The 57,671-nt window shown below is 56.0% G+C and carries 43 protein-coding genes and 2 pseudogenes (1 of these 45 running past the window's edge); 22 read left to right on the forward strand and 23 right to left on the reverse strand.

Annotation, left to right across the window (positions count from 1 at the left end; all coding sequences use genetic code 11):
- Positions 1-85: 85 nt before the first annotated feature.
- The 4 genes from E1H13_RS13835 to E1H13_RS13850 form a co-directional block, all read right to left on the reverse strand.
- Complete coding sequence (locus E1H13_RS13835) at positions 86-592, reverse strand: LysM peptidoglycan-binding domain-containing protein (RefSeq protein ID WP_169614006.1); 507 nt, start codon at positions 590-592, stop codon at positions 86-88.
- 1,196 nt (positions 593-1,788) lie between these two features.
- On the reverse strand, positions 1,789-2,175 hold the full coding sequence (locus E1H13_RS13840) for a hypothetical protein (protein ID WP_169614007.1): 387 nt from the start codon (positions 2,173-2,175) through the stop codon (positions 1,789-1,791).
- Between the two features lie 879 nt (positions 2,176-3,054).
- Positions 3,055-4,020 (reverse strand): aldo/keto reductase, encoded by a 966-nt coding sequence (locus E1H13_RS13845; protein WP_169614008.1) that lies wholly within the window; start codon positions 4,018-4,020, stop codon positions 3,055-3,057.
- Positions 4,021-4,022: 2 nt separating this feature from the next.
- Complete coding sequence (locus tag E1H13_RS13850; protein WP_169614009.1) at positions 4,023-4,718, reverse strand: Uma2 family endonuclease; 696 nt, start codon at positions 4,716-4,718, stop codon at positions 4,023-4,025.
- A gap of 323 nt (positions 4,719-5,041) precedes the next feature.
- Here E1H13_RS13850 and E1H13_RS13855 point away from each other — a divergent pair, with 323 nt between their 5' ends.
- The 5 genes from E1H13_RS13855 (at position 5,042) to chlP (ending at position 13,423) form a co-directional block, all read left to right on the forward strand.
- Positions 5,042-6,613, forward strand: coding sequence for a DEAD/DEAH box helicase (locus tag E1H13_RS13855; protein WP_169614010.1), 1,572 nt, complete (start codon positions 5,042-5,044; stop codon positions 6,611-6,613).
- A gap of 463 nt (positions 6,614-7,076) precedes the next feature.
- Positions 7,077-8,585, forward strand: a complete 1,509-nt coding sequence (ggpS, locus tag E1H13_RS13860; protein ID WP_169614011.1) for a glucosylglycerol-phosphate synthase — start codon at positions 7,077-7,079, stop codon at positions 8,583-8,585.
- Between the two features lie 206 nt (positions 8,586-8,791).
- Complete coding sequence (locus E1H13_RS13865) at positions 8,792-10,465, forward strand: glycerol-3-phosphate dehydrogenase/oxidase (protein WP_169614012.1); 1,674 nt, start codon at positions 8,792-8,794, stop codon at positions 10,463-10,465.
- Positions 10,466-10,862: 397 nt separating this feature from the next.
- Positions 10,863-11,867 carry an NAD(P)H-dependent glycerol-3-phosphate dehydrogenase gene (locus E1H13_RS13870; protein ID WP_169614013.1) on the forward strand — a complete coding sequence of 335 codons (1,005 nt, stop codon included), beginning with the start codon at positions 10,863-10,865 and terminating at the stop codon, positions 11,865-11,867.
- Positions 11,868-12,187: 320 nt separating this feature from the next.
- Positions 12,188-13,423, forward strand: coding sequence for a geranylgeranyl reductase (gene chlP, locus E1H13_RS13875; protein ID WP_169614014.1), 1,236 nt, complete (start codon positions 12,188-12,190; stop codon positions 13,421-13,423).
- Between the two features lie 161 nt (positions 13,424-13,584).
- On the opposite strand, the gene E1H13_RS13880 is transcribed toward chlP, so the two are convergent.
- Complete coding sequence (locus E1H13_RS13880) at positions 13,585-14,040, reverse strand: pentapeptide repeat-containing protein (RefSeq protein WP_206070498.1); 456 nt, start codon at positions 14,038-14,040, stop codon at positions 13,585-13,587.
- 527 nt (positions 14,041-14,567) lie between these two features.
- On the opposite strand from E1H13_RS13880, the gene E1H13_RS13885 reads away from it, so the two are divergent.
- The 3 genes from E1H13_RS13885 (at position 14,568) to E1H13_RS13895 (ending at position 17,656) form a co-directional block, all read left to right on the forward strand.
- On the forward strand, positions 14,568-15,749 hold the full coding sequence (locus E1H13_RS13885) for an aldo/keto reductase (RefSeq protein WP_169614016.1): 1,182 nt from the start codon (positions 14,568-14,570) through the stop codon (positions 15,747-15,749).
- 189 nt (positions 15,750-15,938) lie between these two features.
- The gene (locus E1H13_RS13890) at positions 15,939-16,604 is read left to right on the forward strand and encodes a MotA/TolQ/ExbB proton channel family protein (protein ID WP_169614017.1); all 666 of its coding nucleotides are present in this window, start codon (positions 15,939-15,941) and stop codon (positions 16,602-16,604) included.
- Between the two features lie 182 nt (positions 16,605-16,786).
- Positions 16,787-17,656: a DUF4382 domain-containing protein gene (locus E1H13_RS13895; protein WP_169614018.1), complete on the forward strand. Its 870-nt coding sequence runs from the start codon at positions 16,787-16,789 to the stop codon at positions 17,654-17,656.
- Between the two features lie 218 nt (positions 17,657-17,874).
- On the opposite strand, the gene E1H13_RS13900 is transcribed toward E1H13_RS13895, so the two are convergent.
- The gene (locus tag E1H13_RS13900; RefSeq protein ID WP_169614019.1) at positions 17,875-18,510 is read right to left on the reverse strand and encodes a Uma2 family endonuclease; all 636 of its coding nucleotides are present in this window, start codon (positions 18,508-18,510) and stop codon (positions 17,875-17,877) included.
- Between the two features lie 58 nt (positions 18,511-18,568).
- Complete coding sequence (locus E1H13_RS13905; protein ID WP_169614020.1) at positions 18,569-19,375, reverse strand: peroxiredoxin-like family protein; 807 nt, start codon at positions 19,373-19,375, stop codon at positions 18,569-18,571.
- Positions 19,376-19,610: 235 nt separating this feature from the next.
- Between E1H13_RS13905 and E1H13_RS13910 the strand changes: the two genes are divergently transcribed.
- Positions 19,611-20,168 carry a cupin domain-containing protein gene (locus tag E1H13_RS13910; RefSeq protein WP_169614021.1) on the forward strand — a complete coding sequence of 186 codons (558 nt, stop codon included), beginning with the start codon at positions 19,611-19,613 and terminating at the stop codon, positions 20,166-20,168.
- A 12-nt stretch (positions 20,169-20,180) separates the two neighbouring features.
- Here the strand turns inward: E1H13_RS13910 and E1H13_RS13915 are convergent, their stop codons facing one another.
- Positions 20,181-20,747, reverse strand: coding sequence for a glyoxalase-like domain protein (locus tag E1H13_RS13915; protein WP_169614022.1), 567 nt, complete (start codon positions 20,745-20,747; stop codon positions 20,181-20,183).
- A 408-nt stretch (positions 20,748-21,155) separates the two neighbouring features.
- Here E1H13_RS13915 and E1H13_RS13920 point away from each other — a divergent pair, with 408 nt between their 5' ends.
- The 7 genes and pseudogenes from E1H13_RS13920 to E1H13_RS13945 form a co-directional block, all read left to right on the forward strand.
- The gene (locus E1H13_RS13920) at positions 21,156-21,881 is read left to right on the forward strand and encodes a sigma-70 family RNA polymerase sigma factor (protein ID WP_169614050.1); all 726 of its coding nucleotides are present in this window, start codon (positions 21,156-21,158) and stop codon (positions 21,879-21,881) included.
- A gap of 9 nt (positions 21,882-21,890) precedes the next feature.
- Positions 21,891-22,907 carry a tetratricopeptide repeat protein gene (locus E1H13_RS13925; protein WP_169614023.1) on the forward strand — a complete coding sequence of 339 codons (1,017 nt, stop codon included), beginning with the start codon at positions 21,891-21,893 and terminating at the stop codon, positions 22,905-22,907.
- Between the two features lie 238 nt (positions 22,908-23,145).
- On the forward strand, positions 23,146-23,793 hold the full coding sequence (locus tag E1H13_RS13930) for a DUF3782 domain-containing protein (RefSeq protein ID WP_169614024.1): 648 nt from the start codon (positions 23,146-23,148) through the stop codon (positions 23,791-23,793).
- Between the two features lie 305 nt (positions 23,794-24,098).
- Positions 24,099-24,620 (forward strand): annotated as a pseudogene (locus tag E1H13_RS27295) (hypothetical protein); the annotation flags it as partial.
- A gap of 63 nt (positions 24,621-24,683) precedes the next feature.
- On the forward strand, positions 24,684-25,814 hold the full coding sequence (locus tag E1H13_RS13935) for a tetratricopeptide repeat protein (RefSeq protein ID WP_240966632.1): 1,131 nt from the start codon (positions 24,684-24,686) through the stop codon (positions 25,812-25,814).
- Positions 25,811-27,073, forward strand: coding sequence for an ATP-binding protein (locus tag E1H13_RS13940; protein WP_169614025.1), 1,263 nt, complete (start codon positions 25,811-25,813; stop codon positions 27,071-27,073). The genes E1H13_RS13935 and E1H13_RS13940 overlap by 4 nt, the downstream gene beginning before the upstream one ends.
- Positions 27,074-27,267: 194 nt before the next feature.
- Positions 27,268-27,390: pseudogene (locus tag E1H13_RS13945) on the forward strand (Uma2 family endonuclease); the annotation flags it as partial.
- Positions 27,391-27,419: 29 nt separating this feature from the next.
- Here the strand turns inward: E1H13_RS13945 and mgtE are convergent.
- Complete coding sequence (gene mgtE / locus E1H13_RS13950; protein ID WP_169614026.1) at positions 27,420-28,796, reverse strand: magnesium transporter; 1,377 nt, start codon at positions 28,794-28,796, stop codon at positions 27,420-27,422.
- A gap of 175 nt (positions 28,797-28,971) precedes the next feature.
- Here mgtE and E1H13_RS13955 point away from each other — a divergent pair, with 175 nt between their 5' ends.
- Positions 28,972-30,141: an IscS subfamily cysteine desulfurase gene (locus E1H13_RS13955; protein WP_169614027.1), complete on the forward strand. Its 1,170-nt coding sequence runs from the start codon at positions 28,972-28,974 to the stop codon at positions 30,139-30,141.
- 31 nt (positions 30,142-30,172) lie between these two features.
- Here E1H13_RS13955 and E1H13_RS13960 read toward each other — a convergent pair whose 3' ends face one another.
- The 12 genes from E1H13_RS13960 to E1H13_RS14015 all read right to left on the reverse strand — a co-directional run bounded on the left by E1H13_RS13960 (position 30,173) and on the right by E1H13_RS14015 (position 49,098).
- A complete protein-coding gene (locus tag E1H13_RS13960) occupies positions 30,173-33,106 on the reverse strand; it encodes a fimbria/pilus outer membrane usher protein (RefSeq protein WP_169614028.1) in 2,934 nt (977 codons plus the stop codon).
- Positions 33,107-33,351: 245 nt separating this feature from the next.
- Positions 33,352-34,122, reverse strand: a complete 771-nt coding sequence (locus tag E1H13_RS13965) for a fimbria/pilus periplasmic chaperone (protein WP_169614029.1) — start codon at positions 34,120-34,122, stop codon at positions 33,352-33,354.
- Positions 34,123-34,452: 330 nt separating this feature from the next.
- A complete protein-coding gene (locus E1H13_RS13970; protein WP_169614030.1) occupies positions 34,453-34,911 on the reverse strand; it encodes a hypothetical protein in 459 nt (152 codons plus the stop codon).
- A 102-nt stretch (positions 34,912-35,013) separates the two neighbouring features.
- Complete coding sequence (locus E1H13_RS13975) at positions 35,014-35,547, reverse strand: hypothetical protein (RefSeq protein WP_169614031.1); 534 nt, start codon at positions 35,545-35,547, stop codon at positions 35,014-35,016.
- 824 nt (positions 35,548-36,371) lie between these two features.
- Positions 36,372-38,177, reverse strand: a complete 1,806-nt coding sequence (locus E1H13_RS13980) for a GAF domain-containing protein (protein ID WP_169614032.1) — start codon at positions 38,175-38,177, stop codon at positions 36,372-36,374.
- Between the two features lie 262 nt (positions 38,178-38,439).
- Positions 38,440-39,090 carry a response regulator transcription factor gene (locus E1H13_RS13985; RefSeq protein ID WP_169614033.1) on the reverse strand — a complete coding sequence of 217 codons (651 nt, stop codon included), beginning with the start codon at positions 39,088-39,090 and terminating at the stop codon, positions 38,440-38,442.
- A gap of 44 nt (positions 39,091-39,134) precedes the next feature.
- A complete protein-coding gene (locus tag E1H13_RS13990; RefSeq protein ID WP_169614034.1) occupies positions 39,135-42,257 on the reverse strand; it encodes a PAS domain S-box protein in 3,123 nt (1,040 codons plus the stop codon).
- Positions 42,258-42,497: 240 nt separating this feature from the next.
- The gene (locus E1H13_RS13995) at positions 42,498-44,477 is read right to left on the reverse strand and encodes a diguanylate cyclase (RefSeq protein ID WP_169614035.1); all 1,980 of its coding nucleotides are present in this window, start codon (positions 44,475-44,477) and stop codon (positions 42,498-42,500) included.
- Positions 44,478-44,721: 244 nt separating this feature from the next.
- A complete protein-coding gene (locus tag E1H13_RS14000; protein ID WP_256378524.1) occupies positions 44,722-45,678 on the reverse strand; it encodes a methylenetetrahydrofolate reductase in 957 nt (318 codons plus the stop codon).
- Between the two features lie 297 nt (positions 45,679-45,975).
- Positions 45,976-46,986: a tryptophan--tRNA ligase gene (gene trpS / locus E1H13_RS14005; RefSeq protein ID WP_169614036.1), complete on the reverse strand. Its 1,011-nt coding sequence runs from the start codon at positions 46,984-46,986 to the stop codon at positions 45,976-45,978.
- A 212-nt stretch (positions 46,987-47,198) separates the two neighbouring features.
- Positions 47,199-48,137: a glycosyltransferase family 2 protein gene (locus tag E1H13_RS14010; protein ID WP_169614037.1), complete on the reverse strand. Its 939-nt coding sequence runs from the start codon at positions 48,135-48,137 to the stop codon at positions 47,199-47,201.
- Positions 48,121-49,098, reverse strand: coding sequence for a glycosyltransferase family A protein (locus E1H13_RS14015; protein ID WP_169614038.1), 978 nt, complete (start codon positions 49,096-49,098; stop codon positions 48,121-48,123). The genes E1H13_RS14010 and E1H13_RS14015 overlap by 17 nt, the downstream gene beginning before the upstream one ends.
- Positions 49,099-49,308: 210 nt before the next feature.
- Between E1H13_RS14015 and deoC the strand changes: the two genes are divergently transcribed.
- On the forward strand, positions 49,309-49,998 hold the full coding sequence (gene deoC / locus E1H13_RS14020) for a deoxyribose-phosphate aldolase (RefSeq protein WP_169614039.1): 690 nt from the start codon (positions 49,309-49,311) through the stop codon (positions 49,996-49,998).
- Between the two features lie 131 nt (positions 49,999-50,129).
- Here deoC and E1H13_RS14025 read toward each other — a convergent pair whose 3' ends face one another.
- A complete protein-coding gene (locus E1H13_RS14025; RefSeq protein ID WP_169614040.1) occupies positions 50,130-50,540 on the reverse strand; it encodes a gamma-glutamylcyclotransferase in 411 nt (136 codons plus the stop codon).
- Positions 50,541-50,646: 106 nt separating this feature from the next.
- Positions 50,647-51,258, reverse strand: a complete 612-nt coding sequence (locus E1H13_RS14030) for a hypothetical protein (protein WP_169614041.1) — start codon at positions 51,256-51,258, stop codon at positions 50,647-50,649.
- A gap of 409 nt (positions 51,259-51,667) precedes the next feature.
- Here E1H13_RS14030 and bchD point away from each other — a divergent pair, with 409 nt between their 5' ends.
- The 4 genes from bchD to E1H13_RS14050 form a co-directional block, all read left to right on the forward strand.
- On the forward strand, positions 51,668-53,704 hold the full coding sequence (gene bchD, locus E1H13_RS14035) for a magnesium chelatase ATPase subunit D (protein ID WP_169614042.1): 2,037 nt from the start codon (positions 51,668-51,670) through the stop codon (positions 53,702-53,704).
- 129 nt (positions 53,705-53,833) lie between these two features.
- Positions 53,834-55,684 carry an adenylate/guanylate cyclase domain-containing protein gene (locus E1H13_RS14040; protein WP_206070494.1) on the forward strand — a complete coding sequence of 617 codons (1,851 nt, stop codon included), beginning with the start codon at positions 53,834-53,836 and terminating at the stop codon, positions 55,682-55,684.
- Positions 55,685-55,709: 25 nt separating this feature from the next.
- Complete coding sequence (locus E1H13_RS14045) at positions 55,710-56,702, forward strand: pentapeptide repeat-containing protein (protein WP_169614044.1); 993 nt, start codon at positions 55,710-55,712, stop codon at positions 56,700-56,702.
- A 15-nt stretch (positions 56,703-56,717) separates the two neighbouring features.
- Positions 56,718-57,671 carry the 5' portion of a DUF389 domain-containing protein gene (locus tag E1H13_RS14050; RefSeq protein ID WP_347404162.1) on the forward strand. 189 nt of this gene lie beyond the right edge of the window, so 954 of the gene's 1,143 nt are visible here — the first part of the coding sequence; it begins with the start codon at positions 56,718-56,720; its stop codon lies off the right edge, out of view.

Genomic DNA, 57,671 nt, shown 5'->3' on the forward strand with positions numbered 1-57,671 from the left:
GTTTTGAATCCCAAAACAGGCGACACAGAAGTAGCATGAAAAGTAGCCGCGACTACCCCAGCATAATCAACACCCTACCCTTAGGCTAAACGCTGCCAACGGGCACCCGCAGCATTTGCCCTGGCGCAATATGATCTGGCTGATCAAGTTTTTCTGGATTTGCTTTCACAATCCGATGGTACTGACCTGGATCACTGTAATGTTGCTCAGCGATAGCAGACAGCGTTTCCCCCTCTTCCACTGTATGAGCCCAGAAACCGCCATAGCTATCAATTAGCATTTTGCCAAAAATGACCGGAATAACCGCATCAGGCCCTCCATCAGGTCCAGTACCTGTGGAAATTTCAAGCGTTCCCTGAGCTGTAGCTGGCATGGATGATAAAGGCACTGAAACGCAAAAGTTGGCCTGTGCTCCAGTTTGGCTAACTCGATAAAAATCATGAAAGATTTCTGTACCTTGACCGTCAATCAGTCGAATCGTGATTTCGCCATGTTGCCCTGTACCAACCCCACAAACATAAACAGGGTCTCCAACGATGTCATTGGCTTGGGGCTGACGAATATCAACGGGAGAGGATTGAGTGTTAACCATAATGCTATGACAAAATTCTGCAAATATTCGGATACCACCTTAGAGACTGTTTGAAAAGGGCGTCCGCTAGTCAGCTAGGTCACTGTGACTCAGTAAAGCACAACTGGTGTCTGACCTGATTTGACGGCCTATCGGGTTTGAAAAGTTACCCGATGGGTACTTTTCAAACATCCTCTTAAGCTGGCACTAAACGGTAGAAAGAACCCACTTATACCTACCAAGTTCAACTTGGCACCAGGGTTTGCTTGCTGCATCTCCTGCTTTCCTGTACCAGCTTTATCAACAGACTTTAGTAAACGTCTTCAATGGATACTTCAACTGGATCCTGTTCTAGCCTGAAAATTCTAACCTGATCAAATCGATCTAATTCTAAGCCTGTCTTCTCATACTCCACGGAACACACTGAAATCACTTGAGGAAAGACCCCATCAAGAGGCTCTTTCTCTAATTGTAAAGCCAGCGTGGCATCTGGGGAATCTGGCTGAGTAGTGATTGCAGGAACTAAGTCTACTCTGTAACCGGGATGGGGAACTTCAACTTCTCCGCTTACCCGCAGGGTAGGCTCCCCCGGCGGCATTTGGTCAAAAAAGGCCTGAAAATCTTCCGTGTCTTCAGCCGCTCTAGGACGACAACTTGAAGCAGTATCCCCTGCTGCTGGTGAGTCAAATCCAAAACCAAATGCTGGCCCTGAAGGCTTACCAGTATATTGAGGGTTTGAGGCAGTTTCCAGATAGGCTCTAAGGCCTCTGTCATCGTTTCGGCCACCCGTAGCAACTTATGGATAGTCCACCTGAACTATTGATTCCTAAGGACTTGTTGCCCAAGGGCTGCGGCGTTCTGGAGGCTAGGCTTGCTTGGCCTGAGTGGCCGAAACGATGATTAACGCTGGCTCTAAGTACACATATTTTCGAATTGCCCCACTTTACCGATTTTGCCCCCTCTAGCCTGCCGACTCCGGGGGGGATCAGATCAAATTTTAAAGTCCCCCAGATTTTGGGAATTTAAGGGGCCAAAGCGAGGGCAATGAGATCAGCCATGACTTATGTGTACTTAGTAGCCCAAAAAGGGAGAGGGACTTTGAATTTTGCTTCCCTTCTCCCTTTTTGAGAGAAGGAGCTGGAAGACGTAGAACTTTGCTCTTCCTGCAAAATAGGCTATGAATTTGCAAGAGTGGGATGCACTCATTTTGAAGTTGGTTAACAACCCTCTCCCAGCGAAATTCTAGGTGTGCTTTCCTCGAGTTCTACTGTGCCAAAAATAGGTACATTTTCATTCTTGTAGCTTACAACTAATTCACCATCAAAGCAGGAACCCTTATCTAGTCGACCTTTTAACTCAACACATGTCTCCCTAGAACCCTCACTTATGCAATATTTTGTTAACTCCAACTCATGGCGTTGTGTACCTGGTATCCATGGCGCTTCAATCTCAACATAGTTTTCGCTAACGTCAACCACGATGCCGATTTCTGTAGAAATCCCAGGAATATCAGCTTTACAACCCCATTCCAATCTATTAGTGCCAACATCTAAATCACAACCCATGCTTACTCTTGACAAAGTTGACTCTTTCATTTTAGCCATGATTTGTTTCGCTCCATATCAAAATATCTTCAACCTGCATTGCTGAGCAGGTAAACAGCAACTCTTAGCATTACCTTGAAAGGCGCATTACCTTGAAAGGCAATACTTCATTTGCGTGCGACTATAATGTGCACCTGATTCAAAGACTGTGGCTTAAGGCAGGAAAAACTTATCCCTGGCATTTTTAAACCGTTTGGGCTAGAGTTGCTTCTCTATCAGAACCCTGCCTTGAGTATGCATTGTTCAGGAATCGCTTAAGCTAATGACGCAGTATAGACAAGCTACCAACTGCTTCATTTTTGCCTGCTTCCCCTGTCAACCATATTCTTCCGAGAATTTTTGTCTGAGTACATCACTGCTCCTTGCGAGCGCACTCACATCTCTCTACTGTTCACGTTAACAACCACATATCTGAACCGCAAGGGGGGCAGACGGTTAAAGCGTGGAAATAAGGGAAAATTTGCTAAGGAAGGAGGAGATCGATTATTTGATTTCTCCCAGATTAACGACTTGTTGAAAATCTGGGAGGAATAGAACTACTGAGATCTCGTTGTTATTCTCAATAAGGTTTGTATTTTCCAAAGTGCTTAAGATCTTGTACTTCTTTAGTATTTGAGAACTTATACTTCTTTGAAGTTGAAGCTAGCTCAGCTGCAGCTCCTCTTTTGTCAATGGAGTGACTGTTAATGGAATGACCCGATCGCAGCTCAGCTTAGAATCACGCCTTCCCAGTCTTGAAAGGGATTGCCACAGTTATTAAGCCTACACCAGTACATGACGTCGAGCTCCCAGGACTCTTAGGGCTCATGGACTGTCAACTTTGGGGCCTCCCAGGGTAGAGCCCTGGGGTCTGTACCGGCACTCTGGTTGGTCATTTGGTCACACATTAAAGGTCCACATGACTGGATTGTCATCCAGATGGTCAGTGACCGTGCGGCTAATGGCATCGATTTCAGCCAAATCCGCCGCCGATAGGGTCACCTCAACCGCCCTGGCATTTTCCTGGGCCTGTTCCCCATTGCGGGCTCCGACGATGGCGGTGGTTTGGGGCTGGGCCATCAACCAGGCCAGGGCCAGGTTGCCCAGGGTGGTGTGGTGGCGATCGGCGATCGGTTTCAGTTGGGCCAGGGCGGCTTGGGCCTTGGCGTAGAGGGGGGGCTGAAACAACTTATTCTTACTGCGGATATCGTCCTTGGGAAACTGGTGATGGGGGCCAAACTTGCCGGTCAGCAGGCCCTGGCCCAGGGCCGAGTAGGCCAGGATGGTGATGTTGTGCTCGACACAGTAGGGCTGCAATTCGGCCTCTACCCCCCGCCAGAACAGGGAATAGGGGGGCTGCAAACTGTCGATGCGTCCGTACTGCATCGCCTCTTGTAGTTGGGTTTTAGAAAAATTCGACACGCCGATCGCGCGAATTTTGCCCTGTTGTTTCAACTGATTCAGGGCCTCCATGGTTTCGCCGATGGGCACAATCTCGCTCTTAAACGAGCCCGAGGGCCAGTGGATTTGGTACAGATCAATCACCTCGGTCTGTAGCCGCCCCAGAGAACCCTCACAGGCCTCGATCACCTGATCCGCCTTCAGGTGATTGGCAAAGACTTTGGTGGCCAAAATCACCCGATCGCGCACCCCCGCCAGGGCCTTACCCACTAACTCTTCCGAGTAGCCATCCCCATACACCTCCGCCGTGTCAAAGGTGGTGATACCCGCCTTAAAGGCCGCCTGCATGGCCTCAATCACCGCCTGGTCTTCTATCCCCACCCAGCCTTTCTTCCCCGCCTGCCAGGTGCCAAAAATTAGCGGCGTAATCTCAATATCCGTATTGCCCAGCGTTCGCGTTTCCATGCCTATGTGTCCTGAATAGAATTCAATCTGCCCAGAAAATCCTTATGTTCTAAAGACTGTAAGCCCTGCTGCACCACAGACAGCACCTGGGCCAAGTCGCCCCGTACCATGGCTTCACGATCCAGCCACAGGCCGGGGAAAACTCGACTTTGGCAAACCCCATCAGCCCCCAAAGGTAGATCGACGTAGCGATCGCCCTCTAGATAAAACCAATCAATTTTGCGATCGAACACCTGCCAGACAATATACTCTTTGACGCCGTGGCGGCAGTATACGGCCTTTTTATCTTGCAAATCTGCAGTAGCAGTGCTGGCAGACACCTCTACCACGAGTTCTGGGGGGCCTTCTATGTAGTCGTCACTGCTGAGGTGCGATCGCCCTCCCAGAGATGGTTCCAGCCTCAAAATTCCATCGGGCTGAGGCGCATTCTTATGGTCAAGTCTAACGGTGGGGTTGTCACCTACCCGCACGCCGGGGGTAGCCGCAAAATACAGCCCTAGCCAGGTCATCAAAAAGCTGTGGGGTTCCGCATGGCTCCCGAAACGCAGGGCTGCAGCCACGTATACAACTCCTTCTATCAACTCGGCCTTCTTCAACTTGGGCATCGCGGCGTAGCGGCGCTCGAACTCATCGCGGTTCAGGCGATCGCCGCTTTCCAAAGGCGGCACGGTTAGAGGTGTGTGAGGATAGGTGGTCATCACGGGCATCCGTCAGAACATACTTGCATGATAACCCCCACAACCCTTGATCCCAGGTCAATATAGTAGTACCAATATATTGGCTAAATTCAACGTTTCTCCTTCGGAGACGCTGCGCGAGTAAAATCCAAAATCCAAAATCCTCCTCCTTCCCCATTCCCCCGCCAAGGCGGACACACAGGTCCGCCCCTACGCCCTCACCCTACCCTGCGGGAAGCCGCTTAAGTGCGCTGCACACGCTTCGCGTTCCATGTCGCTTGCGAAACGCGTCTACCACCCATCCACCCCATCCCCCCATCCCCCCACCACCCCACCACTCCCCAATGCCACCCAAACTCCGTCCTTACCAGGTTGATCTGATCAACGATCTCTACCGCCAACTCAACCAGGGCCATAAGCGGATCGCGATCGTGGCCGGAACTGGGGCTGGCAAGACGGTGATCAGCGGCCAGATCTGCGCCCATGCCGAGGCCGCAGGCAAGCGGTTGATGTTTTTGGTGCACCTGGACGTGCTGGTGGGCCAGACCTACGACAAGATGAAGTCCTTTGGGCTGCACTGTGGCTTTATCAAAGCCGGGTGGGAGGAGAACCGCGAGGCCCCCATCCAGATCGCCAGTATCCAGACCATGGGCAAGCGCCGTTGGTGGAAGCAGTGGCCCGCCGATGTGGTGTTTTTTGACGAGGGGCACATTACCCTGTTTAGCCAGGTGGGTAAGTCGGTGCTCAAGACCTTCCCCAACGCGGTCCACCTGGTGATGACCGCCACCCCAGAACGCCTGGGCAAAGAGCAACTGGGGGACTACATGGATACCCTGGTGGCGTCTCCGGTGCCCAGCCAGCTCCAGCAGATGAACTACCTGGCCCCGATGAAGTACTACAGCATGCCGCCAGACGGGGTCGCCAACTTGAAGGAAGTCAAAACCGTGCGAGGGGACTATGACGAAGTCGGGCTGAAAAACGCCTGCGATCGCCCCGAGCTGATCGAAAAAATTGTCAAAGAATGGCAGCGGCTCTGCCCCGGCAAGCGCACCATTGCCTTCTGTGTAGATATTGAGCACGCTCGCCATGTGGCGGATGCTTTTCGGGCCGCGGGTATCCCTGCCGACACGGTGGAAGGGGGCACCCCGATTAAAGAGCGCCAGCGCATGTACAGCGATTTGCGAGACGAAAACATCCTGATACTAACCTCCTGCAATGTGATTAGCATCGGCTTTGATGAACCCAGTGTGGAAGTGGGGCTGATGCTGCGACCCACCCAATCCAGTGCCCTACACCTGCAACAGATTGGTCGGGTGATGCGCATTTCTCCCCAGACCGGCAAGCCCTACGGCATCATTTTGGACCAGGCGGGCAACCTGGAGCGGTTGGGGTTTCCTGAAGACATTAAGGACTATCACCTACCGGTGAAAAAAGATGGGGGCGGGGCGGGCAAGCCAGCCCCCACCAAGCCTTGCCCCCAGTGCGGGCGAATTGTGCTGTCGTTTATTGCCCGCTGCCCCGACTGCGGCCACCAGTGGATCACTGAACGCCCCCTGAATCTAGAGGACATGGTGGAAATTTACTCTGCTGAGCAGGCCCACCAAATCAACGATATTCCCACCCTGGTGGAACTGTTCCACAGCCATCGGCGCCGGGCTTATCTGCGCCGCAATGCCCCCACCTGGGCTGAACGGTCTTTTTGGGAGCATTGTGGCCGCTGGCCTCAGGATGCCTGGTGCCTGGGCTCGATTTTGGGACCCCGCCCCACCCCCCCGCAAATGCTGGAGTATTTTGAGTATCTGCAAAAAAGTGCAAAGCGGCTGGGCAAACGCCCAGATTGGATTAAACAGGAATTTGAAAAGGAATGCGGCGCCGGCAGCTTTGAGCAAATCACGGGGTTGCGTCAGGCCCTGTAACTAAAACCGGCGGCATCCCCCCTACTTCCGTGATCAAGGGAGGTCAGGGGGGATCGTCACGATGGACTCTACCCAAGATGGACTCTGCCCGAGTCAGATCCGCTGGCTTGAGATCTGCTTGCTACAACGTGCTCCAGCTACAAACTTAATCAGAGAACTTAATCAGAGATTGACCAATATCATCTTCTCTAGCTGAATCTAGCGTCTGTATTCCAGGCGCTTTTTTGGTTGGGATACTTAAGATTTAGATGGCAGACTCTTAGCGATCGCCACAATGCATCAGTCTTCCACAGCTAGAAACGATCGGTTACGATTGGCGGTTACGTTTGTGCTAGTGGCGTTATTCTGCCTGGGGGTAGATGACTTTATAACGGAATGTACCTACGGTATGTAGGTATGATTGGCTTGTAATGAGCCTATGGGTACCTGCTACTCAGGCGTTATCAAGGAGCAGAACGATCTCATGAAATCTTCCTTAGTCATTCTCTACCACCGAGAACCCTATGACGAAGTGGTAGAAAACGGCAAAACCGTCTACCGCGAAAAGAAAAGCCCCAACGGTATTGTGCCCACCCTAAAAAGCTTCTTTGCTAACGCCGATAGCAGCACTTGGGTAGCTTGGAAGCAGGTGTCTGCCGATCAGCAGGAAGCCTTTGACGATCGCGTTACGATGGAAGGCTGGAGCGATCGGGCTGTGATTCGCCGCATTCCCCTAACAGCCGATCGCGTCAAGGATTTCTACTACATCACTGCCAAAGAAGCGATTTGGCCCATTCTCCATTCTTTCCCCGAGCATTTCACCTACGAAAGCTCGGACTGGGAGAACTTTCAACACATCAATCGACTCTTTGCTGATGCGGCCTGCGAGGAAGCCGCAGACGATGCTTTGATCTGGATTCACGACTATAACCTGTGGCTTACCCCCTACTACATTCGGCAAAAAATGCCCAATGTCAAAATTGCCTTTTTCCACCACACCCCCTTCCCCGCCGCCGATGTGTTTAATATTTTGCACTGGCGCGAGGCGATCGTTGACAGCCTGCTTTGTTGCGACCTGTGTGGTTTCCACATTCCCCGCTATGTAGAGAACTTTGTTTCTGCGGCTCGCAGCCTACGGGATGTCAACCTAGTTGAGCGTAACCCTGTGCCCGCCGCCTTTACCCCCTTTGGCACCGCCTTAGCGGAACCCGATATGACCACCAAGCTGGAGTACCAAGGCCGGATTGTTAACGTCGATGCTTTTCCCGTCGGCACCAACCCCAGCTACATCCACGACATGGTCAATAAGCCATCGGTGCAGCAACGGGTTCAAGATATTCGCAACGACATTGGCGATAACAAATTGATTGTGTCAGCGGGTCGAGTCGACTACGTGAAAGGGGCAAGGGAAATGCTGCTGTGCTACGAACGGCTGCTGGAGCGGCGGCCCGAGTTACGGGGGAACGTCAACCTGATTATGACAGCCGTCAAAGCCGCGGCTGGTATGCGGGTCTACCGTACCGCCCAGAGTGAAATCGAGCAGTTGGTAGGGCAGATCAATGGTCGTTTCTCCACCCTGACCTGGAATGCCATCACTCTATTTACTGAACCAATTCCTTTCGATGACTTGATGGCACTGTACAAAACTGCCGACATCGCCTGGATTCCCCCCCTGCGGGATGGCCTCAATCTGGTGGCCAAAGAATACATTGCCGCCCATGGGGGCGAAGATGGGGTGTTGGTGCTATCAGAATTTACCGGATCGGCGGTAGAGTTACCCGACGCAGTGCTAACCAATCCATATTCTGACAAGAATATGGATGAATGCATTGACATTGCTCTGGCGATGCCCCCCGAGGAACAAAAGCGTCGTATGGCCAAGATGCATCAAGCGATTACCGAATATGACGTGCAGCAGTGGGCTAATCATATGTTCCGTGAAGCCAATGCGGTAATTGCTGAAGAGCCCGACAAGACCCTAGTGTCGGCCTAGCTATCTTTTAGCCTAGTGATTATGGTAGAGAGGAGATGGGACTAACAGGGAAGTAAGGAAGGTAAGACTGGTGAGGAGATAAAACAAACGCTTACTGCACTTAGGGAGAATATCTCCCCTACCTTCCCCATCTCTCCTACCTTCCCCATCTCCCCAACATCTTAAGTTCCCCCTGCCTCAGTCCCCCAAACCTCTCGACCTGATTCATGCGCGATTTCCAACCTCTTTCTAACCAGCCTTTTGACTTAATTGTGATTGGCGGCGGCATTAATGGAGCCGCCACAGCCCGAGATGGGGCCTTACGCGGTCTAAAGACTATTTTGATTGAAAAGGGCGACTTTGCCGGCGGCACCACCAGTTGGTCTAGTCGCCTAATCCATGGGGGATTGCGCTATCTAGAATATTTTGAATTTAACCTGGTGCGAGAGTCATTACATGAGCGGGAGGTGCTGCTGCGCAATGCGCCACACCTGGCTAAGCCGGTCCAAATGACCATCCCCATTTACCGCAGTGGTTCCCGGGGGTACCGCATCATTCAAGTGGGGATGGTGTTGTATGACGTGCTGAGCTACGACAAGTCGTTGCCCAATCACCGTATGCTGTCGCGCCAGAGCACACGACAGCTTTTTCGGGCCATCGATGCCGAGGCGTTGGCGGGGTCAGCCCAGTACTACGATGGGCAGGCGGAACACGCGGAACGGCTGTGTCTAGAAAATATTCTGGATGCTCAGCAGGCTGGGGCCACGGTACTGAACTATGCCAAAGTAGAAGACATTCACTTGAGTAATCGGCGAATTACCGGCTTAACCTGTCGGGATATGCTCAGCGACCACAGCTTTGAGATCACCACCCACGATCAAACGGTGGTGGTCAATACCTCTGGCCCCTGGGTAGATGAAGTATGTGGCTTAAGTGAGTCACCCATCAGCAAAGGCCGCAAAATTGGCGGCACCAAAGGCAGCCATATCATTGTTGATCCGTTCCCGGGTGCCCCTGACTCTGCCCTTTATGTTGAAGCCAAGTCCGATGGACGCCCCTTCTTCATTATTCCTTGGCTGGGGCAGTACCTGATTGGCACCACCGACGAACGCTATGACGGCAGACTAGACAACATCAAAGCCGACGCCGAAGAAGTCGACTACTTACTGGCTGAAACCAATGCAGTGCTACCCGCCGCTCGGTTAACCCGGGACGACGTGCGCTTTACCTACGCGGGGGTTAGACCCCTCCCCTATGCCGAGGGCAAGAAAGCTGGCAGCATCACCCGAAACCATATCCTGCACGACCACAGCAAAGAAGGGGCGGAAAACTTGATTTCCCTGATTGGCGGCAAACTCACCACCCATCGCCAGGTGGGTGAAGAATTTGTCAATGCTGTCTTCCGCAAGCGTAAACAGACTGTTCCCCCTTGTCCCACCCATAAGCGATCGCTGCCAGGGGCGATTCTACTGGATGACCCTCAGGTTAAACAGTGGCACGATCGCTACAGCCACCTGATTTCCCCACCAGTGCTAGATCACCTGTTGGGCATCTATGGGGCTCGGGTCGCTGACTTACTGGCGTTGGTAGAAGCCAACCCAGCCCTGGCCGAACCGATTGTGGAAGGGCTCTATGACATTCAGGCCCAGATTGTTTTTGCGGCCCAATCTGAAATGGCCCATACCTTTGTGGACATTCTGCGCCGCCGCACCACGGTCTGCATGCACAAAAACTATGGCTTTGACGCTCTACCCGTGGTGGCCCAGGTACTGCGCCAGTACTGCGACTGGAGCGAGGAACGCTGCGATCGCAACATCCGCGCTTACCATCAGTTCATGGAAGCCAACTGCATCCCTGACTTTTCCTTGAGTCGCGATCCGGTCACGTTGCAGGCGACATGAGGCAAAGGGGGAGGTGTTAGGGGTTAGGTTTCAGGGGTTAGGTATCGGGTGGCAGGGGTGTGGCTGAATCGTGAGCCTGAGCAACCCACCCCTGCCCCTCCCAGGAGGGGATTCCGGCACCCGATACCCATACCTCAGACCCCAGACCAATCCCAGCGGGAAACTGGACTCCACCCAGTCCACCTTCCCCACCTCCCCCACCCTGAAGAAAGCCTCTCACGTCTAACTCCCCATCCTCCCATCCACCCCCTTCGGCTCCGCTCAGGGCAAGCATCTTCCCCACCTTCCCCATCCCCCCATCCACCCATCCACCCATCCACCCCCTTCGACTCCGCTCAGGGCAAGCATCTCCCCCACCTTCCCCATCCACCCATCCACCCATCTACCCATACTCACCATGGTCACAACCTCCCCCAGCGCTGACGCCTTACACCAAGTCTTTGAAGACTACAAACATCGCCAGGTCAACCTCACTATCCTTGGGGCTGGGGCTTGGGGCAGCGCTCTGGCCCACATCGCCAATACCAACGACCACCAGGTGCGGATCTGGTCTCGCCGCAGTGAACTGTCCTTAGAAGATGCGGTGGCCGGGGCTGAGGTGATTGTGTCAGCGATTTCGATGAAAGGGGTGCCGGAGGTGGTTAACCGCCTGAAGGCGCTGCATATCCCAGAGACCACGGTGCTGGTGACGGCGACCAAGGGGCTGGACCCTGAAACCACCCTGACGCCATCGCAAATTTTTCAGCGGGCATTTCCTAACCATGCGGTGACGGTCTTGTCTGGCCCCAACCTATCGAAGGAAATCGAAGCTGGTCTACCTGCGGCTACGGTGATTGCCTGCACCAATGAGACAGCAGCCGAGGCGGTACAGCATGTGTTTGCCTGTGACAACTTTCGCACCTACCGCAGCACCGACCCCCTGGGGGCTGAACTGGGGGGGACGCTCAAAAATGTGATTGCGATCGCAGTGGGGGTCTGTGAAGGGCTGGACCTGGGCTCCAACGCTCGATCGGCCCTGATTACCCGCGCTCTGCCCGAAGTGATGCGCATTGGCACCCACCTGGGAGGCCAGCCAGAGACCTTTTTGGGCCTTTCGGGCCTGGGGGACATGCTAGCCACCTGCACCAGTGCCCTTAGTCGTAACTACCGGGTGGGCTATGGCCTCTCCCAGGGAAAATCCTTAGAGCAAATTTTAGTGGAACTGGGTAGCACCGCTGAAGGGGTAAATACCTCCCATGTGCTGATGGCGATCGCCCAGCGGGAACAGATCTCGGTCCCGATTTCTCAACAGGTGCATCTGTTATTGAATGGCGAAATTTCTGCCGAAGAAGCCGTGGCCGCCTTGATGGAACGCAAGCTGAAGGCAGAAGATTACCAGGAGGTGCTACAGCCGGATAGTTAGGACGGGGAAGCGGACGGTGAGCGGTACACGGTATACGGTGCAAGGTGGACGGTATACGGTGCAGGGTGGACGGTGCAAGGTTTAGGACAAACCGCAAACCGCTGACCGCAAACCGCTGACCGTGAGCCGCAAGTCGTTGACCGTATACTGTTAACCGATAGAAAAACCTCTGGCCAAGGAATAGATTCTTACCCGTTCTCGGTTTCGCATTGTAAACGAGTATTTCAATCCAGTTACATCCCTCGAAATCGGCTGAAATTGCCAAAACTAGCGTGATACGATGCCCTTCGTAGCTTCTTCGCGATTCGGGAGAAATATCCTTGTCACTTCGGGTAGCAGTAGTAGGATCAGGTCCGGCAGGCTCCTCGGCAGCCGAGACGCTAGTTAAAGCAGGTATTGAAACCTATTTATTTGAGCGCAAATTAGATAACGCCAAACCCTGTGGTGGGGCCATTCCCCTCTGCATGGTGGATGAGTTTGACTTGCCCCCCAACATTATCGATCGCCGGGTGCGCAAGATGAAGATGATCTCCCCCTCTAATGTGGAGGTCAACATCGGCAGTACCCTCAAAGATGATGAGTACATCGGCATGTGCCGTCGGGAAGTGCTGGATGGCTTTCTGCGCAATCGCGCCGCCAAGCACGGGGCCAAATTAATCAACGGCACCGTCCACACCCTGGACATTCCCCAGTCCGACAGCCAACCCTATACCCTGCACTACACCGAGCACCGGGAAGATGGCCTGGTGGGAGACAGTAAGTCCCTGCAGGTGGACCTGGTGATTGGCGCCGATGGGGCCAACTCCCGGGTGGCTAAGGCCATCAAAGCCGGGGATTACAATTATGCGATCGCTTTCCAAGAGCGTATCCGCTTGCCCGAAGACAAAATGGCCTATTACGAAGACCTGGCCGAAATGTACGTGGGCAACGATGTCTCCCCCGACTTTTATGCCTGGGTGTTCCCCAAATATGACCACGTGGCCGTGGGCACCGGCACCATGCGGGTGAACCAGGCCAAAATTAAACAGCTCCAGGTCGGCATTCGGACTCGGGCTGCCAAGCGCCTGGAAGGGGGCGAAATCATCAAAGTGGAAGCCCACCCCATCCCCGAGCATCCCCGTCCTCGCCGGGTGGTGGGTCGGGTCGCCCTGGTGGGCGATGCTGCCGGTACCGTCACCAAGTCCTCCGGGGAAGGGATTTACTTTGCGGCCAAGTCCGCCCGCATGTGCGCTGAAACCATTGTGGAACTGTCCAACAGTGGGGCCCGCATTCCCACCGAAGATGACCTCAAAGTGTACTTGAAGCGGTGGGATAAGCAGTACGGCATGACCTACAAGGTGCTGGATCTGCTGCAAACCGTGTTCTACCGGTCGGATGCCACCCGGGAAGCTTTTGTGGAAATGTGCTCTGACATCGATGTTCAGAAGCTCACCTTTGACAGCTACCTCTACAAAACGGTGGTCCCCGCCAACCCTCTGGTGCAGATGAAAATCACCGCTAAAACCATGGGTAGCCTGATTCGGGGCCATGCCCTGGCGCCCACCCGTAGCTGGTAGGACGGTAGAGCCCGTTTTTTTAAGTTCAACCCCCTAATCGGTGGCTTTGACTCAATACGGTTAAAGCCACTTTTTATCGTTCATTTGACGATTAGCCTGTTTGTCCAAGACGTATTCTCTGTCGAACTCACGTTCGTTCAATAAATGGCCCGCCAGCCTGACTACCGGCACCCTAAAGACGCCCGAGTGGCAACGCCGGTCTTAGGGTTAACCCCGGTGGCGGTTTTGCACAATTTGCGGGCCAGGGCACCGTCCAGAATCGCCCCTGAAAAGTCCGCCCCGGTGATGTCGGTGTCCTCAAAGGTGGCCCGCAGCAAAATGGTATCCACCAAAATGGCGTCACTGAGGTCACTGCGGGTAAAGCTGACTGAGTCCAACATGCCGGTCGTGAAGTCGGCCCCGTGAAAGTTGGCGCCTGTGGCCACTGACCCGCTAAAGATCGCCCCCCGCACGTCAGCCTCGCTAAAGTCGGTCAGTTCCAGGTTGGCGTTGGAAAATTCTGCCGCCCGCAGTTCCTGGCCTGAAAAGTCTCGACCTTTGAGCTCAGCGTTGCTGAAGGACAGGGGCGGCGGAAAGTAGGGCGCGGCGATCGCCCTCTGGGTTTGACCGTTGACCATGGCTGGGGCAGCCCAGATCAGCAGAATCAAACCAACCCCTAGCACCAGTCGCAGCCCCGCCCGCCAAATACCCATGATTCAAGCCTCCTCTGCCCTGACATAATTCCTCATTATTATCTACCTCCATCGGTAGCCAAGACTCTGGGGTGCATCCCAGTTATGCAAATTTACCCTCATCCCCCAGCCCCTTCTCCCAAAATGGGAGAAGGGGGGCCGGATTCAAAGTCCCTCTCCCGCTCTGGGAGAGGGATTTAGGGTGTAGACGCGGAGCGGCTTCTCTTGAGTGGGCTACAAAAGTGGGATGCACTCAGACTCCGGCCCAGGGCAGATAGCCTGGTGACATAAACCAGATCCAAGTCCAGACCTGGCGTTCTGCCTGTGGGAAAAGTCCAGTTCCCGAGCTGGACTTGGCCTCAAACAGCTTTGCCCCCCCGCCCCCCAACTCTGAGGGGATCTGAAGCCCCCACCTTTACATCCGGCAATCCCTTGATTACCGTGATGGATAGCCCTTCGCCCGATCAGTCCCTATGCAGTACCGACGCTTTGGTCGCACCGAACTTCAAATGCCGGTTTTTTCCTGTGGCGGTATGCGGTACCAGCATTCCTGGAAGGATGTTCCCCTGGCGGAGATTCCGGCCAAAAACCAGGCTAACCTGGAGGCCACCATCCGCCGTGCCCTGGAGTTGGGCATCAATCACATTGAAACCGCCCGGGGGTATGGCACCTCAGAAGTTCAGCTGGGGCAAATTTTGCCGGGGTTGGAGCGCGATCGCCTGATCGTTCAAACCAAGGTATCGCCCACCCCAGACCCGGCTGACTTTCGCCGCACCCTCAGCCAATCCCTGGCCAACCTGAACCTAGACAGCGTCGATCTACTGGGCATCCACGGCATTAACACCGCCGAACTGCTGGACTGGACCCTGCGCCCTGGGGGCTGCATGGCCGTGGCCCGGGAATTTCAACGGCAGGGACGGGTACGGTTTATTGGTTTTTCCACCCATGCTCCAACGGCGGTGATCCAGCAGGCGATCGCCTCTGACCAGTTCGACTACGTCAACCTACACTGGTACTACATCAACCAGGACAACTGGCCTGCCATCGCCGCCGCCCAGCGCCACGACATGGGGGTGTTTATCATCAGCCCCTCCGATAAGGGGGGCCACCTGTATAACCCCTCTGCCACCCTCACCCGACTGTGCGCCCCCCTCAGCCCGATCGTCTTTAACGACCTGTTTTGCCTCAACCATCCCCAGATCCACACCCTCAGCGTTGGGGCCGCCCGCCCCACCGACTTTGACGAGCATGTGAAAACCCTACCCCTGCTCGCCCAGGCCAATACCCACCTGCAGCCCATCCTCAACCGCTTAGAGCACCGGGCCAAGGCCGTACTGGGGGAAGACTGGTTGCGCACCTGGAAAGTGGGCTTACCCAGCCCTGAGCAGACCCCTGGCCATATCAACATTCCTGTAATTCTCTGGCTGCGTAACCTGTTGTTGGCCTTTGACATGGAAGCGTATGCCAAGGCCCGCTACGGACTGCTGGGCAACGGGGGCCACTGGTTTCCGGGGCAAAAGGCCGATCGCCTGGATCAATTGAACTTGAGCCAATGCCTGCAACATAGCCCCCACCGCGATAAAATTCCTCAACTCCTGGCTGAAACCCATGACAAATTAGGGGGACACCAGGTGGCCCGACTATCCAATGCCTAGTAGTCTGTCAAGCTAGACGTGACGGGTCAAAAGGTATGCGGTGCACGGTTTACGGTACACGGCTAGCCTTAAACCGCTTACCGTGAACCGTGAACCCTAAGTCACATCTCTCGTCATTATTTTTTTGACTGAACATTATTCCTGTTAACGATTCACCCCTTAGACATCTACCCTTGAGACCTTCCCCCTATGGCGAACTGGTTTACCGCCGGGGGCATTGTGATGGTGCCCCTGCTGCTATTTTCAATGTTGACCCTGGCCCTGGTGGTCGAACGTAGTTGGTTCTGGCTGCGCATTAGCCGGCAACAGCGGGGGCTAGTGCCCCAGGTACTGAAACTCTATAGCCAAAACCCCTATGGCGCGATCGCAAAACTAAAACAGTATCCCCAACTGCCCATTGCCCGCATTTTCCTGGCCGCCCTTACCCTCGACAGCACCACCCCCGAAGAGTTTTCCCTGGCCCTGGAAAGTGCGGCCCAGGCAGAACTGCCCCTGCTGAAGCGGTTTCACACCGTGTTCGAAACGGTGATCGGCATCGCCCCCCTGCTGGGGTTACTGGGTACCGTCCTGGGATTGATGCAGGTGTTTGCGACCATTCGCCTGGGGGAAAATACCGGCGACTCAGCCGCCGGGGTCACCCTGGGGGTGGGGGAGGCCCTGACCTCCACGGCGATGGGCTTGGTGGTGGCGATGGTGGCCCTGTTGTTTGCCAACCTGTTTCAGGGGTTGTATCGGCGCCAGCGGGCCTTCATTCAAGAAGCTGGGGGCAAGCTAGAAATTTTGCACCGCCGCTACCTGCGACAAGCCCTGCTAGAGCCAAGGGCGATCAATCCCCCTCCCCCCCACCCGCATTGAAAAACTAGAGCAACTCGTGGTTTGTTAAAGCACTGGGCGTTCCATGGCTCGAAATCTTGAGTGATGGGCAAATATGCGCCTTTATACCAATTCCAGCTCGAGATCGGGGGCTTTCCCCAGGCGGAACCTCAGCTCCGAACTTGGGCCTGGTTGATTTGCTGTTATTGATCACATCTAGCTCTATGAAAAAACGTATTCTTCAGGGCGTTCTAGCCGTTGCTGCTCCAGTTGTACTGTGGGGTTGCGATACCACCCCCGAGGCTGCGGCCCCTGATGCCAACGGCGATCCCCCTGCCGCCACTGAAACTGACGCCGAAGAAACCACCCTAGAAATATTTGGCAATGGGGAAGAGCGGCCCCAGGTGGGCTTTACCTCTGGCGATGGCTGGGAACTCAGCTTTGACCATATCTACGCTAACTTTACTGACCTCAAGGCCTACCAAACTGATCCCCCCTACGACTACCTTTCCCTAGAGCCGATTCAAGATCCTGAAGAAGAGGTCAGCTTTGGGGATGCTTCGGTGGATTTAGTCACCGGGGACGAAGACAACCCCACCGTATTTCTGGCTGACGCTACCGATGTACCCGAAGGTCACTACAACGCCATTTCCTACAGGCTATCCCCCGCTAGCGATGGCCCTGGTGAAGACTATAGCCTGGTGATTATCGGCACCGCTGAACGGGATGGGGAAACCATCGACTTTGTGCTCAACCTGGAGCAAGAACTGGACTACTACTGTGGGGAGTTCATTGGGGACCAGCGCAAGGGGATTGTAGAAACAGGGGAAACCGCTGACCTGGAGGCCACTCTGCACTTTGACCACCTGTTTGGGGAAGGGTCACGGCCTGCGGACGATCCGCTGAACCAGTCGGCCTTTGGCTTTGACCCCCTCGCCGCCCTGGCTGAAGATGGCCAGGTGGAAGCTGATATGGCCATGCTGGAGGAAATGCTGTCTGAGGCAGATTACGCCCGTCTGGAGTCCAGCTTGATTGAACTGGGCCATGCCGGAGAAGGCCACTGCTTTGAGGCTGTCTCCGGGCAGACGAGCTAGTGTTGAGTTAAAAAAATAATGGCGAGAGATGTGACTTAGGGTTCACGGTAAACGGTAAGCGGTTTAAGGCAAGCCGTGTACCGTTTACCGCAGACCTGCTGATCCGTCACGTCTAGCTTGACAGGCTACTAGAACCCGTGGTGAACCCCTGGCCGTTTCGGGTCTCTGATCGGGTCTCTTGTCCTCAGGCAATCTAAACCCAAGCCCCTAAGTTGCAGCTAAAGCTGGGTCGGGTCGATGCCCAGCTCCCTGAGCTTGGCAAAGGCCAGATCCCGTTCTGCCAGCACCACTTCCGGGTCTTGAAAGCGATCGCCGTTGGGGTAAAACACTTCCAGGCCGGTCTCCCACAGCTCGAATCGAATTCCCAGAGTCGGGGAAACCCAGGGAAAGTTGATCGCCATGATCGGGGTGAAGTCGCGGTCAGGACTTGGGCGAACGAGAGCCCAAAACTCAAAGGAATCTGGATCGTAAAAGATCATCTCTAAAACCCCATACTTACCGTAAAACGCCTGCTTAGCCAGCATTTCCCGGGCCGTGTTACTGGGGGACAGAATCTCAAAGACCACCTGAGGGGCAATATTGGCCTCTTTCCACTGCTTATAGCTCCCCCGCTCGCCACTGGGGCGACCGATGACAACCATAACGTCAGGGGCCTGGGCCGGAACTGGGGGCGTGTCAACCTGCACTGGGTACCACAGCAAATCCCCGGCAACAAACCCTTGCTGATCGTGCAAGAGCCGCCTGAGATTACTCACCAGACGGACAATCCAGCGATATTGCAGGGTATTGTCGGCCATAGGCTGACCATCGGCATCGGGGTAAAGAACCTGGGGAGGGCTGGGGCTTTGAACCATAGGACTCGCCTCAATAGGGGCAACCTCAGAATCAGGGCCGTCGGCGGGCTGCCTGGCTCTATTCTGCCATAGGCATAGCGGTCGAAGCAGGGGCAATGGCCTCATCTAAAAAGGCTAAAGGATAGGACATGGTGGCTGAAAACCCGAGGATGCCGCGATCGCGGTAGTCGTATAGCAATTCCCCCGTGGCATCAAATAAAAAGGTGCCGCCCCGCTGGGTCAGGTAGGCGAGGTCTGGCACATAGGTGCCCCAGTGGCTCAGCACCTCGGCCATGTTGCGCAGGCGCAGGGTCGCCAGTTCAAACGGCCGTTGAAACCCTTTACCCCCAGCGCGGCTGAAGGTATCTCCGGTCAAGGGGGGCAGGGGGGCCGCTTTCACCACCTCGTCATCACCGATCAGCTGTGGTGCCTGGCGATCGCCACGGTAGCCCCGAAACACTTCCTTTAGGGTACCGGGGCTGCCCAGTCCGGCACACATCAGCAGCAGGTTTAGCCAAGCGCTCTGGCCAGCAGACAACCCCGGCGGTTGCAGGGTCAACCCCTGGTATAGATCGAGCTGACGATGCAGGGCTGCCGCCGGATCGATAAACAGGTGCTCCGCTGGAAAGCCCGTGAAACTACAAAATTGCTGACCGCTGGCGCGATCGCCAATGCCCACCGCCCGCACCGCGATGTCAGCTTGCCGCAACCGGTCAGCTTCCCGCTGTATCCACCAGGCATATTCCAAACTGTCGAAGTCCCCCAACTGGGGCCACACCAGCACCAGGGTATAGGCGGCCCGATCACAGCCCTCCAGCACCGGGACCATCACCCCATCGTTGACCCGCTGCCGCTGGGTGGTTTGCAAGGTTGAATAAATGGTCATGGGTCTATGCCTTTAGCGCCTGTCCCTAGAAATCTATGTCATCTTAACCCTCGCTAGCCTAGAACACCGGTACAGTAGGTCTAGATCCCAGGGTTCTGTTCTGGGATACCCCGAAATTCATCGTCCATGAGTCCAAGCACCCTGGGATCTGTAGAAACCCTCTAAAATAGAAGACCTGTTGACGGCCGCTTTCCTCTACCGTTAGCGAGCACATCACCCGATTGGAGAGGCCACCATGGCAAGATTAAGACTAGAAACTGGGCACGTGATCACAGACTTGGCGGCGATCGCCACTCACCTGGATCCCCTCAATATACAACTCCACCGCTGGCCCGTGGGGAACGATGCCAACCTGCAAGCCCTGCTGGCCCAAGCCAGCCTAACGGATAGTCAAAAAGAAACGGTACTAGCAGCCTTAGACCACTATTTCCAGCAGTTACAGGCCGAGCAAGGATACCAGAATCGAGATTTGATTGTGCTCAACCCCCAGGTTCCCAACCTAGAGGCAATGCTGACTAAGTTCGACAAGATCCACACCCACGCCGATGACGAAATTCGCTACATCATTGATGGTGAAGGGGTGTTTGGCTTTGTCCTGCCTGACGATAGCCAGGTGGAATTAACCGTGGAAGCAGAAGAATACATTAACGTACCCGCCGGTACCGAACATTGGTTTGTGCTGACCAACACTCGCCGCATCAAAGCGGTGCGCTATTTTGTCAGCACCGATGGCTGGGTGCCCGAGTACACCGATCGCCCCATTCGGATTCAGCCTGTGACCGCGATCGCTTAGGACTGCCTATGGCTAATCAGCGATTTCGGCCATTTCAATCACCTGGCCATCGTAGTCCTTCACCAGAAAGTTCAAGGGCTGCTCTTGCCGAATCTTGTGCTGAACGCCGCCGAGCTGGACCCGCATCAAAATATACTCTAGGCACTTCTGGTCAAAGCAGACATGACGCTGCTGATTGCGGTGCCCCAAACTAGCCCCAGAAATCACATGCAGCTGGGTGTTCTTGCGGAGCTGATACCATAACCCTTCCGGTTGAGCCCCAGCCATCGGCTGATTCGCAAAGCTGGTGGTTCCCCCCATGTAAAAGGGATCAATGCCAGCGGTGCCTAGGGTCTGCTCGTAGTTGTAGTAATAGTGCAGGGGCACCTCTGCCACAGGCAGGTTCAGCATCCCTTCGTAAAAGTGTCGAGCTACCTCTAGATCAGACACCATCAAGGTATAAACCTTCGGGGCGCTTTTGAGAAACATCCACATGGCCCCGGCATAGGCCACCAGCAACATGACCATGATCCCCTGGGTGGACATAATGCTGTCTAAGGGCAGCCCTAACAGGGCCAACATAGAACTGACATGAACCATAGGAAAGGGCGGTGACATTAACATAAGAACAAGGGTAGCGTTTATGAATCAACTACATAGCGGTGGCTGTAAGCCATGGAATCAAGCGGTTTGTCAGGGAAGATGACAGAAGCTTGAGGCTGGCTGGCTAGGGTGACAGCTAGCTGGGGTGCTCTAATGACGACCCAACGTTCCCAATAGCCTACAAAATAACATTCGCCCCTGCACCGATCGAGACCGATCAATATCAGTATTTTTATAAAATCATGTGTGTAAATCCAAAGCTGTAGGTATAGTAAAGGCTAATCAAGCTAACCAATCATTAGAAACTTGAAAAGGACTAGGGTTTTCGTGGTTGATTGGCCGGGTGCTGCTCTGTTTGCCCATGACCTGTCCCGATTTAGTCTCTGTTCTTATCAGTCTAGCGCAGTGAATATTCCTAACTTTCCTGAGTGCGACCATACCCTCGTTCAATCCCTGCATCACCTCAGTGATCAGGAATTGGTCAGTTTATTTAAACGCCACAGTGAATCAGGCCGGTACTTCACCGCTATTTTTTGTCGGTATAGCCCCATTGTCTATAGTTTGATTCGCCACTCGGCGCGATCGCCTGTGCAGGCGGAGTATTTGTTCGCCCTTACCTGGCGACACATTCTCCACGAACTGGGGGGGGTGCAGTGCCCTGCCCCCGGTGATGACAACGCCCCCCAGAGCTCCTTTACCCTACAAAACTGGGTGATCAACATCACGGCCCTGTGCATTAATCAAGCGGTGGTGCCTGAGGTAGAGGCCATCCACTACTCCATTGATCAAGCCTCGCCCCCCTTTTGGTGCTATGTGGAACAGGCCCTCGATCATCTGCCTGCGATCGAGCGATTGGTAATGGTGATGGCCCTCACCTTCCGCTGGAGTGAGAATCGCATTGCCGCCTACTTACAGGCAGAAGGGGAAACCCTGAATGCGGCTGAGGTGCGGCAGACCTTAATCCGAGCCCAACAACACCTGGAAGTCGCCCTACCAGAAGATATTCGGGCCATTTATTTGGATCAAATGCCGACCGCAGTGGTTCCATCCCTGGGCGATGATACCCTCGATCAACTGCTAGAGGTGCCAGAACTGGCTGGCATCGCTGTCGATCGGCAACCCTCATCCTAGATACGAGCCATGAACCGTCCCCTGAGTTTACTGATCCTATCCCTGGTGGCCCTGGTCGGCATGAGCCCAGCTAAGGCATCTAACTTGAACCAGCAACTAAATATTCATCCCCATAACGCCACCCAGGGGCCATCCCGGGATGCGGCGGACCAGTGGATGCAATTGGGGGACCAATCCTTGGCTGCAGGAGAGTTTGGCCAAGCCGTTGAAGCCTGGGCCAAAGCCGCTGACATTTACAGCCTGCTGGGGGATAGCCAGGGGGCTGGTCGGGCTTTTAGTGCTATGGGCACCACCTATGCCCAGATGGGACGCTTTACTGAGGCTGAAAACGCCTTTGTCCGCCGGGTCGGCATTGCGGCTGACCGCAATGACCCTGTGGGCCAAGCCCTAGGGCTCAACAACCTCGGTATGTTGTATTTTGCCGAAGGCAAGCTGGTTCAGGCTCAAAGTCGGTTTACTGAGGCTTTGGATGTGGCTAAGCTCACTGATAACCCTCGAGCCATGGGCGTTTCGCTGAATAACCTGGGACTGATTGCCACCCGTCAGGGGGATCTAACGACCGCCGTGACCCTACTGGAATCGGCAGCCAATTATCGCCTACTGGCCAGCGATGTGGTGGGGGAAGCCAACACCTCCAATAACCTGGGGGATGTGTATGTGGCCTTGGGACGAGACAACAACGCCATTGGGGCCTATCGGGTGGGTCTGCGGCTGGGGGCTGACGGGGGCGATCGCAGTACCCAACTCCGAGCCTTAGACGGGTTACTCGGCCTCTACCTGGAACAAGAAGACTTCAGGGCCATGGCCACCCACCTGAACCAGCGGCTAGCCCTCACCCCCTTCGACACCCCCACCCCTGACTTGCAGGCGGCCCACAGTCTCCGCTGGCTCGGGGATTTTCACTACGCCCAGGGGAATGTTGAAGCCGCTCAGCAGGCCTATGGCCAGGGGCTGGGGGTAGCCCGAGCGGTGGGCAATAAATCCCTGGAAGCGGAGTTAACTAACCGACTGCTGCTGCGGGGCTAAGGGATAGACCAGACCAATCCGCCAACCAATAGCGACAGGCCAGCCATGGTCGACAAGATAACTCTGACCTCGGAGAGGCGATGGGAACGCTAGTACAGCAAGGCAGAATCATGCCCTGAGCTTGTCGAAGGGGCAGAAGGCAGAAAACGTAAGAGCATGGGACTAATTTGCCAGTAGGGCGATCGCGTTGCCCCCCTGGGCATAGCCTAAAATTAAATTAGCCCATGCCTGATCCACCATGGCCACCACCGCAGACGATGTTTGGCGCTTGCTCGGCGAACTGACCGAAGCCCAGAAAGAAACCGAGCGCAAGTTTCAGGAAAGCGATCGCCGCTTGCAGGAAACCGAGCGCTTGCTCAAAGAACAGTCTCAAGCAACCGAGCGCCAAATTCAAGCGACGATTCAAGAGAATCGCCAGGTTAATCAACAGCTCACTCGCCAACTCGGGGCACTGGGCAAGCACCTGGGAGCGCTGGGGGGAGCTTGGGGACGGTTTGTGGAAGACCTGGTGGCCCCAGCCTGCGAGCGGCTATTTCTGGAGCGCGGTATTCCGGTCTATCAGGTTAGCCAGCGGGTGAGGCGACGACGGCAGGGCGACACCCTCGAAATTGATGTGCTGGTGGTCAACCAGGGGCATGTCCTGGTAGTTGAGGTCAAAAGCAGCCTCAGCGTCACCGACGTCAATGATTTTGTGGTTGACCTGGAGCGGTTTCGTGACTTTTTCCCAGAGTATGCCTCGATGCAACTCTATGGTGCCGTGGCAGGGATTGGCATTGAGGCAGGAGCCGATCGCTATGCCTACCGGCAGGGGCTGTTTGTGCTGGCCCAATCTGGTGAAACCGTGGCGATTCTTAACGATGAAGGGTTTCAGCCCCGGGCCTGGTGAGCCATGGCAGTAGTTTTGGGTTCGTCAAGCTGGTGGGTCGGCACTATGCGCGATCGAAGGCGCTGATTTTGGATCAAGCTGGGGGTTGGCCAAGAGGCTACAGATCATGGAAGCGCTGGCGAAAATGGTGGCCAGTGATCGCACTGAAGGAAGCGGCTTTGGGGCTGTAGTGGGTGTTTTGAGAAATATGGCACTACCATTGAACTTACGACACTGTTGACGATGGGCGAGCTGGCGCAGAGGGTGTGATGGGCAAAGGATTTGGACAACCAAAGGCGGTACCCACTCGCAATGTGACCCAGTTTATGCGGGCTTTTGGCAAGTGCTATGCCAACGCTAAGGGAGATAAGCGACAGGTCGAGCAGTTTTTGCAGAAACACTTAGCCAAGCTAGATGAAAATCTGTTAGAAGCTTTACCCCAAGTGTTCCCTAAGCTATTGGCAGGTGGGCAGTTTGGGGACACGCAAAACGTTGCATCCTTATTTATCGCTTTTGGAAGCTCACTTTGGAAATTTCCGCTGGGCGATCGGGCTTTAAACCTGGAGTTGAGCATCGCAGCTTCTCAAGTTGCGTTGAAGGTATACCCTCGCAACGCGTTCCCAGAACAATGGGCAGGGATACAAAACAATATTGGTAATGTCTACATTGATCGAATCTGTAGTGATAGAGCCGAAAACTTAGAGCAGGCTATTGCAGCGTATGAATTGGCACTTCAGGTCTACTCTCACGTCGCATTTCCACAAGAGTGGGCAACTACGCAAAATAATCTCGGAATTGCCTATCGCAACCGCATTCGAGGTAATAGAGCCGAGAATTTAGAACAGGCTATTGTGGCCTATGAATTGTCGCTTCAAGTTAGAACTCGCAGCGCATTTCCAGAAGAGTGGGCGATGACGCAAAATAATCTCGGCGCTGCCTACAGCGATCGCATTCGAGGTGATAGGGCCGAAAACTTAGAACAGGCGATTGCCACCTATGAGTTGGCGCTTCAGATTTACACCCGCGATGCCTTTCCAGAAAAGTGGGCAGGGACGCAAAGTAATCTCGGCAGTGTCTATTGGGATCGCATTCGAGGCGATCGAGCCGAAAACTTAGAACAGTCGATTGCCGCCTATGAGTTGGCGCTTCAGATTTACACCCGCGATGCCTTTCCAGAAAACTGGGGAAGGTCGCAAAACAATCTCGGCAATATCTATCGCGATCGCATTCGAGGGAATCCAGTCGAGAATTTAGAAAAAGCAGTGGAGGCTTACGAACTGGCAAACCATGTTTCTACTCGTGAAGCATTTCCTGAGGCCTGGGCTCGGCACCGAGGAAATTTAGCTGAAGCGCTAATAAAACGAGCCTCTCTTACAGAAAATCTAATTGACTTAGATACTGCTATTACCTTGCTTAAAAGAGCACTGGAGGTAGCTGTACCCGGCAGCCCAGATTTTGTCGATTCTCAGTATCGGCTGGGTAATGCCTTATCTCGCCGCTTTGAGCATAACCAAGATGCCAGCGACCTACAAGATGCGTTGAATGCTTACACAAGGGCTCTAGATGTCATTAATCAAGAGCATTACGATCGCGCAAAAATTTGGCAGGCATTGCCTGCCACCCAGTCTGTTTTGGGTAGCCGCCTGGTACGCAAGGGGCAATGGCAAGAGGGGCTACAGCTCTTGCTCAACAGCGTCAGGCTGCTCAGCGAGGGGGATGACCACCTCGCCCATGCCAATGCGCTGTACCAAACCGGGCGCGCCCACGAAACCCTATCTGACTGGGATAATGCTCGTCTCTACTACCGCGACGCCCTGCGCCTGTACGAGCACCTCAACGATCCACCTGGCATTGCCAAAAGTCGTCACGGGTTGGGCAGTGTGTTGGCCTCCCAGGGTTATTTCAAAAAAGGCATGGCCCAGCTACAGCAAGCCCGCGACCTGTACCAGCAACTCGACAGACAAAACAGGGTAAAAGAAGTGGATAACCTTTACCAGGCGGCCCAGCGGGCAGAGCAGCAGCTGAGCGAGGTGCCTGCATGACTACCGCCGATGATATTTTTGATCAATCCACCAGCAACGTGCAGGGCCTGGGCCTGCGCGAAATTCCGTTTACCGAAAGCCCCCCTGACCTAGAAAGCGAAACACTACAGTACATCTTCACCGGGCGCGAAGAGGAGCTGCGCCGAGTGTTTAACCTGTTCCAAAGCCGGGAGCGGCGGCGGGTGTTGGTCTATGGCCGCATTGGCATTGGCAAAAGTGCCTTTTTGCGGGAGGTGCTGTCGGTCTTGCGCCGCAAGCGGCCACAGATGTTGACCGCCTATATTTCCCTACCCGCCGATCTCGACCTGGCCACCACTGCCCTGATTGCCGTTGCCCGCGAAATGGCCGACGATGAATGGGCCCAGCGCCAGCTCTACCAAATGGGGATTCCGACCGCCAAAATTCTTAAAGAGCGCAGTGCAGAAGTAAGCGGCAGCCTGGGCATTGGCGGCAAAATTGCCGAGAAAGATCTACCGCTCACAAAGCCGCTCTACCCCACCGTCAGCCTCGATACCCTACTGGAGCGTGCCCAGGAAAAGTATCCCCAGGGCGTGGTCATCGCCATTGACGACCTGGACAAACGCAACCCCAGTGCCGTTCGCCAGATGATGCACGACGCCCAGGGCATGTTGAAAGGGCGGGCCTGGTTCATGTTAACGGGGCACCCGATGGGCATTACGGGCGATTTGTTGACCAGTGAGCGGGGGCTGTTTGACCTGCAACTGAAGCTGGAAGAACTCGATCAGCCCACCACCTACAGAATGCTGATCAACTACCTCAACAGCGCCCGCATCAACAACTCCTGCGCTGACCCCGACGATCCGCGATCGGTGCTGCCGTTTACCCCAGAGGCCGCCAAGCGCTTCTGCGAGGTATCTCTAGGCAAGCCCCGGCTGTTTAACCGGCTCGGTAACACCGTACTTGACACCGCTGCTAATATGCAGGTCACCTTGATTGACTCAGACGTATTGGCCCAGGGGCTAAAGGCGGCTGCCCCAGAACTAAGAGAACGGGCGGCCCTGAGCGTTCAAGAAGAACGAGTGCGAGCTTTTTTAGAGCAGCGCGGGCCAATTTCTGATGAAACCATTACCTTCGAAGACCTGGAGCAGCTTGGCTTTAGGAGCTTTAGCGAGATTTTGCCGTTTCTAGAGCGACTAGAAGCCGCTGACCTGGCCCACCAACTTGACCAGGACGACACCAAAGCCTTTGCCCCGATCGCGCTTCCACCTGCCATAGAGGATCAGTCAGTCGATCCGTAGATTATGCCTATCGTGCCAATGCTATAGCGTTGGCACCACCTCCCTGAGCGTCCCTGCGCTGAGTAGTAGAAGCACCATCGTGGGTATTCCAGGCCGTGCCCTTGCCCCTGTGGAATACGGGAAGAGTTATTGTCCAGTTGTAATGGTATTCCCATTTCTAGCGACAAGTTTCTAGCGACAAGCCAGAGATTCCCATGCTGCCAACCGCGATCGCCATCCCTGACAAAGCCACCCCCCTCCTGTTTGAAGGGCTCACCTGGAGAGAGTTCAAAGCGATTGAGCAACTGCTAGATCGCCCTGGCTATCGGCTCTCATTTTGGAGGCGCATTCCTTAAACCTTCACCAGCTAAATATTCAACAACGCCGTAGCAATACTGAGGTAGATAAAGATGCCCAGAATGTCCACCACGGTGGTAATAAACGGCGCTGACATCAACGCTGGGTCAAAGCCCATGGCGTTAAAGAGAAACGGTAGCGCCGCCCCGGTGGTGGCGGCAATTACGGCAATGGCCAACAAACTAATGCCGACGGTTATTCCCACCTGAACCTGCCCCATCAGCACATAGGCCAACACAATTACGGCGACACCTAAGAGAATGCCTAACATGCCACCCGCCAGAGTCTCGCGCAAAACCACCCAGAGGGGTTTGCGGTTTTTCAGTTCGTCGGTGCTGAGGCCGCGAATCACCACTGTCGAGGACTGAGCCCCCACATTGCCGCCGGTATCAATCAGCAGGGGGGTAAAGAAGGCTAGGGCCACCACCTCGTCCAAAATTTCTTCAAAGTTACTCATCACAAAAATGGTGAGGGTGTTGGTCAGCAGCAGTACCGATAACCAGGGAATCCGCTTGCGGGTCACCGACAACAGGCTGGACTGAAAGTAGTTTTTGCCTTCGCTGCGCACTGCCCCCATGGTGTAAATGTCTTCGGTGGCCTCGATTTGCAACACGTCCATGGCATCGTCAACGGTCATCACCCCCACCAGGGTGCGCTGCCGATCGACAATCGGTAGGGCCACCAGGTCATAGCGCTGGATCAGCTGGGCGGCTTCTTCTTGGTCGGTATCGGTCTGGGCGTAGACCACGTTGGGGTTCATCACCGCCGCTAGGGTTTGGTTGGGGTCCGCCAGCAGCAGGTCGCGCATGGAGGCAACCCCCGTCAGCACCTGGTTGGCATCGGTGACATAGATGTAGTAGCTAACTTCGCGATCGCGGGCTAGGCTGCGCACCTGTTCAGCCGCTTCTGCCACCGTCCAGTGGTCTTCTAAGGAAATATATTCTGGGGTCATCAGCCGACCAGCGGTCTCTGGCTGGTAGCCCAACAACTGGGAGGTGACCTGCCGTTCCTCTGGGGACATTTGGGCTAAAATCGGCCGCACCATTTGCGGCGGCAGTTCGTCAAACAATTCGGCCCGGTCATCGGGGGCCATGGTATTGACAATTTCCAGAATTTCCTGCGCCTGAAACTCCTGGATCAGGGTTTCCTGCATATCTGTGGAAAAGTACTCATACACCTCTACCGCTTTCGCCCGAGGCAAGAGCCGAAAGGCGACCAGTTGCATGGTCTGGGGCAACCCTTCTAAGGCTTCGGCAATATCGACCGATTGAACTGGAACGAGTAGGGCTTTGGCCCCGTCATAGTTTCGTTGCTCCAGCAACAGTTTTAGCTGTTCGGTAACAATTTCCCGTAGTTCTAGGGTAGAAGGGCGATCGGCGGCTGTCATCGACTGAGTAACCTCAACAACGTTGATAGCGTACAGCAAGATTGAGCAAACGTCTTGTTTCGCCAGCTACCTGGAAATACTGGATATAGCGGCTCCCCTCAGAGCACCCTGTGATTCGTCGGTAGAATAAACATAACCAAGGTTAAGAACCAAGTAACTGGGGATATGATTCCTGATGGTGCAGCGTCCCATCTACTTAGACAGCCATGCCACCACCCCGGTAGACCCACGGGTCTTAGAGGCCATGTTGCCGTTTTTTACAGAGCACTTCGGCAACCCGGCTAGCCTCACCCACAGCTATGGCTGGGAAGCAGAGGCCGCCGTCCAGCACGCTCGGGAAACCCTGGCGATGGCCATCAACGCCAGCCCCGAGGAAATTGTCTTGACCAGCGGGGCCACGGAGGCCAACAACCTGGCGATCAAGGGGGTGGCAGAAGCTTACCTCAGCAAAGGACGGCACATCGTAACGGTGCAGACCGAGCACAATGCCGTGCTTGATCCCTGCGCCTACCTGGAAAAGCTGGGGTTTGAGGTAACCTACCTGCCGGTGCAGCCCGATGGTCTGGTTAACCTGGCCCAGCTGGCCCAGGCCCTGCGGGATGACACGGTACTGGTGTCGGTGATGGCCGCCAACAATGAAATTGGGGTATTGCAACCCCTGGCTGACATTGGGGCCCTATGCCGCGATCGCGCCATTTTGTTCCACAGCGACGCGGCCCAAGCCATCGGCAAAATCCCCCTGGATGTGCAGGCCATGGCCGTTGACCTGCTCTCGCTGACCGCCCACAAGGTCTATGGTCCCAAGGGCATTGGTGCCCTTTACGTGCGGCGGCGTAACCCGAGGGTGACGGTGGCGGCCCAGCTCCATGGGGGCGGCCATGAGCGGGGAATGCGATCGGGCACCCTGTATACCCCCCAAATTGTCGGGTTTGCCAAGGCGGTGGAGCTGGGGCTGGCGGATATGGCAAGGGAGGGCGATCGCCTGACTCACCTACGCCATAGCCTATGGCATCAGCTCCAACCCCTGGGGGGCCTCCACCTAAACGGTCACCCGAGCCAGCGCCTACCCGGCAACCTGAATGTCAGTGTCGCAGGGGTTGATGGTCAGGCCCTACTGCTGGGGCTGCGATCCACCGTGGCTCTTTCTTCGGGGGCCGCCTGTAGCACCGCCAGTACCGCCCCCTCCCATGTGCTCAAAGCCCTGGGCCGGGACGATAGATTAGCCTATGCTTCCCTGCGGTTTGGCCTGGGCCGCTGGACCACCGAGGCCGAGATTGACCAGGTGGCGACGGCGGTGATGGCGACGGTGCAGGCCCTACGGACCAAGACCCTAGTAAGCCAGTAGATATCTGCCTTCTGCCTTCTGCCTTTCTCCCCTAGTCCCTTAACGGCACCAGGGTACCCGTAGAGACATCCAGGTCATAGATGCCCTCGGCGTGGGCCGGGATCTCGAAGCTGGCCACGGGCTCTGGTCGCCCCAGCAGGCGAATCTCGTAGCGACCTGGGGTCAATCCCATCACCGCAAACCGGCCCACCCGGTTGGTAAACAGGGGTTGGGCTTCCCACTGAGGATCTGACAGCGACACCACTTCCCCCGCCTGGAGCCCAATCGGCTCACCCGCTTCATCCCGCAGCACCCCCCGCAGAAAGACCGTGGCTTCGGTGCCCGCCATGATTACGGTGCCGCTGCGATAGGTGGGCAGGATCACATGGTTGTCGGGGCCGAGGTCATAGCCCAGGGGAGCCTCCGGGGCCTCTAAGCGCACCCGCGACACATAGTAGGGGGAGACATCGGGCAACACCGCTGGCCCCAGCCCATCGGCCACGGCCCCATAGCCCCTAGAAGACGGATTAACCCCAATGGTCTGCCCTCGCCAGCGATCGCGGGGCACCACCATCACAAAGCTATTGTTAATCGGTCGGGACCAGCTGACATGGCCATCGGCAAAGGCCAGGGCGGTGCCAAAGGTGAGGCGGGTATTGGCGGTGGTGTCGGCCTGGTTAGGCCAGGCGATTTCCTGGGTGAGGCCAGTGTCAAACCGGTAGTCGGTGTAGTTGAGCCGCCCGGTGAGGGTGTAGCCCTGGCTGTTGCGGTTCAAATCCACGGAAGGTCTGGGGCTTTGCAGACGGCGATCGGGGCTATGGCGCCAGGAGAGTCGGTTACTCATGTCGTTGGTGTTGCTAAGGTTGGTGTTGAGGCCCACCGACTGACGGCCCTGGGTGATCAGCCAGTTCACCCCCAAAAAGGCCCTCAGGTCCTCTTGCCCCTGGGCATTGCGACCATAGCTGAGGTTGACATTGCCCCGCAGCCCCTGACCCAGGGACCGGGACAGTCCCAGGTTGAGATTGTAGGTATCGGGTACCTCTCGACCCAGCTGGTAGCTACCGCTGAGGTTGGCCAAGGTATCGCCAAAGATTCGCTGGCTGTAGGTGGCGGATAAATCCAGGCGGGTGTTGCTGGGGGTGGAGGAGCTGAGGGTCGTGAACCGATCGCTGCGGTACTCTGCCGCGACCCGAAAGGTGCGATGGGTGGGATCGTGGCGATCGCGGGGCAACTCGTACTGGGCGCGCAGGGCCGCCCCAATCCCCACCTCGCTGTGGTGGCTGGCGGCCACGGCCCAGGCAAAATTACCGGCGGTGGTGGCCCACACCCCATCGGTTTCCAGCAGCTGAAACGACGGTGTTGCCTGGAGGTAGCCCCCCAGGGTGAGGTCATCCCTGGCCCCCCAGCGATGGGCCAAGGAGAGCACCGGCGTATCCCACTGATACTGTCGCCCGCCCCCCCCAGAGCCCGAGGGAAAACCCAAATTGTAAGAAAACTGTTGCAACCCAGGGGCCAACAAATTTCCGGCCAGGGCCGCCGAAAAGTTGAGCCGCTGCACCTGGCCCAGGTCATCGGTGATAATCAACTGCACATCGTTGGTGCCAGTGCTGAGGGGCAGGTTGCGAATGTCCTGGGGACCGGGTTGCAGGCGCAGTTGCTGCACCCGCGAGCCATTGATAAACACCTCCACGGTGGCAGGCCGCTCCAGGAAAAACGTGTATTCCCCGGTGGGGCGGGTAATTCGGTAGGGCTGTAGGGCATAGTTGCGAGAGGCTGAAATCCCCGCCATGGGCACCACCGTTTGGAAGGTACCCGTCACCGGAATCGATAGATCCCCCAGCACATAGCGAATGGCCTGGGTGGTGTCATCCCGCACCAGCCGCACATCCCCCCGGCTAAACCCCTGGGGTCGGCCTTCCACCCAGTTGCCGCTACCCTCCAGCACCCAGCCGGAAATATTCAGCGCTCCATCCAGAGCCAGATTCAGGGGTTGCCGCCCCGTCCCCGACCAGGCGATGTTTTGCCCAGCCCGCAGGTTGACGTAGCCACTGACGGTGCTCGTGGGCAGGGTCTCGGCGGCTTCCGGCGGTAGGCCAAACTGGTTGATTACATTGGTTTGTCGCAGGGCCGGGGGAATTTGGATATACAACTCCAGGCGGCTGGGGTCAAAGATCACCGCCAGGCCCACCTGCCGCAGACTTTCCACCGCCAAAAACCCGTCTTCATCGATCGCCGCCTCTAGCTGCCCCTGCACCTCGGGTTGGAGGATGGCCCTGGTGCGATCGAGCACCGCCCTACCCTGCACCCGTTGGGCCGTTTCCCCAGCAATGTCCACCACCGCCTGTCCCTGGGCCTGATCATTGATAAACAACGGCACCGCGATCGCCTGGGCCTGGGGCCGAGGCCGCCCAAAAATCCGCTCGAACAGTTCATCCTCCGTTTCCGCCGATTGCTCCGTTGATGGCTCAGGCGATGCTGGGGTTGCTGGCTCTGGCTCTGGAGTATTTTCTGGGGCCTCCTCCGGCCCATCCCCCCCCAGATCGGTCCCCAGGTCGTTAGGTCCCTCAGCCAATACCAAAGCCTCGCCCGAGGGGGGCGGAGTCAGTACCGGCGTGGGCGGGGCGATCTGGGGTTTGGGGTTCCAGGCGATCGCCGGGCTAGGCGATTCAGGCGATTCAACTGAAGCAACGGGGGCGACGGGGGCGATGGGAGTCGGTACATCTGTCCCTGTGGCTGATTTAGGCAGCGGCGCAGCGGCCTGCACCACCGACGTCGGTAGGGGCTGGTGGCTGGTGGAAAAACTCGGCAATGGAGAGGCCGCCAGCGTCACACTAGCGGCCTCAGGAGCTGTTCCTGATCGATCAGGGGCAGCGGCCATCAGCCGAGGAGACCGGTCGGTGATGGATACTTGGGGGGGTGGCTCGACCTCTGGGACCACTGGGTTGGCCAGGGGAGAGGCCGTGGTGAGCAAGAGGGGGGTGAACACGGGGAGGGGGAGGGGGGGAGGGGGGTGGATGGGTGGATGGGTGGATGGGGAGATGGGGAGAGGGGGGGGTGGGGGAGAATTTTGAATTTTGAGGTGGGGGGTGTTGGGGCAGACCTGGGTGTCTGTCCTGGCGGGGAATTGTGGAAAGGGGTGGTAGGGGCAGACCTGGGTGTCTGCCCTGGCGGGGAATTGTGGGTGAGGGCGGTGTTGTAGGGGCAGACCTGGGTGTCTGCCCTGGTGGGTGGTTACCGCAGGGTGAAGGTGGCGTTGACGGGGCCTACGGGTAGGCCTTCGGGCCAGGGGATGGTGAACTGTCGCCGGTTTTGGGCTAAGACATTCTCGCCGCTGACCCCCCGCAGTTGATCGGGGCCGAGGGTGACGGTGGCGGAGGGTTGGGCGGTGGAGGTGAGGGTCAGGTTTAAGCCGCTGAGCAGTTGGCGGGCGGTGCCTTGGTTATGGAATTGCACCACCAGGGCATCTTGGCCGTTGATTTTTTGGTGGCTGGCACTTTCGATTACCACATCAGGGCTGACCCCTCGGGGGGCCACATAAACCGACGCCACATAGTTATAGAGGGCGGTAATTCTGACGGTTGGTGCGGTGACCTGTTGCTGAGGCTGGTTGAGCTGAATGGGTAACTGTTCTGTAATTAGGCGATAGGCCAACTCAGCATCTGGGTTGGGATTACCCAGCCAGGTGACCCGCACGGTTTGCGACTGCCCCGGTTGTAGCAAAACTTGAGGCGGATAAACCACAAAATCATCGTCAGCAGCAGGGCGGGTTTCGTTGCCTTGCAAATCCATATTGCGCTCGACCATTCGCACTTCAATGGCCACCGGTTCGCTGCCAGTATTACTAACCCGAAAAGAACTGGTCGATCGCGCCCCACTGGGTTCTAGGGTGACCTGGGAGGGGGTTAATTGATAGCTGGCATTAGCCCAGCTAGGGGGAGCGATCATCAGACCAGCACTCAAGAGAGCTGAGGCTAGGCAACCAACACGCGCTAGGGTTTTCATAGGGGGTCTCCGTGGGACAGGGGTGAGGGGTGTTATGGGTAGATTTCCCGTTTTTCAGGTCAGGCAAGAGATAAATAAAAAGCCTGTAACAAACCTTCTTAATCGTGAAAGTCTGGATTAAATCTTTGATGCCGTAGGTTGGGTGAAGCGCTAGCGAAACCCAACAAAACCTAATCTGGTGTTGGGTTCTACTTCGTTCCACCCAACCTAAGGGGGTTATATGAATTCTTTCAGCAAATTCTATTTATTGCTGGCTGAGCGGAGTCGAAGTCAGCGTCCCCTTCGACTCCGCTCAGGGGACGTTAATGGCGTTGTTATAGGGAATTGATATTACTTATTAACTAATGAAAAAACTAGCGTGTCTGAGTAGTGGCCAGCAGGTTTGCCATTGACGTTGTTGGCTGAGATGGTGGCTTGGACAGGGAAGGTGCAACCGGTCGGTGCTGCACAGGTCAAGGTTGAGGTGGTCATCACCTCGACATCAGTGCCGCTGGCAAGATTACCCACCAAAATGCCATTCACGGTTAGGGTATAGGGAATAGTAGATGGGTGGCTAGCATGGGCAAGGTTGCCCGCCTGGGCGGAACGCACCTTTAAGACCCAACCGTTGGGATTGTCAGACTGGATTTGAACCGTGCCAAAGTCTTGGTTGGGGTTGCCAGTTGCATAACTTAAGCTAAAGCTAGAGGTTGAGTTGTAGGTGACGCTCCCCAGCGCTGCCGAAGAGTATGCAAGGCTGATACCCAAAAGGAAATAAGTTAAGCGCTTCAAGAGGTATGAAGTATTCATAGTTAACCTCTCTAAAAAACTATTGTGGAGGTACAAGCTAGCACCTCCACAAGACAGAAGAACCTAAAATCTTAGAGAGATGAGTAGTTTTACTCAGTACAATTAGTTCACAGATTCCAGGGTAAAGGTCAAGGTATCTGTATACTCGCCTGCTGGTACATGTTGACCACTAGCGATATTAGCTGTCACTTGAACTTCATTCACTCCTGCAGCTACCGCAGCTGTATAGTCAGCAACAATCAAATTTCCCCCTGTGGCTGGATCTACCGAGCTATTAGTGGTCTCGCCTGCAACCGCTGCCGCTGTTACGGCAGTATATTCAATGGCATGGGAGCCATTTTGTAATTCTCCTCCGTTGTTTGATACAACACTCAACGTCCAGCCGTTTACATGGTTGTTACGAAGGCTTAGTTCTCCCATAACGAATCCTGTAGCACCGGCATCAGCCACAATTGGTGTAGGAGCGGCTGGAGCAAAGGTAATTTCGTTAATTAGATGTACGACACCCGTTACGTCATCACCAGAATCAACTGAAAGTGGATCATCTTCCGCCATCGCAGCAGGTCCAACGAGGAGGGATGCGCCGATGAGGAGGCTGGAGGCGAGAAGGGAATTGCGGAAGGTTTTAGCAAACATGGTGTGGGTCTCCTGAACACAGTGTTAATGAAGAAGATTTTTTTGGAATGAGTTGGCGGTGGTTTTGCCCTCTTGTAGCTTTGAGGGAGTTTGCCAGCCGTGGGGCTCATGCCTTTTCTTGCTTCATGGTTTAACTATAGCCAGGGGCCAGGGTATTGCTATCAGCAAAAGTACAGAAATTTCGATAGTTTTGACTCTAAAACTTTCAATCAGTCGAAATAGAAATCGCTTCAAATAAATCATTATAGAATCAATACAAAAATCTTCCGGATTCGTGAACGCCTTTGTTGACGGGGCTCTTGATGCTCCTTGTGACTATTTATTTATAAAACTTAAGCTTGGTTCTTATTAGAAAAAACGTGAGAGGTGTAAAAAGTCTCGACTAAATCGAGGGAATTACAGAGATAAGTATTTATGCCTCAAAATCTATAAGGGTCATCAATAAACAGCTTTCAGGCTATCTCGGATCAGCTGCAACATTCCGTTACCAGTGGCTGGTAAAAATACGGTTAACGTTGTCGGCATCGTTTAAGGAGAGGAATGTAATTAAATGATGCCGTTGCGACCAAAGGGGGGATCTCAAACTCTGCCAAAGACCGAGATGTTTCTATTTCCCTTCGCTCTGTTACTCTGTGTCTATCTCCCACCCCTGGGCGGCTTGATGCATCCAAGTCACTGCTTGATGCGATCGCCCTGCATCACCCCCTCTGCTTTCCCCTTGGCAGGGGCTACTTGATACACACAAGATTACCAACTTTGGCCCCCCTAGCCCCCGGACTTGATAGCAACGCTGAAGTTGGGTATCAGGTTTCGGGTGCCAGGGGCTACGCCAGAAACCTAGATTGCAAGGTTTGGCTCAAGGTCTGCATCAGGGCCGGGATCACCAAAGGGGCCGATAAATAGGCCGTTCCCAGTCCTTGGGCGTGAGTGGGGGTACTGCCCACCACAAGGTAAGGCAACCGGGGATTAATCTGATGCATACGGCGCAGCATGGCTGGGCCATTGAGGGTGGGCAAGGTTACATCAAGCACCACAGTGCTCAGTTCCGACTGGTGTTGAATGTAAAGGGCGATCGCGTCGGCCCCTTCTTCTGCAAACAGGACTCGATACCTGTAGCTCTCAAGCACGGCTTGCAGCAGTTCACGCTGGTCGTCATCGGCCACGACCAGTAGCAGCAGGGCATCTTGCCCCTCGATCGCCGGTAGACAGGCCACAGCAATGTCATCATCGATCGCGGTCCGTGCCGCTGGCAGGTAAACGCTGACGCAGGTGCCCATCCCAGGTTGACTCTCCACGGTTAACCAACCGCCATGGCTTTTGACCAACCCCTGGGCAGTAGATAGCCCCAAGCCCGAGTGGCCGGCTTGGGCTTGGGTGGTAAAGAACGGTTCGCAACTGCGATCGCAGACGGCAGGGGGCATGCCTGTGCCAGTGTCGGTAACGGTCACCAAGACATGGCGGCCGGGGGGATGCTCCTCACACCCTCGCCACCACAGGTTACGGGCTTCCAGGTGCAGATGCCCACCATCGGCCATGGCGTCACAGGCATTCAGGCACAAATTCATAAACACCTGGTGCAGTTGGATGGCGTCCCCTGTCACCGTCCACAGGTGAGCCTGCCCCAGGCAGGAGGTCATATGAATGGTGGACGGTTGGGCTTCTTGCAGGGTTTGCACCAATTCCCCCAGCACATAGGCCAATTGCAGGTCTGTGCGTTTTCCCCTCATGCCCTGGGCAAACGACAACACCTGATCCGCCAGGCTGGCCCCTCGGTGGGCACTCGTTTGAATGCGGTTGAGCCATTGTTGCTGTTGCTGGTGGTCTAGGGTGGGTCGTTTTAGTATTTCGGTGGCCAGCACAATCGGCGTCAAAATGTTGCTCAGGTCATGGGCCAACCCCCCTGCCAGGGTACCAATGCTGTCCAGGTGGCGATCGCGCGATCGCTGGGCCTGATGCAACAGCTCGGCTTTTGACTGTTTGTAGGCCAGTAATTCGGCCTGCACCTGGCGGTAAAGCTCTGACTGTTGAATTGCCATCCCCACCTGGATCGCCAACTGCTGCATAATCTGCACCTCTTCCCCGTGCCAGGTCCGTGGGGCCGTACAGTGTTGGGCCACCAGCAAGCCCCACAATTTGTCATTCACTTGCAGCGGCACCACCAGATTGGCCTTCACCCCCAGACTCGCCAGTAGATCCACATGGCAGGGGGTTAGCCCTGCCTGGTGAATATCAGCCACCGCCTGCACCTGCCCTTGCTCATAGGCCGCCACCCAATGGGTCGCAAAGCACTCGTCATAGACCTGGCGCCCCTGCAACGATAGGCAATGGGGGGCACAGTCTTCGACCATAACCGTACCGCTCCAATCCGGTTGAAACTTAAATAAAAAGACCCGCTCCACTTGCAATAACTGGCGCACCTCAGAGACCGTGGTCTGCAACACCACATCCAAATCCAGGGACTGACGAATCCGCTGGATCAGATTGAACATCCGAACGAGGGTGTCACCAGCCGCCGGGATAGGGCCTACCCAACTGTGGGCTAGGGCTGTAGAGTGGCCCTTAGCCGGCACCAGCAACCAGTTTTCCTCGGTGGCCTTATGTATCTGATATGGGTCGGTACGGTTGCTCATGATGGCTGCCTCCTGCATCGGTATGCCCTCGCCATAGGGCAAGCTTGGCATCATCCCAGGCTTAGCTCTACCGTAAAAAATAAATCGCACAGACCGTATCAGGGATTTGCTGAGTTCGATCGGCCACGGCCCTGAAATTAGCCCCTGTCACCGGGTTAGCTTAGCCGCCCACTAAACCTCTGGGACATAGGTCAGCCCACCATTCCTGACACCCGATACCCGACACCCTCAGCAACGGTGGTCATAGTTCTGCCCGTCAGTCCTAATCCAACAACACCAGCCCTACCCGAATGGCGTAGCGCACCAGCCCAGCAATGTCGTGGATGTCGAGCCGGTCCATCAGTTGGGTGCGGTGGGTTTCGACGGTTTTGGTGCTGATGTAGAGTAACTCCGCAATCTCTTTGGTGCTTTTGCCCTCGGCAATCAGCTGCAAAATTTCCCGCTGTCGGGGGGTAATTTGGTCCAGCGGGTTACCCTCTTCCCCCAGGCGGCGCACATAGTCCGTCACCACATATTTAGAGACAGCTGGGCTCAGGTAGGTTTCCCCCCGGGCCAGCGCCCGAATGGCCAGTTCCAGTTCTTCGATGCCACTATCTTTGAGCAGATAGCCCAATGCCCCAGAGCGCAGGGCTTGGTAGACATACTCTTCGTTGGCATGCATCGACACAATCAGCACCCGCACCTGGGGAAAGTCGTGCACAATTCGCGCCGTCGCCTCTAGGCCGTTCATGGCTGGCATGGCAATATCCATTAGCACCAGGTGGGGTTTGAGGGTTTCCACCAGGTGCAGGGCGGTGCGGCCGTTGTCAGCTTCCCCAATCACTTCGATATCGGCCAAATCTTCGACTAGCGAACGGAAGCCTGCCCTGACCAGGGTGTGATTGTCAACTAGAATCAGCTTGATGGTAGCCATTGAACCTGTTTAACCCACTGAGATAGTTGCAACCTGACCATCACCTAAGGGCCGCCGCCCGATTTGCCAACCACAGTCGGCAAATTGGCGAGGGGAGCTTGCAGGTGAATACAAGTTCCCTGGGTAGGGGCGGAGGTAATGGTTAGCTGCCCTCCTACTAGCATTCCCCGTTCTTCCATGCCAAGCAGCCCCAGACTGGTGCCTTGTTGCTTGGTCTGCCGAATCGTGTCCAGCTCAAAGCCCACCCCGTCATCTTGGATGGATAGGTGTAGGGTTTGGCCCAGCTGTTCTAGGGTGACAGTGACCCTATGGGCTTGGGCATGGCGAGCCACATTGGTGAGGGCCTCCTGCACGATCCGAAAGCAGGCGGTTTCCATCGATGCAGGTAGTCCGGGGGGGGCGGCATCGCAGATCAGGGTAGCTTGCAGGCCGGTACGCTCGGCGTAGCGGCTAACGTACCAACGGAGGGCCGGTACTAGCCCCAGGTCATCCAGCATTGAAGGGCGCAGGTCCAGGGAAAGGTTGCGCACCTGTTGCAGGGCTCCTTCAACAATGTGAAAGCAATCCTGTAGGGGGGGCTGGGGCTGGGAGGTGGGCATTAACCGTTCCAGGCGGTGCAGATTGAGCTTGACGGCGGTCAGGGCCTGACCCACCTCGTCATGTAGCTCGTGGGCTAGAAATCGGCGTTCGGTTTCTTGGGCTTCTAAGAGCTGGCTCGACAGGGCATGTAAACGGGCGCGATCGCATTTCACCTGTTCAAACAAGCGAGCATTTTGCAGGGCAATGGCCAGGTGATCGGCCACTTCCTGGGCCACCTCTTCATGGTCACGGGTAAAGTGGCCTAACCGAGAGGAAACCAGCGTGATTTCACCAATCACCCCATCGTTAACCACCAGGGGAATGGCGATCATCGAGCGGATATGGGAGGTAGAGAATTGCCCCCAAAACCTAGATGGCGACTGCAAGGCAACATCTGGAATACGGTGGACCACCGCTGTCCGGTCGGGTTGGGTAAACACAAACTGATCAAATGGCAACACCGTGGCCGTTGTTGGTGCTGCGGTCCCCGTATAGGGCGCAGTCCAGTCAGCATCCGGGGTGAGGGGGGGGTGGCCCGCCAAAATCTCACCGGTTTCGGTGTCAGGGTTAAACAAAGCCACCAGCCCCTGGGGAGCACGAAGCACTTGGCACAGTAACAACAGTGCAGAGTGGGCAATGTCCTGGGATTTAAAGTTAGTCAGAATCGCCCGGTCCATATTGTGTAATCCCCGCAGGCGATGGGCGTACTGTTGCAGGGTGGTTTCAGCCAGTTTGGCTTGGGTGATGTCTTGCAGTACCACAATAAAATATTTGGGATTTTGAGCCTGATCGCGCACCAACGACACGGTTAGGTTGGCCCAGATGATGCGCCCGTCTTTGCAGACATAGCGCTGCTGCCGGGTATAGCTTTGGCGTTGCCCCAGCAGGGTTTCGTTGGCATAGCGCCGATCCTCCGCCAGGTCTTCCGGGTAGATAATGTCGTGCAGCAACTGGTCAATGAGTTCATAGGGGCCATAGCCCAGAATCTGGCTCAGGGTTGGGTTCAGCCACAGAAGGGAGCCGTCAGGGGCGACATGGGCGATGCCAACGGCGGCTTGTTCAAAGGTGAGCCGAAACCGATTTTCACTTTCAATCAGCGCTGTTTCGATCAACTTACGTTCGCTAATGTCTTGAATTGTGATTACAAAAAAGTCGGGACGGCCATTCTGCTGCGCCACCACTTTGATATCGACAGAGCCATAGACAATCAGCCCGTCTTTGCGAATAAATCGGGTTTCTATGGTGCAGGTGTCGACGGGGGTGTGGGTGAGCTGGGCAAACCAGTCCATGCAGGGGGCCAAATCATCGGGATGGGTAAGGTCAGCCCAGGTGGTCTGCTGCAATTCGTCACGGCTATAGCCTAAGATGCCGCACAGGCGATCGTTAAACCTGAGCCACGTTTTCGTATCTGAGCCAAGGATAGCCATGCCCAAAAAGGGCAGGTCGTAGAATAGCCGCAGGGTGGCTTCGGCCTGCTGCCGCTGGGCTGACTCTTGTTGCAGCTGATGGTTAATCGCCTGTAAGTCTTCTAGCCGTTGCCGAGCCTGGGTTTTTAGCCCCTGGTTGCTGGCCCGTAGGGCGGTTTCATCCCGGTAACGCTGGGTAATATCGTAGAGGCTGATGATGGCCCCATAGATCGACTGATCAGGGGTGAGTATGGGGCGGCTGTTGGCCAACACCATGTAGCGATCGCCGTTGGGATGGACAATCATCAGCTCCATATCTCGCAGGGTTTCCCCCCGCAGCCCCCGCCACAGGGGAAAGTCATCGGTTTTCAGCGGCGTGCGATCGCCCGGCATATATATCTGAACCGCTGCCGTTAACTCAGCCGCCGTGATGGTTGCGGTTTTGAGGCCCAAAAGTCGACAGGTTACCTGGTTGATCACAGTAATGCTCTGGTGGCGATCGCAGCATAAGATGCCGTCGTCTAGGTGCTCCAGCACGGCGCACAGGTCCAACTGATCAACTCCGGCCAGATCCCGGAGCTGCTGCTGAAAAACCTGTTTGGGCGGCGTTTGCGCCAAGGAACACAGGGGTGGGAGGCTGCCCTGACAGGCAAGCGGCTGAGGCAACTGGGCCGGGAGCCCATATCGGCTAACCTGCTCTGCTAAATGGTGAATGATTTGCTGCCCCAGGGTTTGCAGCCCCTGCCGTTGACTGGCGGTTAACCCCGTCGGCCTGGTGGCCCAAACCGACAACAAGCCAATCAGCTCATCGGCTGGCCCTAGCAGCGGCATGCCCCCATAGGCACTGGCACCATCCGGCCAATCTCCATGCTGCCGCTGCGCCAATTGGTCAGCATCGAGCCAGGTTGGCTCGACCACCGGGGGCCAAAATGGATCGTCCCCCCCAGGCCAGTTATAGGCCGCCTGACACCAATACTGCCCCCCATTGGTCAGGGTCAGCACCACGGTGGATACCGACCCCACCTGCCCAGCCAGATTGACCAAGTTGTCTAGCACAGGGTCAGGGTGAGGATGCAGCTGTTTTGGCCAAAGGGCTGGGGCCTGGGCTAAGGGTCCCTGAAACGCCAGGGCTTGATCAACCCCTACAGCGTTGTTTTCCCTGGAAATAGATGGATTAGGCATCAGCGCAAGGGGGCAATTGAACTAGCGTGACAGTCTGTACCAGGTCCAGCTCGGGTTTGCTCCCAGGCAAAACTCCACACCTGAACTTGGATTTGGTTTAAGCGTGCCTAATTTAGGGGCAGAGCTATCTAGATTTGCTGAAAAATTCACGGAACGTCACCCGACGCTAACCGCCAAACCCTTGGGTCGGATCAGCGATCGCGGCCATGGACACCCTAGTTATACCATTGGCCCTATCCTTTAAGAATTGGCGACTTGGTAGCGATCGCGACCTGCCACCTTAGCCGCATATAGGGCCTTATCGGCCTGCTCTATCAAACCTTCCATCGATTGACCAGGGTAGGGAACTGTGACCGCCACCCCTAAGCTGAGGGTGACCCAATCACTCACCTGAGAGCTAGCGTGGTCGATCTGCAGCCCCTTGATCTGCTGTTGAATCGCCTCAGCAACCGCCGTTGCCCCGGCTAGGGAGGTATTGGGCAACAGGGCCACAAACTCTTCGCCACCGTAACGAGCAACCAAGTCTGCCGGGCGCCTAGCCGTAGCCTGAATCGCCTGAGCCACAGCCTTTAGACAGTCATCCCCAGCCTGGTGACCGTAGGTGTCGTTAAACCCTTTGAAATAGTCAATATCCATCATAATCAGGGCCAAGGGCTGCTGTTCCCGGGTTGCCCGCCGCCATTCATGGTTTAACCTCTGATCAAACTGACGGCGATTCGCCACCTGGGTCAAGCCGTCAACATGGGCAAGCTGGTCTAAACGGGCATTAGCCGCTGCCAATTGGGCATAGAGTTCGGCCTGTTGAATCGCAATACCCACCTGGGTCGCCAACTGTCTGACCAGATCAATTTCGAGCTTTTCCCAGCGGCGAGGCCCAGAACACTGGTTCAAAATCAGCAGTCCCCAAAGGTGTGTTGTGGTGGCAATGGGGGCAATCATTAGAGACCGGATAGGTAATTGCCGAAACAGCTGCAACTCTGGGCTAGGGATGCTAGTGGTTTCTAGATCGGGGATAGAGTACAGCCGCCCCTGCTGGTAAAAATCAGGCTGAATACGCTGTAAGACCGCTTCAAGCTGGGTGTTCCCCTGCAAGGTCGAGCAGCTACCTTGGGCGCATTCCACCGCAATGTGCCCCACAGCAGACCCTTGAAATTGGTAGATAAAGGCGCGTTCGGCCTGCAAAAATTGCTGCACTTCCGTGACTGTGGTGGCCAGAATATTGTCCAGGTTCAGGGACTCACGAATGCGATCGGCAATGCGGTTCACCAAACGTTCTCGGGCAATTTGCTTTTGCAGGGCCGCCTTGGCCCGCCGCCGTTCATGCACTTGTCGCTGCAAGGTTTGATTAGACTGGCTCAGGTCTTGGGTGCGATCGGCCACAATTTCCCGCAGGGTATCAATGGCCATATGGGTCTCGATCAAATCTAGCCCTTGCATCAGGCTAGTGGGGGTAATCAACCCAATCAAACGCTCTTGCTCATCCACCACAGCCAGCCGACGCATTCCATAGGCCTGCATGTGCTGGTGGGCTTGCCAGAGCGTCACCTGGGGGTGAGTCGATCGCACCGGAGATGACATGATCTGGGCCGCTTGCCAGGTGTGCAGCGGCGGCGGCGATGCCTGCAACTGTAGTCGCAGGATATCTCGTTCGGTAACCATGCCCAGGGGGGGCAACCCAGGCTGCCCCGTTTGGGTAACGATCAAGCAGCTCACCTGGTGCTGATGCAGTTGTCGAATCAGGTCAAGCCCAGAGACCCCAGGGTGGACACAAATCACCTGGGGCACCATCACCTCTTCCACTCGGCGCAGCCGTAGCAGATCAATCGGTTTTAGCAACTGGCGAATGCCCTCATAGGTGAGCACACCTGTCAGGGTGCCCTGGGCAGAGACAATGGGCAGATGGCGCACCCGAGCATGACGCATCTGGGTTAGCACCATCAAAACATTATCCAGTTGAGTCTCGGTTAATACCATGGGGTGGCGCTGCATAGCTTGGCCCAGGGTGAGTGGCCCCAGGGGCTGGCGTTCAGCCATCAGCCGGACTAGATCGCGCTCAGTAAACAACCCCACTGGGTGCTGGTGGTCGTCGATGACGATCACGTAGCTACGCTTGGCTTGACTCATACAGGCCAAAACCTGAGTCAGAGCGTCATTGGCAGCCATGACTAAAGGCTGCCGCTCTATTGCCTGAACTAGAGGAAAGATCGAGTTAGCTGGCATGGGATCAAGGGGTAAGAAACATTGCCATTCCCTGCTATGAGGGTGCCTAGTTTAGGCTCAGCCTTATCCACGGCCCTGTAAAAAGTTCATAGAACGTTGTGTCTATGGATACCTCGTACTGCCTGGCAAAAATATGACCACCGTTGCTGAGGGGGCAGGTGCTAGGTGTCAGAGGCTATCGATCGATGGGTACGCACGCTTTGCCCATCCTACGGGGGTATTTTTTATCCAAAAATCGCCTTAGCTACAGGGAAACCGCCGAGCGGTCTCGCTGGTCAACGATCGCTGTTCCAGCGGCAGTAATCGGCTTAATTCCGCCCAGATCCAGGATTTGGGGAATTAAATCTTCCCGGCGAACCGCCATCAGGTGAACCCCCTGACAGATTTGGTGAGCCGCTTTTACCTGTTCACCGGCAATTTTGATTCCCTCTTGCAGGGGGTCGGCGGCGGCGGCCAGGCGATCGACAATGGTTTGGGGAATTTGGGCGCCCGGCACGTTGCGGTTGATAAAGTTGGCGTTTTTGGCCGACTTCAGCAAAAAGATACCGGCCAGCACCGGACGGTTAGACCCGGCGGCAACTTGGTCCATAAACTTAGCCAGGCGGTCAAAGTCAGTAATCAACTGACTCTGGAAAAATTGGGCTCCGGCCTGCACTTTGGCCTCAAACCGGCGCTGGAGCCCTGACCAACTGCGGGACTGGGGATCCACTGCTGCCCCACAAAACAGATCCAACGGGCCGTCGGTCAGGGGCTTTTCGTGGCTGTCTGCCCCGCCATTCAACTGGTGAATCAGCTTTAACAGGCGCACCGATTCTAGGTCAAATACCCCCCGGGCCTCGGGGTGGTCCCCCGCTTTCACCGGGTCACCGGTTAGGGCTAACAGGTTGCGCAGGCCCAGGGCATGGGCCCCCAACAGATCCGCCTGCAGGGCAATGCGGTTGCGATCGCGGCAGGCCATCTGACAAATGGCCTCTATCCCTTCCTGTTGCAACAATACCGCCGCCGCCAAGGAGGCCATGCGCATTACCGCCCGACTGCCGTCGGTCACATTCACCCCATGCACGCGCCCCTTTAACATCCGGGCCTTGGCCAGCATATGGCTGGGGTCGCCACCCTTGGGGGGCATCACCTCTGCAGTGACCAGAAAATCTCCCGCTTGGGCAGCGGTCCGGAATCGATAACCCAGGGGTGCAGCAGTCAAACAAAATCTCCTTGAAAAGCATTCTCAACAGGCGTTTGGCTAGTATAACCTGTTGGGGGAGCGGGACTGGAGCCAGGATCGGCTGGAACACAACGCCTCTGAACCAGTGTTCTAGGAGACTTCCCAGCAAGAAAATTCCGCGTTTAGTCAGCGATCGTAGCTTTCGTAGGGTGGGCATTGCCCACCACTCACCCACCACTCAGTAGAACATGTCCTAAAAGTCAGCTTACGGTGCCAGATATCAAGTTGCAGGCGTAGTAGCTGACCGAGGCCGCGAGGTATAAGTGCCAACCCAGGTTAAACGGGATGGGAAAAGCCGAGGGCGTCTTTAACTTTGGCCAGGGTGGGATAGGCCACAGCGGCCGCCTTTTCCTGCCCGGTTTTCAGGATTTGCTCCAGGTAGGCGCGATCGCCCATTAAGGCATTAAACTTAGCCTGAATCGGAGCCAACGCCTGCACCGCCGTCTCTGCCAGCAGGGGCTTAAACTGACCCCAGCCCATGTCTTGGCACTCTGCGACCACTGCCGCTTTGGTCTGGCCCGACAGCACCATATATAACCCCAGCAGGTTGTGGCACTCGGGTCGGGCTGGGTCATCAAACCACAGCCCCCGCTCAGGATCGGTCTTAGCCCGCTTAATTTTTTTGGTAATCACCTCCGGCGAATCGGTCAAATCAATCCGGCTTTGTTCAGACGGGTCAGACTTCGACATTTTCTTTGTGCCATCGGTGAGACTCATCACCCGCGCCCCCGCCTCACGGATCATCGGCTCTGGCACTTTCAAAATCGGGGTATCTTCGCTGCCATACTGAAAATTGAGCCGGGCAGCAATGTCGCGGGTGAGTTCCAGGTGCTGCTTTTGGTCTTCCCCCACTGGCACCAGGTCAGGCTCATACAGCAAAATGTCTGCCGCCTGCAGCACCGGGTAATCCAATAACCCGATGCTGACGTTTTCTCCCTGCTTCACCGCCTTTTCTTTGAACTGAATCATCCGCTCTAACCAGTTGAGGGGGGTAATGCAGTTAAATAACCAAGCCAACTCGGCATGGGCGGATAGGTGCGACTGCACAAAGATCGTCGCCTGCTCGGGGTCAATGCCACAGGCGATGTAAGTAGCGGCGACCTTGTAGGTATTGTCTGCTAAGCGTTGGGGGTCATGGGGCACGGTGATGGCATGCAAATCGGCCATGAATAAAAAAGCATCGTACTGGTCTTGCAGCTCGACCCAGTTGCGAATCGCCCCCAGATAGTTACCCAGATGTAGGTTGCCGGTGGGTTGAATGCCAGAAAGAATGCGCTGTTTGGCCATAGTCATTGATAGTGGTGGCAGGGACGATAAAGCGTCTCTAAGGGTAGATCGGCCGCCTGGCGGCAGGTAACTCTCCCAAGGGACATCTGAGCTGGATCAGCCCACGTCCCTTACGAATCTACCCCATCCCTGCCATTCCAGGCATCTCGCCGTCTAGCTTTCGTGATGAGTGACCTTTGGGAAATGCCTGGTATTCCTGGGGAAACAGGTATCTAGATTGACGTTTTGGCGGGGGGATAGGAGGGTTCGGCTGGGGCTGGGCCAGGGTTAAGCTGACCGCCAAACCGGCGTAACTCCAGCAGCTTAATGCCAATTTGGGACTCGTACTGGCTCAGCAGGCGGGCGTAGATGTAGCCTGCCCGGCCATCCAAAAAGCCGAGTTGTACACCGTACACCAGCCAAAACCGCAGTAGGGGGCGGCAGGGTAAACGCACCCAGATGGTTTTTAGAAATCGCTTGCGCTGCACCGGATTGCCGAACAGGTTGGGGGCAATGGTGTCTCCTCGATCTCGGCCGGTAAGCAGGTTGTAGTAGACCCTGGCTTCCCAGTTAGAGTAGCGGTTGTGGCGGGCCAGCCAATGGTACAGGTCTCGCAGGTCTTCGTGGATGATGTCATGGCGCAAGTAGCCCACGGCCCCCTCGATGATCACATGTTCGTGGACTTCGTTGTCGCCAGTGTTGGGAATATCGGCGGTGTGTAGGTTTTCGTAGCGGCCCTGGCGATGGCGAAACAGGCGCAGGTTCCAGTCGGGGTATTTGCCGCCGTGGCGAATCCAGGTGCCCAAAAACCAGACTCGCCGGTTGAGGTAGTAGCCGTCGTAACTGCCCTGATGAATGGCCGTAGCGATTTCATCCCATAAAGCAGGGGGAATGCGCTCATCACAGTCGACAATCAACACCCACTCATGGCTAAAGGGCAGATGGTCTAAGGCCCAGTTTTTCTTTTTGGGCCAGTCACCACTGAACTGAAATTGGATGACCTGGGCTCCGGCCGCAGCGGCGATCGCGGCGGTGCGATCGCTACTCTGGGAGTCCACCACAAAGATCTCGTTGGCCCGTGCCAAACTCGCCAAGCAGGCCGGCAGGTTGCGCTCTTCATTTTTGGCCGGAATTAGCACAGAGACCGGCACTTTGTCAGGGCATGGGGTCATGGGGAGGGCCTTTAACAGCATCAGCGTCCACCACGGGGCGCAGCCGGCTATAGGCTAAGTGGCCAATGCCGCTGCACACATAGCCGAGCTGACCATAACTATAGGCCAGGTGTTCAAACCGTTGGCTAGGATCACCCCCAGGGCTTAATCCCTTCCTTAGCCCCCGCACCAGGTTGAGGCTGCGACTTCCTATGCTCCCCAGGGTAAGGGTTTGCTCTAGCCGATCGCGATGACATTCGCTGATGCCCTGCCACCAGCTACGGTGCAAAAACCAGCGACGGCGCAGGCGGTTTGGGGCGACCTGGTGGGTGACTTCTGCCTGGGGCACATACAACACCCCCAATCCGGTGGCCAACACCCGTTGGGTCATGTACAGTTCTTCGTTGGATAACAGGCTGTGACCTACCCGCCCCAAATCCACATTAAACCCCCCCATGACCTGCCACACCGACTTTTGAATGGCGTAGTTCAGCCCCCGGGGCGTTTGCCGAGGATTGGTAATGGGCCGCATGGCTGGCCCTAAATCGTAAATCCCCAGGGTTTCCAGCATACCTGGGGATAGCCAAAGCGGCGGATTATAGCCTGGGGGCCAGGCCAGACGTACCCGCCCACCTGCGATCGCCACCGACGACGGGGGGGCAAAAGCCATCGCCAGAGCCGCCAGCCACCCGGTTGCCGCCTCGGCATCGTCATCCAGGTAGGCCAGAATCTGCCCCCGGGCTACCTGCGCTCCCCGGTTACGAGCCGTGGATAGCCCTAGGGTGCCTTCATACACATAGGTGATGGGCGGGTCAGGCCCAAAGGCCTCAATTACCTGGCGGGTATTATCGGTCGAGGCGTTATCGATAATGATGATTTCGTAGGGGTGGTAGGTCTGCGATCGCAGGCTATCCACCGCCGCCTTCAGGTCGTTAGCGCGGTTATGGGTACAGATAATGGCTGAAATCAGCGGTTGATCCATGACCTAGTAAAGAAAGGCAGAGGGCAGAGGGCAGAGGGCAGCTATCCACTCAGCCCTATGGGGTGAGCACAACATGACAGAAACACCTCAAGTCCCTTAGTGTTTGGATCCTAGACTAAGCCACTATCTAGTGGCGCGATATAGTGAAAAACGGTCGTTTTGCTAACGGCCTAGTCCATCATTCGGCACCTATCAGGAGACCCCTCACCCATGGCCAAGGGTTTGTTCGCCACCGATGACGCCATCGACCTAGCTCCATTGATTGACCACTCGTTATTGAGCCCCACCGCCACCCCAGACCAGGTTAGCCAGTGGTGTGCCGATGCCGATCGCTACGGGTTTGCATCGGTATGTATTTCTCCCTGCTACGTAGGTCAGGCCGCTGATTTATTGCACCAGCGGCCGGTCCAGGTGTGTACTGTGATTGGTTTTCCCACCGGGGCCACCACCACCGCCACCAAACTCTACGAAGCCCAGGAAGCCGTCGAGCGAGGGGCCACCGAACTAGACGTGGTGATTAACCTGGGCTGGCTCAAGTCAGGGCAGCAAGATGCCATCCACCGAGAGATCGCCCTCCTGTGTGAAGAAACCGGCCAGCCAGTCAAGGCCATCCTAGAAACGGCCCTACTCACCCCGGCAGAAATTACCCTGGCCGCCGAACTCTGTATGGATGCCGGGGCCACCTTTTTAAAAACCAGCACCGGCTGGCATGGGGGGGCCACCATCGAGGTGGTCGAGCAACTGCGAGAGTTATCCAAGGGCCGGGTGGGCATCAAAGCCTCAGGCGGGATTCGGACTGCGGCCCAGGCGATCGCTCTGGTGCAAGCGGGGGCAACGCGCCTGGGCACCTCCCAGGGGCCAGAGTTGATGCGGCAGCAAAAAACCTCAGGGGGTGGCTAGTACAGAAAGGCAGAAGTAAAAAGGCAAAAGGCAGAAAGGGAATCTCGCTCTAGGCAGCGGTTTGGCTGACGGGAGTAGGTGAGTTATTTCTGCCGCAGACCACTAGTGGTCGGTCAAGGCCGCACCAGATCTCACGAATTAGCCGATGCCACCGCTGCCTTGTAGGCAATCCAGCCCCCGTATTCCGACACATCGGGCCAGCCGTGTTCGTCGATTAAGGTTTTAGGGTAGAGAAACGCGATCGCTGTGCCGCCTCCCACCAGTTGCACCTCATGGGGGTACATGTGGGGAGGTTCATTCTCTTTTAGGTAGGTGTATTGCTGCGGCGTCATGGCATAGAGTTCTCCAGGAATCGAAATCCCCCCTTCCCCGACTTCATAGATTCCAGGGTGCCAACCGTCCTTCACCGCGTGTAGCCGATAAATTGGGGCCGTTTGCGCCTCTCCCACAAAATCGGCCCCTTGCAAGTTTTGATTGTCGGGTTGGCCGCGCAGGGCCGATCCACAAATAAATACTGTAATCTGCTCTGTTGTATCAGTCATTGGTGTATCAGTCATTGGCTCCCTTTCCGTTGCCCATCAGGCTCACATTGTCCACTTTAGATCATCCACCTTAGAGGATTAGGGAACCCTGCTGATACTGAATTGTCTAAACCACTTCGCTACCAGGTTCTAAGACGGCCAAAAGACAGGTGGAGGCGGTGAAAGCAATCAGCGGGTGGTCCCCTCGCTGGGCCAGCTTAGCGGCGGTTGTCAGCAGTTTGTCAACCGTTTGGCCCTGCTTGAAGATGCTGTAGCCCTGGCCTTGGTACAACAGTCCATCAATGGGGTTAGCCATATCGGGTACCCGCAGCCGCTGTAGTTGGTAGGCACTGGGGTGGGTCAACAGTAGGCATGGCTTAGGACCAAACACCGGGTACACCCTATAGCCAGGGTTACGGTCAGGCGGGGCATAGCGGGCCCCAGGTTCATGGGCCCACACCGCATACCCTCGAACCGTTTGGGTCAGGGCCACATAGTCATCCCGTCTGCCCAGGCGCGCCATCACATCTAAGGCTTTTGACGCCTGGGTGGTGGTCTTAAAAAAGCTGTAGAACTGATTATCGACATATATCGCTGGCAGCCTGTGATCAATGTCGGGCACCCAAATATGGCAGGGGGTATACAGGCCGCGATCCAGTAAAAGCTTGCATTCAATGGCGTGGGGGGACAGGGGGCCAATCTGGGGGGACACGATTTCGAGAGAGGAATTTAAAGCCATGTTTATGGGGTAGGTCTCGGTTGGAGAACAGAGGAGGAATCAAAAATTAGGTCTAGAAAATTAGGGCAGTCATCTGGCCTAACCGCAAGATACCCAAAGTTCCTCAGGTTATCGCCACAGGCGATCGCCGATCAGCAGCCCTACTTCATAGCATCGGCAAATTCCAAACCAATCCCAATGTAGAAAAAACGGACTTTCACGTCCTGAAAGAATTACCACCCTGAGGAGATTACTGAGCCTAGCCGGGCTAAAGTGTCGAAATGTTAACGACGGGGTTAATTGGGAGGCACGGCAGAGACCTTAGAACCACCCAATAGAATTCAGCCCTATCGGGCAAACCCCTCAATATCAGTTGGTTGGCCCCCAGCGATTCCTGATATGGTGAACGTTGACTCCCCTATTTCTGGCTATGGTTACCACTGTAGAATCCCCGATTCCTGTTGTTTTTCCCCTGGCGGCGGTCGTTGAGCAGTCGGCCATCAAGATGGCGCTATTGCTGGCGGCAGTGGACCCTGGTTTGGGGGGGGTGGTAATTGCCGGTCGTCGAGGTACGGCAAAGTCGGTGATGGCCCGGGCGCTGCACCAGTTGCTACCCCCGATTGAGGTGGTAGAAGGCTCCTGCTGCAATACCGACCCCACCAATCCCCGCCAGTGGGATGACCAGACCCTAGAGCGATTTAGTCCCGACAGCCCTGATATCCCCACTCGGGTGATCCCGGCCCCCTTTGTGCAGGTGCCCCTGGGGGTGACCGAAGATCGGCTGCTGGGTTCAGTGGATGTGGCGAAGTCGATCCAGGCGGGGGAAAGTATCTTTCAGCCGGGGCTGCTGGCGGAGGCCCATCGGGGGGTGCTCTATGTAGATGAAATTAACCTGTTAGATGACCAAATCGCCAACCTGCTGCTGGCCACACTCACCACTCGCCGCAACCAAATAGAGCGGGAGGGCATTAGCTTCCAACATCCCTGTGAGCCCCTGCTGGTCGCCACCTATAACCCTGAGGAAGGGGTATTGCGAGAGCACCTGCTGGATCGCATTGCCATTGCCCTGTCCGCCGACGGCGTCATGACGCTAGAAGATCGAGTGGCCGTGGTCGATCAAACGGCCCAATTCGCCGCCGACCCCCAGAGCTTTTTGGCGGGCTATGCCGACGAAATGGACGCCCTAAAAACCCAGATTATCTTGGCCCGAGAGTGGCTTAAAGACGTCACCATCAGCCGAGAGCAAGTGCAATACCTGGTCACTGAAGCCCTACGGGGGGGTATTCAGGGGCACCGGGCAGAGTTGTTTGCAGTGCGGGTAGCCAAGGCCCATGCCGCCCTTGATGGCCGGGCTACGGTATCTGCCGACGACCTGCGGGTGGCGGTAGAGCTAGTGATTGTGCCCCGCTCGATGCTGCCCCAAGAGATGCCGGAAGAACCGCCGCCACCGCCACCGCCACCACCGACTGACCCAGACCAAGATCCCCAAGATAACCAAGACGACGACACCGATACCGATCAAGAAGAGGAGGATAACCCAGACAACCCCGAAGATAGCCCCCCCAGCATCCCTGAGGAGTTCGTGTTTGACCCAGAGGGGGTGATTTTAGACCCATCAATGCTGCTGTTTGCCCAAACCATGGGCCGTCAAGGGTCGTCGGGTCGCCAAAATTTGATCTTTTCTGAGGAACGGGGCCGCTACATCAAGCCGTTTTTGCCCCAAGGCCCTGTCCGCCGGATTGCGGTAGATGCTACCTTACGGGCCGCGGCCCCCTATCAAAAGGCTCGCCGTCAGCGACAACCCGATCGCCGGGTGATTGTCGAGCAAGGGGATATTCGAGCCAAACGCCTGGCCCGTAAAGCCGGCTCCTTGATAATTTTCGTGGTGGATGCCTCTGGATCTATGGCCCTAAACCGGATGCAGGCCGCTAAAGGGGCGGTGCTAAACCTACTGACCGAGGCCTACCAAAACCGCGACCAGGTGGCCCTGATTCCGTTTCGGGGCGAGCAGGCCGAGGTGTTATTGCCCCCTACCCGTTCCATTGCCATGGCCCGCAAGCGGCTAGAGCGGATGCCCTGCGGCGGTGGTTCGCCCCTGGCCCATGGCTTGACCCAGGCGGTGCGGGTGGGCACCAATGCCCAGCAGTCGGGGGACGTGGGTAGTGTGGTGATTGTGGCGATTACTGATGGTCGGGGCAATATTCCCCTGGCCCGCTCACTGGGGGAACCCATGGAGGCCGATGAAAAACCCGACATCAAGCAAGAATTGCTGGAGATCGCTGGCCGGATTCGAGGGGTAGGGTATCAGTTGTTGATCATTGACACTGAGCGCAAGTTTGTCTCTACCGGCTTTGGCAAAGAATTGGCTAAGGCCGCTGGAGGCCGCTATTACCAGTTGCCCAAGGCGACGGATCAAGCGATCGCCTCCATGGCCCGAGGCGCGATCGCCGATATGAAGACTGGGTAAAGCTGAGGATTCTGTCCCTGACTATAGCGTGTCCCAGCAACTAAGCGGGCAATCTTAGGGGGTACTGGCGAAGGTATCTGCCGTTTGTCCAGACCTATGGTTAATTGCTGTGCACCACCCCAAGTCTTCATGGAACGTCGCGTGTCATCGCTATCTCACGGCCAGCGGCTCTTAGCCGCCATTATGGTTACCGATGCCGTTGGGTTTAGCGCTCGCATGTCGATGGATGAAGGGCTAACCCTGCGGCTGATTGATCAAGACCTCACTGTGATTGCCGACACCTGTGAAGCCTTTGGCGGCACCGTGCTGAAATCCACCGGAGATGGTCTGTTGATGTACTTCCTCAGTGCCGTGGAGGCGGTCTCCTGTGGGTTGGAGATGCAACGACGGCTGATTGAGCAAACCAGCGGGCTAGACCCCACCCAGTATCTGGATCACCGCATTGGCATTCACCTAGGGGATATTCTGGTGAGTGAGCAGGATGTGATGGGCAATGGAGTGAATATTACCGCCCGGCTACAGACCTATGCGAAACCCAGGGGACTGTGCGTTTCCCAAACCATTTATGACGTGGTGAAGGCCCGTTTAGTGCTACACGCCACATTTTTAGGCCCGTTACACCTAAAAAATATCCAGGAACCTGTACCCGCCTACCAACTGGCGCTGGACCCCGAAGCCCTAGAGACCGACCAGCCGTTGACTGGGGCAGAGGGTGGCTGCACCCTGCCGATGACAGCAGAGGGATTACTGTCGGTTGCAGTGCGTAACCTATCCACCGATCACCACAGCCTGCGGATTAAAAAGCTGGTGTTTGCCACCTATCAACAGGCTTGGGAAAACGACCCCAAAGTACTAGAGCAATTTGATTTGCGATCGCTGTTGGTTCACCTCCAGCAGCGCTACCCCAGCCTAGAGGAGCTAGAAGAGCAGCTAGAGCAAGTGGTGATGGGGCTGAATCGTCCTGATCTGTACAGCGATATTGCCGCCACAGTATTACGTCAAGTTCAGCCCTGGTACCTGCGATCGCCAGATGTCACCGACGATGCAGCCAGCTGCGATGACGAGCCCACCCAAATCACCATTCGCACCCTAGAGGAGCGCTGCCGCACCGCCGCCAGGCAGATCAGTCAAAGTCCAGAATCCCTGAGAATGCGTAAGTTGCTCTACTGCCTCTGCCACAATGCCTGGGAAAACAACCCCACAGTACTGCACCAAATTGATTTACCCACCCTGGTCCAGGAAACCCTAAACCTAGTCCCGACTAATCAGGATGTGCGCTACCACCTCAGCCGCATCCTCAAACATCTAAATCGTCGAAGCCTCTACACCCAGGTGGCCAACGAACTATTGAGCTATATGCAGCCGCTGTATGCCAGCCAAACGGGGGCAGCGCAACTTTCTGATGGCGACTCCCCAGCCCCTGAAGCTGCTCTAGCCACCCTACATAGAGATTCCTCTGGGGAGACGATGGTCACTCGAATTGCCCCTTCTCCCCCAGTGGAATTCACCACCCTCCACGCCGACCTGTCTAACCCGGCGGTGGCCCCGACGGTGGTTCAACCTGTGGCGGCGATGGCCCCAAAACAAGGGCGCTCCACTCTGTTTGATTTGCGCCTAGAGATCATTCAGTACACTAGCCCCCTACGGGCGAAAATTCTCCTATACTCCTGTTTGCATGGTCCCTTTGGCTACACTCGACAAGACTGGTCACAGTTAAAACGCTGCACCCTCGATAGCCTGCTGCGTCAAGTGTTCGACTACTGCCCCAGCTACGCCGATTTAGACAGTAAACTGACGATCATCGCCCGCTGTTTAGGCCAGGATGCCCCCATGGAACAGGTGGCCGGGTCCATTGTTCAAGCCATGCGAGCTTACTATCCAGCCGATCCTGAGGCGGCTTTCGTGCCCGCTGCTGTGTCCCATGGGACTACCCATGGCGCAGCAGGGGTAGTCCATTCTACGCCTGTGTCTCTGGCCTAATTCCTTGGGGGCGATCCCGAAACCTATGAACGCAACCGAACTACTTGATGCTTACGCCCGGGGGGAAACCGACTTTAGGGGCAGTACCCTAGTGGGCATTGACCTGGCGGGGGCCGATTTAATTGGGGCTAACTTAGCTCAGGCGGACCTGGAAAATGCCAACCTGATGCTGGCCTTTTTAAACCGGGCTCACTTGCGTCAGGCTAACTTATCTCGGGCTTGTTTAGCCGGGGCTAACCTCAACCAAGCGAATTTATCGGCGGCCATCTTACAGGATGCGGACCTGCATGGGGCCAGCTTGCAGGGGGCAGACTTGCGCAGTGCGGTTATGACCCTGGCGGATTTGCTTGACACCAACTTACTCGGGGCCGACCTGCGCAATGCGGATTTGAGTGGGGCCAATTTAACTGGAGCTTGTTTGCGGGGGGCTAACCTGCGCCAAGAAAACCGGAAGTATGCCGCCAATCTGCGGGGGGCTAACCTGCGCCTGGTGGACCTGCGGGGCACTAACCTATCTGGAGCGGATCTGGCCCATGTGGATTTGAGTCAGGCGAATTTGAGCGAAGCCATTTTGCGGGATGCGAATCTGCGGGGGGCTAACCTGGAAGGGGCGCTGTTAAGACATGCCAACCTCAGTGATGTGGATCTCAGTGGCAGCAACCTGAATAATACGGACCTGACCCACTGCCGCTTCAACCGAGGTAACCTGTCCCAGGCCAGCTTGAACCACGCTATGGCCCGGGGGGCAGACTTTAGCGATACCCAAATGGCCCAGGCCCAAGCCAACTATGCCGACCTGTTTGAAAGCCGCCTGACCCGGGCCGACCTGGCACGGATTAGTTTACGGGGTGCCAATTTGCAGAAAGCTTTGCTGGTGGATGCCTATCTGGGGCGGGCCGATCTGACCGATGCAGATCTGCGCCAGGCGGTGTTAGAGCGAGCCGAAATTAGCAGCACGACGATGACCCATAGCCGCCTGGACGGAACTACAATGCCTGATGGTACGATCCATCCGTGACCTGAGGTAGCGGCTGTGAATCGAAATCTAAAGCAATTTCGGCAGAACCTTAGAAAGAAGTGGCAGTATTGCCGCAGCATGGGCAGCTTTCTGGCGTTTCGAGTGGGGAGTGAGGGACGACTGGCGATCGCGCAGTTACAGCGGGTTTACCCCCACGATCGCCGCCGCGTCAGTCTAGACGCCTTCAATAAAACCCGCCTAGAGCTGATGGAGGAATCACAGCTGAGTTGGTCTTACCTGGTGCTGGTGGTAGGCTCTTGCATTATCGCCAGCCTGGGATTGCTGGCCAACAGTGCAGCGGTGATTATTGGGGCGATGTTGATTGCCCCGCTGATGCTACCGATTCGCGGGGCCGCCTTCGGTATTTTAGAAGCGGATCGAGAGCTGATTCGAGCCAGCTTGTGGGCCCTGGCAGTGGGCTCGATATTGTCAATTTTGATTGCCGCTGGCCTGGCCTCGGTCAGCGGGGTGGCCCAGTTTGGCAGCGAGGTGTGGGGACGCACCCAGCCCACCCTGCTAGATTTGGGGATTGCGGTGACCGCCGGAGCCCTGGCCGGGGTGGCCAAGGTAGAGCCCAAGCTGTCGAGTACGGTGGCCGGCACGGCGATCGCCGTGGCCCTGATGCCACCGGTTTGTACCGTTGGCCTGTGGTTGGCCCAGGGCAATATGGAACTCACCTGGGGGGCATTACTGCTGTATCTGACTAACCTGTTTGGGATTACGTTGGCCTGTATGGCGGCCTTTGTGTTGATGGGCTATTCCCCCCTCTACCAGGCCCAGCGGCCCCTTAGCATTACCCTGTTGTTTACGGCCCTGTTGGTGGTCCCTCTGGGGGGTAGCACCGTGCAACTGCTGCGGCAAAACCAACTAGAAGCCAGTGTCAAAACTGCCCTGGTAGATGGCACCATTACCTTTCAGCGGCTGCGCCTGATTGACATGAGCACCAACTGGGTGGTCACCCCACCAGAG

It is taken from the genome of Nodosilinea sp. P-1105 (assembly GCF_012911975.1).
GTDB lineage: Bacteria > Cyanobacteriota > Cyanobacteriia > Phormidesmidales > Phormidesmidaceae > Nodosilinea.

Excerpts from the sequence above, each read along its gene's own strand:
- E1H13_RS13835 (WP_169614006.1), bottom strand. The coding sequence starts at position 592 with ATGGTTAACACTCAATCCTCTCCCGTTGATATTCGTCAGCCCCAAGCC.
- E1H13_RS13840 (WP_169614007.1), bottom strand. The coding sequence starts at position 2,175 with ATGGCTAAAATGAAAGAGTCAACTTTGTCAAGAGTAAGCATGGGTTGT.
- E1H13_RS13845 (WP_169614008.1), bottom strand. The coding sequence starts at position 4,020 with ATGGAAACGCGAACGCTGGGCAATACGGATATTGAGATTACGCCGCTA.
- E1H13_RS13850 (WP_169614009.1), bottom strand. The coding sequence starts at position 4,718 with ATGACCACCTATCCTCACACACCTCTAACCGTGCCGCCTTTGGAAAGC.
- E1H13_RS13855 (WP_169614010.1), top strand. The coding sequence starts at position 5,042 with ATGCCACCCAAACTCCGTCCTTACCAGGTTGATCTGATCAACGATCTC.
- ggpS (WP_169614011.1), top strand. The coding sequence starts at position 7,077 with ATGAAATCTTCCTTAGTCATTCTCTACCACCGAGAACCCTATGACGAA.
- E1H13_RS13865 (WP_169614012.1), top strand. The coding sequence starts at position 8,792 with ATGCGCGATTTCCAACCTCTTTCTAACCAGCCTTTTGACTTAATTGTG.
- E1H13_RS13870 (WP_169614013.1), top strand. The coding sequence starts at position 10,863 with ATGGTCACAACCTCCCCCAGCGCTGACGCCTTACACCAAGTCTTTGAA.
- E1H13_RS13880 (WP_206070498.1), bottom strand. The coding sequence starts at position 14,040 with ATGGTCAACGGTCAAACCCAGAGGGCGATCGCCGCGCCCTACTTTCCG.
- E1H13_RS13885 (WP_169614016.1), top strand. The coding sequence starts at position 14,568 with ATGCAGTACCGACGCTTTGGTCGCACCGAACTTCAAATGCCGGTTTTT.
- E1H13_RS13890 (WP_169614017.1), top strand. The coding sequence starts at position 15,939 with ATGGCGAACTGGTTTACCGCCGGGGGCATTGTGATGGTGCCCCTGCTG.
- E1H13_RS13895 (WP_169614018.1), top strand. The coding sequence starts at position 16,787 with ATGAAAAAACGTATTCTTCAGGGCGTTCTAGCCGTTGCTGCTCCAGTT.
- E1H13_RS13900 (WP_169614019.1), bottom strand. The coding sequence starts at position 18,510 with ATGGTTCAAAGCCCCAGCCCTCCCCAGGTTCTTTACCCCGATGCCGAT.
- E1H13_RS13905 (WP_169614020.1), bottom strand. The coding sequence starts at position 19,375 with ATGACCATTTATTCAACCTTGCAAACCACCCAGCGGCAGCGGGTCAAC.
- E1H13_RS13910 (WP_169614021.1), top strand. The coding sequence starts at position 19,611 with ATGGCAAGATTAAGACTAGAAACTGGGCACGTGATCACAGACTTGGCG.
- E1H13_RS13915 (WP_169614022.1), bottom strand. The coding sequence starts at position 20,747 with ATGGTTCATGTCAGTTCTATGTTGGCCCTGTTAGGGCTGCCCTTAGAC.
- E1H13_RS13925 (WP_169614023.1), top strand. The coding sequence starts at position 21,891 with ATGAACCGTCCCCTGAGTTTACTGATCCTATCCCTGGTGGCCCTGGTC.
- E1H13_RS13930 (WP_169614024.1), top strand. The coding sequence starts at position 23,146 with ATGGCCACCACCGCAGACGATGTTTGGCGCTTGCTCGGCGAACTGACC.
- E1H13_RS13935 (WP_240966632.1), top strand. The coding sequence starts at position 24,684 with ATGACGCAAAATAATCTCGGCGCTGCCTACAGCGATCGCATTCGAGGT.
- E1H13_RS13940 (WP_169614025.1), top strand. The coding sequence starts at position 25,811 with ATGACTACCGCCGATGATATTTTTGATCAATCCACCAGCAACGTGCAG.
- mgtE (WP_169614026.1), bottom strand. The coding sequence starts at position 28,796 with ATGACAGCCGCCGATCGCCCTTCTACCCTAGAACTACGGGAAATTGTT.
- E1H13_RS13955 (WP_169614027.1), top strand. The coding sequence starts at position 28,972 with ATGGTGCAGCGTCCCATCTACTTAGACAGCCATGCCACCACCCCGGTA.
- E1H13_RS13965 (WP_169614029.1), bottom strand. The coding sequence starts at position 34,122 with ATGAAAACCCTAGCGCGTGTTGGTTGCCTAGCCTCAGCTCTCTTGAGT.
- E1H13_RS13970 (WP_169614030.1), bottom strand. The coding sequence starts at position 34,911 with ATGAATACTTCATACCTCTTGAAGCGCTTAACTTATTTCCTTTTGGGT.
- E1H13_RS13975 (WP_169614031.1), bottom strand. The coding sequence starts at position 35,547 with ATGTTTGCTAAAACCTTCCGCAATTCCCTTCTCGCCTCCAGCCTCCTC.
- E1H13_RS13980 (WP_169614032.1), bottom strand. The coding sequence starts at position 38,177 with ATGAGCAACCGTACCGACCCATATCAGATACATAAGGCCACCGAGGAA.
- E1H13_RS13985 (WP_169614033.1), bottom strand. The coding sequence starts at position 39,090 with ATGGCTACCATCAAGCTGATTCTAGTTGACAATCACACCCTGGTCAGG.
- E1H13_RS13990 (WP_169614034.1), bottom strand. The coding sequence starts at position 42,257 with ATGCCTAATCCATCTATTTCCAGGGAAAACAACGCTGTAGGGGTTGAT.
- E1H13_RS13995 (WP_169614035.1), bottom strand. The coding sequence starts at position 44,477 with ATGCCAGCTAACTCGATCTTTCCTCTAGTTCAGGCAATAGAGCGGCAG.
- trpS (WP_169614036.1), bottom strand. The coding sequence starts at position 46,986 with ATGGCCAAACAGCGCATTCTTTCTGGCATTCAACCCACCGGCAACCTA.
- E1H13_RS14010 (WP_169614037.1), bottom strand. The coding sequence starts at position 48,137 with ATGACCCCATGCCCTGACAAAGTGCCGGTCTCTGTGCTAATTCCGGCC.
- E1H13_RS14015 (WP_169614038.1), bottom strand. The coding sequence starts at position 49,098 with ATGGATCAACCGCTGATTTCAGCCATTATCTGTACCCATAACCGCGCT.
- deoC (WP_169614039.1), top strand. The coding sequence starts at position 49,309 with ATGGCCAAGGGTTTGTTCGCCACCGATGACGCCATCGACCTAGCTCCA.
- E1H13_RS14025 (WP_169614040.1), bottom strand. The coding sequence starts at position 50,540 with ATGACTGATACAACAGAGCAGATTACAGTATTTATTTGTGGATCGGCC.
- E1H13_RS14030 (WP_169614041.1), bottom strand. The coding sequence starts at position 51,258 with ATGGCTTTAAATTCCTCTCTCGAAATCGTGTCCCCCCAGATTGGCCCC.
- bchD (WP_169614042.1), top strand. The coding sequence starts at position 51,668 with ATGGTTACCACTGTAGAATCCCCGATTCCTGTTGTTTTTCCCCTGGCG.
- E1H13_RS14040 (WP_206070494.1), top strand. The coding sequence starts at position 53,834 with ATGGAACGTCGCGTGTCATCGCTATCTCACGGCCAGCGGCTCTTAGCC.
- E1H13_RS14045 (WP_169614044.1), top strand. The coding sequence starts at position 55,710 with ATGAACGCAACCGAACTACTTGATGCTTACGCCCGGGGGGAAACCGAC.